This window comes from Vibrio sp. 10N.222.49.C9, from assembly GCF_041474985.1.
GTDB lineage: Bacteria > Pseudomonadota > Gammaproteobacteria > Enterobacterales > Vibrionaceae > Vibrio > Vibrio crassostreae_C.
On record NZ_JBFRVD010000010.1, the window covers coordinates 1 to 57,671 of the forward strand.

The following is a 57,671-nucleotide window of genomic DNA, read 5'->3' on the forward strand; positions in this document are numbered from 1 at the left end:
GCTAATCCGCGATGAACCTTTTTATTTACTTAGCGTTTTATGTAGCTAAGCTTAGACTTTCTTGAAGATGATAGAGGTGTTGATTCCACCAAAAGCAAAGTTGTTGCTCATCAAGTATTCAACATCCAATTCGCGACCTGAGCCCGTGATGTAATCGAGCTTGCCGCACTGTTCATCGACATTCTTAAGGTTTAGGGTTGGGCTGAACCAACCGCTATGCATCATCTCTAGGCTGAGCCACGCTTCAATTGCACCACATGCACCAAGCGTATGGCCAAAGTAACTCTTAAGAGAGCTGATTGGTACTTCACCAAAGATATTCGCTGTCGCGTTACTCTCTGCAATATCACCTTTTTCAGTCGCAGTACCGTGCGCAGAAACATAGCCAATCTTCTCAGCTGGAAGTTGTGCGTCTCTCAATGCTTTCTCCATACAGATTTGCATGGTTTCCATCTGAGGTTGAGTCACATGAGCCGCATCACAGTTGCTCGCAAAACCTATGATTTCTGCGTAGATCTTTGCGCCACGAGCAACAGCATGTTCGTACTCTTCAAGGATCAGGGTTCCAGCGCCTTCGCCGATAACCAAGCCATCACGCTCGCTGTCGTATGGGCTAGGGGATTTCTTGGGTGTGTCGTTTTTTAAACTGGTAGCGAAAAGGGTATCGAAAACGGCAGACTCAGTTGGGCATAACTCTTCACCACCACCGGCAACCATTACGGTTTGGTAACCATGCTTGATCGCTTCATAGGCGTAACCAATGGCTTGGCTTCCTGAAGTACAGGCGCTGCTGGTGGGAATCACGCGGCCACGCAGACCAAAGAACAGACCTACGTTTACCGCGGCTGTGTGTGGCATCATTTGAACGTAAGTGGTTGCTGTGATTGCTCGTGTCGACTTCTCGTTCAGCATTACTCCGAAAGCACCAACCGCATCGGTACTGCCAGTTGAAGAGCCGTAAGCGATACCAGTTTCGCCATTGGTCAATACATCGTGACCAATTAAGCCGGCTTGCTCCAATGCATTCTCAGTCGCAACGGTAGCTAGGCGTGATACACGGCCCATGCCACGCACTTGCTTACGCTTGTAGTGTTTAGGCAGTTGGAAGTCATCAATAGGCGCGGCAAGTTTTGTGTTGAGACCATCATATTGCTCGAAGCTTGGCATATATTGAGTCGCATTTTCACAGGCCTTTAGCTTAGGCTCTATCTGTTGCCAGTCGTTACCAAAAGCAGTAACACCAGACATTCCAGTTACAACAACTCGGCGGGTCATACTAAGCCTCCATTTACTGAAATCACTTGGCGAGTTACGTAGCCTGCAATATCAGACATTAGGTAGCTGACTAGGCCGGCTACTTCTTCCGGCTCACCCATACGGCGCAGTGGTACTTGAGGAAGTGCATGATCTTTCACGTGCTCGTCAACCATACCTGTGTCAATTAAGCCAGGAGCGACACAGTTTACCGTGATCTTGCGTTTTGCGAGTTCTAGAGCAAGAGACTTAGTTGCGCCAATCACCCCCGCTTTTGCTGCAGCATAGTTAGTTTGACCACGGTTACCCATAATGCCGGATACCGACGCTAGAGTGACGATACGGCCACCTTTACGCTTTTGAACCATAGGCATTACACAAGGGTGAAGTACGTTGTAGAAGCTATCTAGGTTGGTATGGATCACACCATCCCACTCTTCTTCCGTCATCGCGGGGAATGCAGTGTCACGAGTAATGCCCGCGTTGTTCACTACACCATAGTAAGCACCATGTTCAGCGATATCAGACTCAAGCTTTTCGCGACACTCGCTTCGTTTGCTGATATCAAATTGAATAAGACGTCCAGCGCCACCCAGTTCGGTGATCGACTTTAGCGTCTCTTCAGCACCTTGCTTGTCACCCATGTAATGAACGGCGATTTCAAACCCGTCTTTCGCGAGTTGAATAGCGATCGCTTTACCAATACCTTTACTGGCACCAGTGACTAAAACCTGACGGCTCATGATGGGCTCCTAGTTTTCATTTCTTGTAATTTTTGTTCGGTCGGCACGTAGACGTTGAGTTGGCATTGAGCCACTAACTCACCTCGGTCTTCGACTCTTGCGGTAAACACAGCCATACCGCTGTCTTCCATCATCTGTTCGGCGTAGATATCAAGGGTCTGACCTTGAGTAAACTCATCACACAGTGATTTATAGCGACGAGAGCCGAGTAAGAATCCGATTGGGGGCGTGGTGCCGTTTTTAAGTGCGTGATATCCAGACCATGCCGCTACAGACTGCGCCATAAACTCGATTCCAACATATGCTGGTACCGTTTGAGATTCGGCGTCAAAGAACAGATTATGGTCACCAATATCGACCTGACAGTGGATCGACAACGCCTCTACGCTGATAGCACGATCGATTAATATCATCGGATCATCGTGAGGGAGAAGTTGGTCTACAGAAGGGATATCAGTCATTTACTACACCAAAAATCAGGCTAATGTTGTTGCCACCAAAAGCAAACGAGTTGCTTAAGATGTTCTTTGCTTTAAGTTTCTGTGAACAGTTTACCAAATCAATCTCAATATCTTCAGCTTTATCCTGACATTTTTGTAAGGGAAGCGGTAAGTCATATTTCAAAATATGCCACGCAATTGCAGCCTCAATCGCACTTGCTGCGCCTAGAGTATGCCCGGTCAGCGGTTTGGTAGAACTGACGGGAACCTTGTTTGCAAAAATACGATGAATGGCTTTACTTTCCATCGAGTCATTGAGTGGCGTTGCTGTACCATGTGCATTGATATAACCAATGTCTTCTGCGTTTAACTGTGCAGAATGTAACGCTTTTTTCATTGCTTGTTCAGCACCATTGCCTTCAGGGTGAGGCGCTGAAATGTGGTGTGCATCAGAGCTGTCCCCACAGCCCAATAAGGCAATGTTTGACGTGTCTTGTGCTGCATTAACACCGGCTAACTTTGTTTTGCTGAGCAACATAAATGCCGCTGCTTCTCCTATGTTGATACCTTCTCGGGTTGCACTAAATGGCTTACAATGTGTTGTTGAGAGTGCTTCAAGACCGTGGAAACCATTGAGTGTCAGCTTACACAATGTATCCACACCACCCACTAACACGGCATCAGCCATACCTGAATCTAATAAGCGCTGGGCGGTCAGAAATACGCGGCCACTGGATGAGCAAGCCGTAGATATGACGTAGTTTGGCCCCGTTAATGCGCAATACTGGCTAACGAACTCTGAGGTATCACCAAGCTCTTGTTTTGAGTAATGGTAATCTGCTGGAAACTCGCCGTTTGCCAATTTTTGTTTGAAGACTGCTTCACCATCGGAGATCCCAGATGTGCTGGTGCCAATAACAACAGCAATTCTATCTGCGCCAAACTGAGATTTGGCTTGCTCGATAGAATCTTCAATTTGGTGAAGAGCCGACAGCGCCAGTTGATTGTTGCGAGTGGCGTATTGCGTAAGATCTGAAGGAATCGGTGGTAGTTCACCCGCGATCTGACCAACGACAGTGTGTTTACCATCGTTCAGCATATCGTGCACTTCGACCATATTTGATTCACGCTCGTCTTTTAGACAGCCATGAATATCGGCAATCTCTGAGCCTAGCGCTGAGTGGAAACCACAGTCTTGGATGTAAATAGGCATAGTGTTCAACTCTTACTTGGATTGTCGACAATCGTTGAGTTCAACGTTTGTACGGTGATGTTGTAGCCCAGGGTCAAATGTTTGAAAACAATGTCGCCTGCCGTTTTGTGTGTACCAGGATCTGTTTGGTAATCAATTTGAATGATTGCCTGTTGGTTTTCATCAAATACGGTTCTTGTTTTGTCGGTATCGACTAGGTGCCAACCTATGCTTTGTAAAGGCTGAGCCCATGCTTCAGCCGGCCATAAGGTAAGCATTAAATTAAATAGCACCTGTTCAGGTTGTGGCAAAGTTGCGCCAAGCCCAGACAAAACCTGCGTATCAATTACTTGATTCTGGTATTGCAGCGATAGAATGCGAGTACCCCAAGAGGAGAACCCCGCCAAAACCACTTTACCTGGTGTGACTTCGACTTGAACCGGAAGCTGCTGTGTATCATTTTCCCACGTAGCGCTAATCAACTGACTGGCTGTTAATGAGTATCCCAGTTCAGCTGGCAGTGGTAGTGCTAGATCGGTGTCTTGATCGATAGACACGCTCGCACCACTTGGCTGCTGAGAAACCATCGAGCAGGCACTCATTAGAATGCCCACTAGTATGGCGAAGGTTACCTTTAATGTCTGGATCATCTAAAAGCCTCTCGAGTAATTGGTCCTTCTACGTTTTTACTACTGTTGATCGCGAGTGGAGAAAGCAGCCAAGCGACAAAGATCCCTGTCAGAACCGTCACCCCGAAGCTATGAATAGCATGAGTCTGGCTCAGCGACAGTAAGCCGAATGAAAGTAGTGTTGTGAGACCTGACAAGGTGATCGCTAATAAGGTGCTCAGCGATTTCTTTTGCTCAGCAAAGAACAGGGTGTAGTCTATGCCAATCCCTAAAATCAGAATCAAACCAAGCAGGTTAAATAGGTTCAGTGTCGAGCCTAAAATGCCCGTGACCGCCAAACCTGCTACGCCTGCAATCAATGAAGGCAACAGCATTAACAGGCTTTGCTTCACACCATAGCGCCAGCCTAACAGCATGCCAATAGCTGCCAATGCTATCAATAACAGCTCGGTAATCTTGACGCGGTACTCAGCAAAAAGAGAGGAGATTTCATCCGCTTTATTGAGGTGTTTCACACCTTGCTTCTGAGCAAAATCTGACTCCAACCACTGTGAGAACAGCTCAGCATCAGTGACGTCTTTTATCAAAATGACCGACGCTGCTTGCCCGTCGATAGGTTTTAACCAAAGTGGTCGAACAGGCTCTGAGACTGGAGACTCCAAAAATCCAGATACCGTGATTGGTTCGAATTTTGGTAGTTCTGGAAACGTAGACCAACCGAGAGAGCTTTGTAATATATGGCTTTGTTGACTATAGAGTTGTTCAACCAACTGATAGTTATCATGCTGTTCTTGTTTACTTAACAAGTGTTGATTGATGCTGCGATACCCGGAGATACCTTGGCTATTGACCAGCGAATCTAAGCTTGTGGTGATTTCTGTCAATTTTTTGAGTAGCTTTTGGTCGCTCTGAGCTGTGACCAAAAGCATATTTTGACCACTGCCTAACCCTGATATCTCAGTAATGGCTTGCTCTTGTTGTTTGAGTTGTTCGGGCATAGCCTGAAGCTGGCGAATATCGTCGTCGTAACGAATTTGACTGAGTGACATCAAGCTAACGACAGTCACTGTTAACGGTAAGCCAATTCTAAATTTTTGGTTGCTCCAAAGGCTTAACCAAGTATGCCAAAGTTTCGACAGGGGAAGAGGGCGCTCTTGGCCTGGTTTTACCGCTAAAACGGGGTACCAGCACACCACACTGGCGTAAGCTGCGATCAGTCCAATCGACGAAAACAGAGCCAGTTGCTGCAAGCCTGGGAATGGCGCAACCAGTAGCCCTAAGTATCCGATTAAGCTGGTGATTAAACCTAGAGTGATGGCAATGAAAATATGCTTTAGGCCTTTATCGCTCTGCCAGTGGCTTCCTGCGGCCAAACGGTCAGTGAGATAGTGAAAAGAGTAATCGATGGATACGCCAATCAAGCTAGCGCCAAACACCAAGCTGAATAGATGCACCTTACCAAAGATAGCGACAGTGCTTGCCAGTGCAACCAATAATCCTGTACTGATTGAGAGTAAAGATAAGGCAAGTGGTAGCGCACTACGAAATGTCAGCCACACCAATAAAATAACGCCTGCCAATGAGCCCAAACCAATGGTACTGATTTCTGATTTCGCGCTTTCGGTACCGTAATTGGCGTAGAACACCACACCAGTATGCTGCACCTTGACGCCAAATTGTTTTTCGACCTCGCGCTCAATTGAATCAAGATCTGGAAGTTGTTCTTGAATCGCCAAGCTATAAGGTGAGTCCGCCAGAGTAGCCGTGACTAAAATATGAGTTTGCTCATTCGACTGGGCCGTGAGATAGCCCTCTTTCAGAACAAAGTTACTTGATTGGACGCCAATAGCACTGATGTAGTCGCGAAATAACAAGAATGGGTCGAGAGATAACTCTGCTGCAGTGACGCCTGAGAATGGATTGTACAGAGACTGAATGACATATTGAGCTCGCGAATCAGGCGAGTGTGTCAGCGTCTCTTTTTGTTGTTGGGTCAGCAGTTGAGATCGGTGACGAAAATAGAAATCGCTCCACTGGCTTTGAGTGCTGGCGTTGATTTTACCTTGAACTTGCTTAAACAGAGTTGGCTGACTTGAAAAAGTTCTTTGGTTGAGAGCTTTTTCAAAAGCGTCGGTCGCAACCATGGTTTGTTCGATATCGGGAGCGCTTATGATAAATACCACTTGCTCGCTCATCGAGCTGGATATCTGCTGAAAGGCTTGCTCTACCATTGGGTCTTGCTGGTTTTCGGGCAGTAACTTTAGAATGTTGCTTTCAATCGGTACCGACGAAGAAAAAGCGAATTGTTTGGTCAACAACCCGCTAAACAGCATTACAACAACAAGCCAAACAAGGGCAAGACTAGAGTTGGAATTGTTTCGCTTCAGCATCTGATAATACTTCCGGTAGATGGCTTAACTGACTGAATTCGATCACTGTGCTATCTCCACGAATCTCTTTCAACTCAATACGTTCAATATCGCTGTTGCCTTGCAGCGTGATAGCCTCAAACACCGCATTCATCGGTGCATTTTTGGGCTTTAGAGTCAGTGTCCATGCTTGTACATTTTCATCAGAGCTGGTGTTAGTTGCGGGCTCAAAATTGAGTGCGAACTGTTCCTGAAGTTTTTGCGTGTCCCCATGAAACACTGACAAGAAGATATGGCTGAAATAAAACGCCATTGGATTTTCTTTGTCGGTGATGATTTTTGCGGGTTGATCGGCAAACCTTTGGCTCAGTTTGTTATCGGTGAGCACTAAGTTCACGGGAAACGGAGTGGTTTGTGTCCAGAGTAAGCCACTTGATTTGTCTAACAGAAATGTACCTTGTGACGTTAAAGGCTGGGCGAACATCTCCATATTGCGTGTTTGAGTGAACTCACCACGCACAATACTATTTTCGCTGAGCACCGTCTGCAGCTCTGAAATAGAATTGACAGCAGCAGAGTTTTCTTTGGCGCTTACAAGGCCGCTTGCCATCATCGCAGTAAGTCCAATTAGCGCGATATTGATGTATTTGCGACTGCGTTTAAACAGATTCATGGTTCACCTGCTGTGGGTTAGAGGTTTGTGTTTGATGTTCAGTTGCTAGAGGTAAGCAACCAAATTGGTGCCAGTGTTCGACTTTGTCAGTAAACACTTTGGGTGAGGCAAAGCACATCTCTTGTTCTTCGATGGTGACGGCAACCTGCATGGTGTGAGCACGTGTCATTCGAGCACCGGTTAGAGCATCATGAATTTCATAATCGACGCGCAGGCGATTTTCCCACTCGGTGAGTTTCGCCGTTACCTTAATCTTGTGATTAAACGGTATCGCCTTAATGTATTTCACGCGGGTATCGATGATAGGCCACATGTAGCCAGAATCCTTCATCTCATGGTAGTTGTACTCAATCTTATCCATCATGATGCGCCTAACTTCTTCAAAGAATCGGAAGTAGTTGCCGTGATAGATCACGCCCATTGGGTCGGCATCTTGGAATGAGGTGATAAGCGTCACCTCAGATTGTAATGGGTGAAGGATTTCAGACATAAATCGCTCTCAACAATATTGCGTAAAGGGTTGGCTACTTTATGAGTAAAGTGACCAGTGCTGACTTTGAATACGAGCAATGAAGTGGCGTAGATCGCCTTCAAGTGGTCGATCTTCTACGATAAATTCAAACTCCTTAAGCACTTCGTCGCGAATGTGCTTGAGGTTCTCACTCATGTGGTGCTCATCAAGCTCATTGTGGCGCTTACGAAGTTCGAGTGCTTGTGTCCCCGCCAGTAGTGACGCTGCTGCCACTTGTTCGGTTAGCTCTAGAACGCGTAAACAGTCACGAGCTGCGATGGTGCCCATACTCACTTTATCTTGGTTGTGACACTCAGTTGAGCGAGAGAATACGCTTGCTGGCATGGTGTGTTTCAATGCTTCTGCTGTCCAAGCTGAAACGCCAATCTGTACTGCTTTAAAGCCGTGGTTGATTGGCTTACGTTCGCCTTCAGCACCCGTTAGGTTGAATGGCAAACCGTTGTTGAACTTGTAGTCCATCAGCTGAGCCATTTGACGGTCAAGCAGATCAGCAAGGTTCGCAACTGCAGTTTTTAACGTATCCATCGCCATTGCAATGTGTCCACCGTAGAAGTGTCCACCGTGCAGTACGCGCTCATTATCACCATCGATAATTGGGTTGTCGTTGGCACTGTTTAGCTCGTTCTCGATCATTTGGCGTAGCCAAGGCAGAGAGTCTTGAACCACGCCGATAACATGTGGAGCACAGCGCAGAGAGTAACGATCTTGGAGGCGATCACTGTTACGTGGCGGGCGATCCGCTTGCAGATCATCACGCAGCCATGCAGCAACTTGTTGTTGACCAGGATGAGGTTTGACTGCAAACAGCGCTTCATCGAAATGGAAGTCATTGCCGTGCATACCGACTGATACCATAGCGGTGATCTTAGTTGATAGCTGAGCTAGATATTCCGCACGCTTGTAAGCGATACAAGCTAATGCCGTCATTACAGACGTACCATTCATCAACGCCAAGCCTTCTTTTGGCTTAAGTTTGATAGGGCTAATTCCTAACTCTTTGTAGACGTCACTGGTTGGGCGCACTTCACCTTTGTAGATTACATCACGCTCACCAATCAGTGCTGCGGCTAAGTAAGACAGAGGTGTTAAGTCGCCACTGGCACCCACCGATCCTTCTTGAGGAATGCGTGGTGAGATGTCTTGGTTGATTAGGGTAACGATCTGGTTGAGTAGATCGTGAGTCACACCAGAGACACCTTGTGATAACGAACAAAGACGAGTTGCAAGGACTGCACGAGCTTGTTCGTGAGACAATATTTCACCTAAACCACAGCCGTGAAAACGTGTTAAATGCAGTGGTAGCTCGTCAACTAGGTTTGGCGGAATCGCAACCGTACATGAGTCACCGTAACCCGTCGTTACACCGTAAATCACACCTTCTTCTTTCAATAGGCGTTCTAAGAAAGCGACACCACGGTCGATCTTAGATGTGAATGCTTCACTTGTGTTCATCGAGGCTTTTGCGCCTTGTGAGATAGCGACAACATCCTCAATCGTGAGGCGCTCGGCACCAAAGGTGATGCTATTTGGATTCTTTTTCGTCATGGTGCTTGCTCAATGTCCAAAAATTAAAAAAGTTGTACCACTGAAGCGGTGCTTGCAGTGTGTAGTGCTGAAGTCGATTTGCGTATTTTTGCACGACTTGCTGTAAAGATTGTTCGCGAGTCTTTCTTGGTAGCTCGATCTTGTTGCTAAAATGCTCGAAATAGACATTAAAATGCGGCTTAGATTGTGAGTCGTCACGTAACCCAAACAGCAAAAATACGGGTGCTTTGAGAACCGAGGCTAACATAAATGGACCTTGAGGGAATGGAGCTTCCTTACCTAAGAACTCAGCCCATACTGAGCGGCTCTCTTTGCTGGTGGAAGTTCGATCGCCAACAATCACGATCCATTCGCCTTGCTCTAGTTTCTGTTGTAACAAGATAGCGGTATCAGGCCCCATCGATGTCACCTGAATCAGATTTAAATCAGACTGCGGGTTAACCGCTTTCATCACGGAATTAAAACGTTCGGCGTGTTCTGTAAAAACCAGGGCGTTGATTTTGATGTTCGAGTGTCTGCGACCTAAAGCTCGGCACAGCTCAATATTGCCAAGGTGAGATCCAAGGATTAGCACACCTTGCTTATTTGCCACCATGCTCTCGAACTGGTCTTGGCCATGAATAGTCAGGTTATCTGCCGAGAAATCACCTTTCCATGCCGCGAGCTTGTCGAGCATCGTATGGCCAAATGAAAGCAGATGGTTGTAACTGGTTAGTTCTCCGGGGAGCTCAATATTTTGCTGTTCCGCATAGGCTTTTAATTGGAATAGATATTGTTCGGAAGCGTTTCGCGCACGCTGGCCCGTCAAGTGGTAGTAACGCATCACACCACGCAGAATGAGGTTGAACACACCGCGACCTAACAAGGTATAAATGGCTAATAACAGCTTAATGCCTAATACTGTGCCGCGTTCTTGAGTGCGGGACCAGTGTGGTTGTTCAGAAGCTTGCGGCTCTGAATCAGTCGATAAATTTGGGTTATTATCAGCTGAATCGGATTTGAAATGGCGAGCAATCAGTTTTGGTGCTCTTGGCAGCATGCTGAAGAATAGACGTGTATGCATCCAACTGATTTTGACGTTATCCCACAACGCATCGAAATGAGAGATGCCGTTCTCAGGATAGATAACGCGCGTTTCAACGAAGTCTATGTCGCAACCTTCCCAATACAGGCGAACCAAAATCTCGATATCGAAGTCCATTCTCGAACCAACATCGTACTTATTCAACACAGTTTGAGTTTGGTTGATAGGATACGCTCTAAAGCCACACATGCTGTCTTTAATTGATAAAGAAAGGGTTTCTATCCATACCCAGATATGTGTCGCGTAGCGCCCATAGAGCCTTGCTTTGGGTACGCTGTCGTCGTAGATAGGCTGGCCTGATATCAGACGTTGTGGCTTAGCTTGTGAGGCCTCAATCAATGTTGGCAAGGCTTCCAGGTCGTGTTGCCCATCAGCATCTATCTGAATAGCGTGGCTAAAGCCTAGTTGCTGCGCTTTTTTGATTCCGGCTTTTACTGCGCCGCCTTTACCTTGGTTCTGTTCAAGCGTCACCAAGGTTACGTTTGAATTCTCTGCTAGGGGAGACAGAAACTGTTTTGTTGTGAGTTCACTGCCATCGTCAACGATGATGATCGGTAACTCAAAATGATGAAGTGACGACACCACAGCCGGCATGGTTGCGCCATGGTTAAAGCACGGGATAAGGAAGCAAGCCTTGTAGCTGCTTTCTTTTGTGTGGTGTTGAGAAGTAGCCTCGACGGGAGCGCTATTCACTTTTTTCTCCCAGCTTCATTTTGCCTGAAGAGTGGGTCTGTTCACCGTTGTTTGATGTGTAACTAAAGCTCAGCTTGTCTTTGTCAGCATCCCATTTGAATGATAGCTGGATTGTAGCGTCAGGCAGGATAGGCTCTTGGAACTTAATGACTTCCATTCCTTTAAAGAAACCAGGAACGCCTAACTCTTGGACTGCGTAGTGAAGTGCCCAATCAATTTGCGTGACGCCAGGTAGAATAGGGAAGCTCTTGAAGTGCCCATTAAAGTCGGTGATATCTCCGCTAACATGAAGTGTCAGGGTCGATTCATTTTCTACCGTGTCTACAGCAATGATGTTTGGTTTTCTTTTATCCATAGGGCGTGCTTAGAATCCTTGGGCAAATATTGGTTCTTTGACAAAAATATAAAAAGATAATCTCAGTGTAAAATACGATCAGCGGTTTCTATGATTTTATTAGCTGTTCTATGTGAGATGTTAATCGCTTACCTTGGCTGTTGAGGGGGATCTCATCGACAACACGGTATTTTCTCGGGATTGCGATTGGCTCTAACCACTTTCTGAGTTCTGTACGCAGCATCAACCAGAATTTACCTTTGCTCATGGTCGATAGAGCGGCTTGGCCTTCATCTGATAATACCAAAACAGAGGCTAATATTAATCGCTCAGGCTCCTCAAATGGAATAACCACGCACTCACTTATCCAAGGCAGTTGCTCCAGTCGCTTTTCCACTTCAACCAGTGATACTCGCTTTTCTTCTATCTTGATCACTCGGTCCGTTCGGCCCTTCAATATGAATTGATTCTCCGAGACCATCTCGCACTCATCAGAGGTTTGATACCAGTTATTCTTATCGATGTACGGCGACAATAACTTAATGCAACTCTCACTGTTGAGACTAGCCTCAATACAGGCAAAAAGCTGCCAAGGCGTTTGAGCGCTCTCTTGCTGACGAAATGCGATGCCACCGGTTTCTGTGCTACCAAAGACTTCAATCGGTAAATGACCAAGCAGATCTCGTGACTGGTGAGCCGACTCGGTAGGCAATGGACCACCCGAAGAGAAGATTCCTGCAAGTTGTACCTTGTTGGTCTCATGCTTTAATCGTTTAAGTAGCGCTGGGCTGCTGATCAGTACACAGTTTTGATTTGCGTGAGATAAGATCTGTTCTGGGTATTCAAGGTTGTGTCGAGCAAATGGAACACCAGAGCATAGTGGCCATAAGATTCTAAACAGCAAACCATAGATATGTTGATGAGAAACTGTGCTTTGGATTTGGTTTCCCTTGAGTAACTCACCCCAGTTCTTGTGTAACTGAGCGGTCTCAATATCGAGGTGCTCTAACGTTTTATCTATCGCTTTTGGCGTGCCACTTGAACCTGAAGTGAACAGAGTTAATGGGACTGTTGCCAAATCAATGGTCGTAAGATTCTCGGTTAGAGGTTTTTGTGCTTCAGTGTTTGAATCCAATAAGGTTTGGATATTACGAACGTCATTCACCTCAACTTCGCCAATCGAGTTATCAACTAGCAGGCAATCAAACTGCTTACTTAACTCAGCAAGCGCACATGGCTGGTAGTTGCCCGGTAAGATGATGTGTTTGTTGGCTGCTGTACATGCCAAAAAGGCCACCGCAAATAGGTAGCTGTCTTGGGTACAAATCGCGATTCGTTGAAAAGGGGATAAAGACAAAAATTGTACGAGTTGAGATAAGTCGTCGTTAAATGTTTGCCACGTAATCTCGCTATTGTCGTCAAAGCAGACAATAGATTCAGGGGCTCTGTCCTGGCTAAGAAGCTCAGACAACGAGGTGTAAGATACGGTTTGGGTCATAACAATTTAACTCTGACGAATGCGCTGTCTTACTACCCACTCTCCTGCAAAGAGTAACCCTGCAAACAGATAGCTGAGTAAGCCATTGTATAGGGTCCATACTTCTAGCGGTTGGAAGCAGGTGTAAAGGGCAATAGAGCCATTGATAACAAAGAACAAGCACCACACTTTGGTGACTTTTCGTGTGTAATCAACGCCACTTTGCGGAAGTTCAGGATCTTGAAGGCGAGCAAGACGTTCGATAATCGTTTGTGGTTGCCATAGGCTCGAAGCGAATACAACCAGCATACAAACATTAACGATAACGGGATAATAGGTTAGCCAGCCGTGTTGCTTAAAGGCTAAGCCTAAAGCCAGCAGAACAATACCGGCACTTCCACTGATCCAAGCTAGGTGTTTTAGCTCTTTGATTTTAGCCTGACCGCCGGTGAAAATGCGTACAGCAAAGATAGCGGCTAAGGCAATACCAACGGTTTGTAAGCCAAACTTGTTGAGTCCAAAGTAAACCGCTATTGGATAAGTGAAAAGTATAATTGCCGACAGTAAAGTCAGCAGAGGACGCATTAGGCGTCCTTCAATAGTTCAACCACAGATTCGACAACGTCATTAACGGTGCGCACTGCTTTGAACTCTTCAGGTTTTATCTTCTTACCTGTGACGTTCTGTAGGTGAACGACCAAATCAACGGCATCAATGCTGTCTAGGTCTAGATCAAGATAGAGATGAGCTTCAGGGGTGATATCTTCAGCGTCAAGCTCGAACAGCTCAATAAGCGCATCTTTAACCTGGTTGTATACTTCTTGTTGGTTAGCTTGTGTCATAAAGATCTGTCTAGTTATTCGTTTGAGAAGAGATGTAGTTCGCTAGATTTTCAACTGACGCAAAGTGCTGTCGAGTGTTTGAATCATCTGCATCGATAACAATGTTGTACTTTTTCTTGATAGCAAGGCCAAGCTCAAGGGCATCGATAGAGTCTAGTCCAAGTCCATCACCAAATAGTGGAGCTTCCGTTTCAATCTCATCAATGCTCATGTCTTCAAGGTTCAATGCGTCGATGATCAGTTGTTTCAGTTCGTTGTGTAATGTTTCCACTTTGGCCTACTTAATGCTTTATCTGAATGCTGCTTTAAGGGGGCGATTCTACATTATATGAGGTATTTTCGAAATGCCGATATCGCCTGTTATGTTATTGATACGCTAAATGTTTTCTTCGGAAGGGAAAATTGTTTGTGCAAGATGATGATTAAGGCGCCTTGCTGCCGAAGTTAAATTATTTGAGCCTTCAATAAATGGTTCGACTTCTATTTTACCTTTCACCGCGACATGAAAAAAGGGCTTCGACGCAGGAACTTGATACCATTTTTTCTCTTTCGTTAAGAATGTCGGAGAAACCGTAATATGAATCACGCGTAAATCGGTTTGTGTTCGAGTCGCGATTTGTGCCGCCCCACGCTGTAAGGATGGTTCAATTCCTGGCGTTGTGCGAGTTCCTTCGGGAAAAATCAGCATGACATTGCCACGTGAGAAGCGTTCTTCACAGCGCTCTAAAAGATCGTCAGGGGCTTGGTTCGGTATATAACCTGCCGCTTTGACAATCCTTTTCATAAAAGGGTTTTCCCAAATGGCCGCTTTGACGAGGCAATCACATTGAGGAAGTTGAGAGGCGATCAGCACATAGTCAATCAAACTTGGGTGGTTGGCGACGATAATGCAGTTACGGTCGTTACGCAGTAGTTCTGCACCATCAATTCGGTAATCGATTGCTCCGGTGAACTTCATGATTTGGCAAAAGGCGTTGAATGAGAAACGAATCAATCGCTGTGCTTTAAGCTCTCTTTTAATGGTGTTGGAAGTCGTTAGCGCGATAGTGGGTAAGATTAAGAAGCTTAATACTAAGCCACCTAGACCAAAGATGGTAAAGCACAGCCCTGTCGCGAATACTCGCCAATATTGGTCGATTTTGCTCATGATTGTGGACCTGTCTCGGTGTTATTTACCCAAGACCAAGTTTGGTGCTTGCCGGCAATAGCCCACTTATTTGCGCCCAATAAGATATGTTGGAGCGTTTGTAGCCCTTGTGGTAACACGGAAGGTGCTTGGTTGGCTTCTACTGTTCTAGTAATAGAATATTCACTGCCAACGCTGAGCACTAAGCCCAGAGCATAATCCGTATAGTCTTGTGTTTCGTATTCTTGGTAAAGCTCAGGCAAAGGCTGGTCGAAGTCAATGACGAGTACACGATGTGACGGGTACTGATGTAGGTAAAGATAAGCTTCGATCAGAGCGTTGTGGAAAGTATCTTGGCCGGCCGCAATAGAGGTCAGAGGGATTGGTGCTTTCGCTGCGATGGTAGTTAACCCTGCAGCTGTATTATGCACGGACTGTGAAAACGCCATTGGCGAGGCATCATCACCTTCCAATATCGACTGGATCAAGGTTGCGGTTCGGTGCAGTTCACCATGTCGACTGGCAAAAACCAGATAATCAATCGAGTTGTCTTTTAAGAGTGTCAATGCAGTTTGAACGGCCAATTTACTTTGTAGGCTCATTCGGCGGCGCATCATCGGTGGGATCGCTTTAAATTCAGTTGAGCCATCTTGTGGCCAATCTAAATTAGTGCTCCACGCTTGCCATTGGGCAACAGAATTGAGACCAGCCGAATTTGCAGACCATTTCTCAATATTAAACGACATTAATTGGGATTGATTTGACATAGAGTATTGATTTGCTTTGAGTCTAACTAAATACTATGCGCGCTTATAAATAAACACAGATAAGGAATTTAAATGAAATTACTAAAAATAGCAGTTTCAATGTTATTCATATTCGTTCTTGCAGGATGTGGACGCGTCCAACCTGTAATGAATGTTGAGGATACTCCAGTTGCACTGAATCTTCAAAGTAAACAGGTTAAATCAGCTATTTCTGAATCTGCTGAAAATCGAGGCTGGTTGGTTTCAGAAATAAAGCCTGGTTTGATCCGCGCTGAATTGTATGTTCGTTCGCACCACGCTGTGGTTGAAATTCCTTATAGTGATAAGTTTTACTCTATTCTTTACGTTGAATCAGAGAATTTGAAGTACGACGATGGTGAAATACACCGTAATTACAACCGTTGGGTTAATAACTTAAACGTTGATATTAAACGTAAGCTTGCGCAAATGGCAGCTGAGTAACTCTCTATTATTTAAAGTTAGGTTTTTCGTGTCGGAATATAAATTAGATCCATTCAACGCATTAGAAGCAAAAACAGAAGCGCAGAAATTGTCTTTCGCTCCGATTGTTTTTCATACTGCTCGTACACTTCGTGATTTAGGCATTTTGAAAGCGTTAGATGACGCGGGCAACGAGGGTTTACCAGCAGAGTCTATCTCTGAATCGACCGGTGTCTCTGAGTACGGCGTGAAAGTCCTGCTCGATATGGCGTTAAGTGCTCATATTGTGACTTGGGAAAAGCCTAACTACAAAATGGCTAACCTTGGTTTCTACCTTCTGCATGATGGTATGACTAACGCAAACATGGATTTCACAGCCGATGTTTGTTATGCCGCGATGATGCATCTAACAGAAGCGATTGAAGAAGGCACACCTGCAGGCTTGAAAGAGTTGGGTGATTGGGAAACCATTTACCAAGGCTTGTCTCAATTGCCAGAAAAAGCAAAAGAGAGTTGGTTCAAGTTTGATCACTTCTATTCGGATCGCTCGTTCCCTGTGTTACTTGAAAAAGTCTTCAGCAAGAAACCTAAGTCGCTGGTGGATATCGGCGGCAACACGGGTAAGTGGGCGATGCAATGCTGCAACCATGATGCGGACGTTGAGGTGACGATTGTTGATTTGCCACAGCAGCTAGAAATGGCAATGGCAAACGCGGCAAAGCATGGTCATCAAGAGCGAGTCACGCCATTCCCAGCGAATATGCTCGATAAACAGCAAACTCTGCCAACGGGCGCGGATGTTTGGTGGATGAGTCAGTTCCTTGATTGTTTCTCGCCAATGGAGATTCTGAGCATATTAAAGCGCGTTCGCTCTCATATGTCAGAAGACGCGACTGTCTATATCCTTGAACTGTTTTGGGATGCACAGAAATACGATGCGGCTTCTTATAGCTTAAACGCGACGTCTCTCTACTTTACCTGCTTGGCAAATGGCAACAGCCGTTTTTACCGCAGTGAAGATTTCTTAGAGATCGTTGAAGAAGCGGGCTTTGAAGTGGTAACTCGCACCGACGATATCGGTCTTGGTCACACGCTTCTTGAATTGAAAGCTGGCGCGCAATAAAAATAACAAACATGGCTTAAATAATGAAAAAACTATCAACTCAAGTGGTGATCATCGGAGCTGGGCCATCAGGGTCTATTGCTGCGTCTTTACTTCATAAAAAAGGCATCGATGTTCGAGTGATTGAAAAGAGCGTATTCCCTCGCTTTTCTATTGGTGAAAGCCTATTACCAGCTTGTATGGAAGTGATTGAACAGGCTGGGATGACTGACGCAGTGATCAACGCTAACTTCCAATACAAAGATGGCGCTGCCTTTCGCAAAAATGGCGTTTATACGGCGTTTAATTTTGAAGACAAGTTCTCTTCTGGCCCTGGAACTACGTTTCAGGTTCAGCGAGGTGCCTTTGATAAGGTTTTGGCAGATACGGCTGAGGCGCAGGGTGTCTGCATTGATTACCAACATGAGTTAATGGGCATTAATTTCACCGACGACAGCACCATTTTAGATGTACAAGTGCTGGGTGGAGAGCGTTATCAGATAGAAGCGCAATACGTTCTGGATGGCAGTGGTTTTGGTCGAGTGCTACCAAAAATGCTTAACTTGGCAGAGCCGTCATCGCTCCCTCCACGCAAAGCTATTTTTACGCACATTAACGATCATATTGCAGAGGTGGATACCGATCTTGAATATGACCGAAATAAAATTCTTATCTCTGTGCATCCAACCAACCCTGATGTTTGGTATTGGTTGATCCCGTTTAGTAACGGTGTCTCTTCGTTTGGTGTCGTAGGAGAGCCTAAGTTCTTTGAGTCCTATCCAGAAGACAAGATTGCTGCAATTAAACAGCTGGCAGCGGAAGAGCCGGGCTTGGCTGAGATACTGGCAAGCGCCGAGTATCCAAACCCTGGGGGTGAAATTGGTGGCTATTCTGCCAATGTAAAACATTTGGCGACGGATAAGTACGCGTTGCTTGGCAATGCCGGCGAGTTCCTTGACCCGGTGTTCTCGTCAGGCGTGACGATTGCGATGAAGTCGGCACAGTTTGCGGTTGAGTGTGTCGAAAAGCAACTTAACGGTGAGAAGGTAGATTGGGAACGCGATTATGCCGCTCCTTTGATGGTTGGTGTAAACACCTTTAGAACGTATGTTGAGGGGTGGTACTCAGGTACTTTGCAGGATGTGATTTTCTATCAAGATCCAAATCCAAAGATTAAGCAGATGGTGTGCTCAATTCTGGCGGGTTACGCATGGGATCAAGCCAACCCTTATGTGAAAGAGTCTAAGCGCCGATTGGCGACACTGGCTGAGATATGCCGAAACTAGGTAATCGATTTTGTATGTAGCAATACTCTAAATTGCCACGATGGATCGTCATAAATTAAAAACAGCCGCAATGTGCGGCTGTTTTTGTATCTGAAAAATATGGGCGGTCAGCTTAATCGGATTTAAGCCTATTTTAAGTCGATGCTGTTCAATCGTCCCATAAATATAAGTAGATCAATTACGTCTTTGTGAGCATCAAGCAGCGCACGTTTGGTTTGGCTATAAGCTGCAAGTCGGCCGTGCTTTCTGATTGAACATACCTTGGTTTTGTACTTGTAGTCACCATTCTCAGAGAAGACGCGCCACTTAGCGATGTAGCACTCGTCGCGGTGCTCAGGATCACTCTGAGTTGGATTTGGCTTGAATACAATTTTGGGTTCTAAACTATGAGGCAGGCGCGTCATCAGGAAGGGCTCTTTGAGGACTTTGGGCCAAAATTTACCCCAAAGCTGTCTGCCCAGTTCATCTCTTAATTTAATGGTTTTCTTTAGTGCTTTGTCTTCACCCATACGAACAAAACCGACCGACCGATGCAGCACCGTATCTTCGGGAGTATGGATGTGGATCTTAAAAGCGGTTTTACCTTTCGAGATAAAGCGGTAACCGGTAGCACCAATTAGATTATTCTGACTCATAGTTTGCTAAGTGATGATTATGTTATTAATAAGATTACGCCAAATACTGCAAAACCGAAACTAATACCCATGAAAAAAATAAAGCCTTAGCATCTTTGCTAAGGCTTTATTAGAAACTCTGAGACGAGAGTGTCGCTAACTACATGATTTTCTGCATCACATCACCAATTTGAATGCTTCCCGCAAGGCTTGGCTGATCAATCGTGAGTTCCGCTTCGTTTTCGTAAACGCGAGAAACCGTTAGGGTGATGTCGCTTTGAGAAACCTTGTTGCGTGGCAAACCGCGTTGGTCGATAAACGAACCTGTGTGCCACAGTTGCAACTTGTCACCTTGTTGTACGCCATGCATTCGACCTAAATCAATGGTCACAGTGTTACCAAATACCGCTGCAACCTCTGGAAGGGTGATCTTACATGACACTTCCGATTCTAAGTCCAACATAATATTACGGCTAACAAGCAGCATCATGCTGCCGTAGGTTGATGCCCAGAAACGGGCACTGCGGGTGTCGACTTCACTGGTCTTAGCAAATGGCCACTTTGCCACTTCACGATAGCTACGGTTGTAAACCTGATGTCCTGTTTTACCATCGAAGACTTGCATCTCTAACGCAAACTGGCGATTGATGATGTCGTCTTTCAACAGTTTGGACTCGATGGTCGCGGTTAAATCGGTAATGTCGCCACCAATGATGTATTGTGCGCCAGTGTCTTGGGCGATCATCTTGATCACTTCAGGTCGACGTTTGTCGATGTCGTAATTGGTCGTGCCAACGGAAACAAAGCTGCGAGACTCTTGCGCCAGCTGTCGATCTACGACATGACCAAAATCATCACCGATGTTATAGATTCTGCCCATTACAGCTTGCTGTGGGGAAGTCACATCGATGTTGCCGACCAAAAATGTCTTCTTATATTGGCTCTCATGGCAAGCATTTGCCGAAGGATAGATATCGATCCTTGCGGTGATCATTATATTGCCACTGCGTTTTTTCTCTTTTTCTACCAAGATGTAGCGCACTTCATGATTGGTAAATTGAAACTCTTTTTTGTTTGCGTCGAGGTAGGGCGTGAGGTTGGCAATGCTACCAATATCAGCACCTGAGAACTGGATCGCTTTATATACCGCGTCTTCCAGAGCATGAACCCTTGCCGTTTCCTCTGAGGATACGATGGCTGCGGTACCGGTAACTTCATACCAAGAGGCATGAGCACTGAAGCTTATGGTTATCAGTGAACTTATTGAAAATAAGTAAGAAATTATTTTTTTCATCTATTCGTTACCAGTTGGGTATAAATATTGCTTAACAAATAACTATAAGCTTGAAGCTGACTTAAGTGCGTTTTTCTTAATCTGAACCATTAATGAAAAGCAAAGACTGTTCCAACATTGTAATCCATTGAAAAGAATAATGGTGAGAACATATTGGAACAGGGAGCACTAAACCTATCTGGAGATAAGAGAATGAAAAAATGGCTCGTAGTAATGAGTGTCATGTTGTTGACCTCATGCGCTTATTCGCCAATCTATAACGGCAAGTCTGAATATTCAGGCAGTCAGTTTATGTTGATGGATAGCCCTCGTCATACCATGGATTTCTTCGTGGAAAGTATGACCGAAGATCTGATCATTTCGAATACGAGTATCTCAGCAAGAACTCCGATAGCGATTACGTCGTTTGTTGACCTGCAACACATGGACACAACGAACTGGCTAGGAAACTCGGTATCAGAAGGTTTCATTCATCAGTTTCAGCGTCGTGGCTTCAAGGTTGTTGATTTCAAAACAACAGGTTCTATTCAAGTGACTCATCAAGGTGACTTTGCGTTAAGCCGCGATTGGAAAGACTTAGCTCAAGAACAAGACGTACAGTACGTACTGACAGGCACTATGCTTCGCCAAGAAGGTGGTGTGTTAGTCAATGCTCGTGTTGTTGGCATGCAAACTCGCATTGTCGTGGCGACGGCACAAGGCTTCTTGCCTGCAGACCGTATTGGTCGTGACCTAGATACTCTAAACAGTATTCGAACTCAAGATGGCGTTATCATTCGTTCTGACCCAACGATCAGCCAGCCTTATACTGTTATTCTTCGCCCTTAGGAGTTCGAGATGAAGAAGTTAATATTTGTTGTTGCCGCTTTACTGCTTGTTGGCTGTCAGCCACTGCAAAACATGAGGCCAGACGACTACTTAGTTGCCGTTGGCTACGCGAGTATCAGTGAGCAGAAAGGACGTAACGATGAAGAAAGACGTATCCGTGCGATGAGAGCTTCTAAGATCGACGCCTATCGTGAACTTGCAGAACAAGTTTACGGTATGCGAGTGAGTGGTCGGGCAGAGTTGGAAGATCAACGCCTTGGTACGGAACGTACTTCTGGTGCGGTTGATGGCGTAATCCGCGGTGCAGAAGTGGTACGCAGCTACCCTGTGGGCGATAGCTATGTTACTGAGCTTCAGCTTGATATCCGTAAGATGGAACAGCTACGTAATTACGGTGAAGTTCAACCTGTACCTGAAAAGAGACAACAAACGCTGTTCTAGCCCAAGGGGCGTCTAGCGATAGGACTATCCAGTTATATTGGCTGCTTTCGTTTTCCAGATGGCGTATCGGCAACCAATAACTAATATGAATGTAAAAGCGGCAAGTATGAAAATACTTGCCGCTTTTTTGTTTATCGATTTTGTCAGGGCGTTCAAAGGCTGATTAGGTGTTTTAATAAAAGATAACGACAGGAATAGTCTGAGATACAGATAAACGGTTAACAAGGGGTATTACTGAAGAGGAAGAGTTAACTTAACTAGGCTTTTACGTTGGTTCCCAGCGTAGAGATAGTATGCGTTTGACCACCGGCATTGTAGGTCATGCCAATTTTTCCGTGACTTTGCTGCATCATATTGCTGAGTTTTTTGAAGCTAAGGTGCGCTCGATTTAAGGCTTCGCCATTCACAAGGTTCGCTTGCTGGCAATCGTGCACTATGGACTGGATCTTAGTGACTAACTGAGCAAGTTCAGGGTTCTCGGTCAGTTCTGAGATATTGGTATGGGCTGCGATTCGCTGATCGGTTGATCTTAGTTGTTCAACTAGGACCACTTTTTCTTTGGCGATTCGCTCAATATCGTTTGATTGTCGGCTCGTAATAGCGGTTTTCTCTGAACTTAGTAATTCAGATAAGGCTTTGGCATTTTGAAGTTGAAAATTAACTAAATCTGCTAGTGCCGCCATAACGTAAACCTATTCATAACCTCGTGTACTTTAAGACAATAACTTCAATGAAAAGTTAGTGTTTTCTTAAAGGCCTTTTAATTCATCTTCGAACTTGATCATGTTGTCAGCCAGTTTCTCTGGATCGACAGTGTATGAACCATTCGCAATTGCTTCTTTGATCGCTGCTACTTTCACAGAATCAAAGCTTGGCTGTGCTGCCATATCTTGGTGGAGCTGACCAATCGCTTTGCCTTGTTGGCTCAGTGAAACCGCATCTTTGCTTGCTGGTGATTTAGTTGATACATCAGAGCGTGATGCCTCAGAACTAGAATCAGAGCGTACTGCTGATCGGTTAGTGGTCGTTAGGGTTTGCCCTGAACGAATATTATCAATGCCTGCCATAGTTAAGCCTTTTTCTTCAAAAATGGGAACCTGTACAGTCAATATCGACCAAGGGTTCGAATACTTTAGCAATTTTTAGCTCAATAGTCGAAAAGGGACAAAACACCGCAGCCGTTATATTTGGCGTTAGAGTTGAGGGTGAAATCGCTAACGATACCGTCAATTTAGAAGTAAAGAGTTAAAAGTAAACCGTGACTTCAGACATGCTGGTAACAATCCCTTCAATTATACGCTGTGATTTATCATTTTTCACTCTTACTTGATCACCCATAGAGCCATCGGTAAGCGCAGTTCCTTTGGTGGTAATGGTCATGCCACCTTTTACTGCCTGTATGATAACCTTCTCGTTTCGGCACACGACACAGATATCACCTCTTTCTACAACATCGCCCGGTCTTAGGTTCTTTTTTACCTTAGCGCCGATGACCTGATGTGGAGCTGTGAAACCTTGGCGACGAAACTTGTTAAGAGAAATCATAGCGGTGGTGACATCGTATTGACCGACGATTTCGCCTCTCGCGAGTGAGCGAGTGGTGGTGACAAGAGGCACCGACATCGAAAGGCGCACTGGTACATAAACTCGCCACTCATCAGGAACACATTGCACTAAAACCGTAATACTGCTGCGGGTATTGGTGGTCGTTGAAGCGCTGGTCTCTAAAGGCACTGGGCAGTCTGTCGCTTTGATTCTTGAGTCAACATTTGCTGAATTAACAAAGAGTTCGCCACCTTGTGGCTGCTCAACTGTATCAAGGATATGTTGCTTCGCTGCAGACTGAATCATCTCAATTTGTTCTGGGGTCGCAGCTTGTACAAAAAAACTAAACAATATTGATAAAATGCCGATAAACTTAGCGACAGTTTTAAAAGTAGCTCTACACATTGCTATGGAAAGAGGTGGCAAATTTGTTTTATAATACGTCATTCTGTTTCTCTGGTGGTTCGTAGCCTGCAGTAGACTAACACTTTTTATACAAAAAAGTTTGATATGGAGATGAGCTCATGACGGGTATTCTTGATTCGGTGAATCAGCGTACGCAACTCGTCGGTCAAAACCGATTAGAATTACTAACCTTTCGCCTAATGGGGCGTCAGCGTTACGGCATTAATGTCTTTAAAGTAAAAGAAGTGCTGCAATGCCCTAAGCTGACAAAGATGCCAAACTTGAACCCACTGGTTAAAGGTGTAGCACACATTCGTGGCCAAACGATCTCTGTGATCGACTTGAGCTTAGCGATTGGTGGCCGTCCTACAACGGATATTGAAAAGTGTTTTGTGGTTATCTCTGAGTTTAACCGAACCATTCAAGGTTTCTTGGTAAGTTCAGTTGAGCGCATTATTAACATGCACTGGGAATCGATTCTTCCGCCGCCAGATGGCGCAGGTAGAGCTAACTACCTGACAGCGGTAACCAACATTGATAATGAATTGGTAGAAATTCTTGATGTTGAGAAGATCCTTGCAGAAATTTCTCCTGTTGATGAAACAATGGACAGCAAGATTGCTGAAGATATTGCGAAAGTAGAACAAGAGAAAGAACTGGTTCGCCGCATCTTGATTGCTGATGACTCGACCGTTGCTCGTAAGCAGGTTCAACGTGCTATTGAGTCGATTGGTTTTGAAGTTATCTCGGTGAAGGATGGTAAAGAAGCCTACGAGAAGCTGATACAGATGTCATCAGAAGGCAGTATTTACGATCAGATTTCATTGGTGATTTCTGATATCGAAATGCCAGAAATGGATGGATACACGCTGACTGCTGAGATTCGTCGTCACGCCGAACTTAAAGATTTATACGTAATTTTACACTCATCGTTGAGTGGTGTATTTAACCAAGCCATGGTTGAGCGTGTTGGAGCTAACTCCTTCATCGCTAAATTCAACCCAGATGAGCTTGGTGCAGCTGTAAAAGCTGCGTTAACTAACTAAAAGAGACATTAATGACTGCTATAACAATAAGTGATCAAGAGTATCGCGATTTCAGCCGTTTCTTAGAATCTCAATGTGGCATTGTATTAGGTGACAGCAAGCAGTATTTAGTGCGCAGTCGTCTAAGCCCATTAGTAACGAAGTTTAAGTTAGCTTCTTTGTCTGATTTGTTGAGAGATGTAGTAACAGGTCGAAACCGTGAGCTGCGTGTGGCTGCTGTCGATGCCATGACGACGAACGAGACACTTTGGTTCCGTGATACTTACCCGTTTGCTGTGCTTGCGGATAAGCTTCTACCGGAAATAGCGGCAAATAAACGTCCTATTAAGATTTGGTCTGCGGCAAGCTCTTCAGGCCAAGAAGCATACTCAATGGCAATGACGATTCTTGAAACTCAAGCTCGTAAGCCAGGTATGCTGCCAAATGTATCGATTACCGCAACTGACATCTCAGCAAGTATGTTGGATATGTGCCGCACTGGCGCTTACGACAACCTTGCATTGGGACGTGGACTTTCTCCAGAGCGCCGTCGTACTTTCTTTGAAGATGCGGGCGATGGCCGTATGAAAGTGAAAGATAACGTCAAGCGCATGGTGAACTTCCGCCCTCAGAACCTGATGGACAGCTATGCATTGTTAGGCAAGTTCGACATTATTTTCTGTCGTAACGTGCTGATTTACTTCTCGCCTGATATGAAGTCAAAGGTACTTAACCAGATGGCAAATAGCCTGAACCCTGGTGGGTACTTACTATTGGGCGCGTCTGAATCGTTAACAGGCTTAACCGATCGTTTTGAAATGGTTCGCTGTAATCCAGGCATCATCTACAAATTAAAGTAACGAGCGGCACCGATATTAGGTGTAAGGTTACCGTCTAAATTTAAAACCCAGCCAAGTGCTGGGTTTTCTTTTTCCTGCTTAAGCTATATCTTTAAGTCAGAGTGACATTCCAATTTACTCTATTTTTTGGCTTGTTTATTGCAAGTTTACCCACGAGTAACCTGTAAAAGCATTGATAGACCGCCTTGTTTCAAAAGTTGGTATATATATTGCTTTGGTTATTTCATAACAGTCAGTTCTTGAGTTGAGGTTTACATGGCTATTTCTTTTGACAATGCTTTGGGCATTCACCAGCACACAGTTGGTGTACGTGAGCGTAACGCTGAGGTGCTTTCCACCAATATCGCGCAAGCAAACACGCCTGGGTATAAAGCAAAGGGATTAGACTTTAAGAAATCACTGCAAGCGGCAAGTTCTGGGGCAAGCATTGGTCTTAGCCGTACAGATGGTCGGCACATTTCTGCCTCAACAACGGTGAACGGGGAAATGAAGTATCGCATTCCTACCCAACCTGATACAGGAGATGGCAACACGGTTGATTTGGATTTGGAAAGAAACCTTTTCATGCAAAACCAAATTAGGCATCAAGCCTCTCTCGACTTCTTAGGAAGTAAGTTCAAGAATTTAACTAAAGCGATTAAAGGGGAATAATTAGATGAGTTTATTCAATGTATTCAATGTGACTGGTTCTGCGATGAGTGCTGAATCTGTTCGTCTAAATACGACCTCGAGCAACCTTGCGAACGCGGACAGTGTAAGTAGTTCTGCTGAAGAAACTTACAAGGCTCGTCACGCAGTGTTCGGCGCTGAGTTAAATAAAGCACGCAACAGTGGTCACACTGTGCCTGTGAAAGTATTAGGTATTGTGGAAAGCGATAAGCCGCTAAGCGCGGAGTACAACCCGGATCACCCATTAGCGAACAACGAAGGCTATATCTACAAGCCTAATGTCAACGTTATGGAAGAAATGGCAAACATGATTTCGGCATCACGTGCGTACCAAACAAACGTACAGGTTGCTGACTCGAGTAAACAAATGCTGCTGCGTACGCTGCAGATGGGTCAATAAGGATAAGGAGGTAGCACATGGCTGGAATCAACAACAATGTTGGTCAAAGCGGCTTGTCCTATGTTGACCAGCTGAAGAGTCTTCAAGATGGCGCTAAAAAGCCCGACGAAACAACAGGTAAGCAGGATCTTAAACAAGAAGACTTCTTATCTTTGTTGACTAAGCAACTAGCACAACAAGACCCTTTCAAGCCGGTTAGCAATGACCAGATGATTGCGCAAATGGCTTCATTTGCGACCGTAGATGGCATTGGCAAAATGAATACACAGTTTGAAAGCTTGAATTCATCAATGACCTCTAACCAAGCTCTTCAGGCCTCCTCTTTAGTTGGGCGTGATGTATTGGTTCCTGGTGCGGCAGGTGTAAAACCCGGTGATGGCGGTATGGCGGCAATGGTTAAGCTTCCTCAGGCAATGGACAATGTAATGGTCCGTGTTGAGAACGAAGTTGGCCAATTGGTTCGCACATTTGATATCGGCTCTAAACCATCTGGTGATACACGTGTTGAATGGGACGGAAAAGACGAAGACGGTAACCCATTGCCGGCCGGTAAATACAACGTGAAAGCGTCGGGTTTGCTGGATGGCGAGAACACAGAGTTCCAAGTTTCCAGTTATGCGAACGTGAACAGTGTGCTTCTTGGTAAGGGCGATGGCAACGTACTACTCAATCTGGCTGGTTTCACATCGCCAGTACGACTTGCTGAAGTACTAGAAGTTGGTAAAGCGTAGCTCTTTATTGAGTGACTATGCTAGCTAGATAGATTAGGAGAATAATGGAATGTCATATGTAGCTTTAAGCGGCCTATCCGCTGCACAATTAGACCTGAATACAACCAGTAACAACATTGCGAACGCGAACACATTTGGCTTTAAAGAGTCTCGTGCCGAGTTTGGTGATGTTTACTCAAGCTCGTTGTTCACTAACGCAAAAACGACGGCAGGTGGCGGTGCGCAAGCTAGCCAAGTGGCGCAACAGTTCCACGAAGGTTCAAGTATTTATACGAACAACCCAATGGACTTACGTGTAAGTGGTACAGGTTTCTTTGCAGTATCGAAAGACCGCATGGTGCCAGAGATTAACGAATTAACGCGTAATGGTGCATTTCACCTAAACAAAGACAACTACATGGTTACCGCTAACGATGAGTTTCTTTTAGGTTACGATGTTGATCCAAACTCGGGTGAAGTTCTTTCTTACGCGCCAAAGCCTCTCGACATTCCTGCTGAGTTTGGTAAGCCAAAACAGACAGAAAACATTGAAGTAGGGGTTAACCTTCCTGCAAACGGTGATCTTAAAGACCCGGCTGCATTTAACTTCAAAGATGCTGATACTTATAACCGTGCAACGTCTTCGACGGTATACGATTCTATGGGTCAGTCTTACAAGTTAACGACTTACTACCTCAAAGATCAGACTCAACCAAACACTTGGCAAACGTACTACACCATGTCAGATGAGAACGGTGAAAAGCCGGTCAACATTACTGGTGGTGATGCGACGAATGCACAAGGTCATGTTGGTCACACAATGAAGTTCAACAATGACGGTACGTTAGCAAGCCTAAACAATGGTCAGCCGATTAACTCGGAACCACTGGGTGCTGGTGCGAACCCTATTGACTTGAACGGTGCTGATCCAACTCAAGTGCTTAAGTTTGGTTTAGATTCTTCAACTCAGTTTGCCGCTCCGTTTGAATTGACTAAGTTTGATGAAGATGGCGCGACAACAGGTTTCTTAACAAAAATCGATTTCGATGAGTACGGCAGTGTTCTAGGTACTTATTCAAATGGTGAAAACGTGATGCTTGGCCGTGTAGGCTTGGTTCGTGTACCAAATGAGCAAGGTCTGGATAAGAAAGGCGGTACTCAATGGGATTCTACCAACGACTCTGGTGACAAGATCTGGGGTGAATCGAACAAAGGTTCATTTGGTAGCATCAACAACGGCTCGCTAGAGCAGTCGAACATCGATATGACTCAAGAACTGGTTGATTTGATTTCTGCTCAACGTAACTTCCAGGCGAACTCGCGTTCTCTAGAAGTACACAACCAGCTACAACAGAATATTCTTCAGATTCGTTAATCGTTTAAAGCGTTTGAATCATCTGCGAATACCCAATTCAATGTTATTGAATTGGGTATTGTTGTTTGTCTTTTTATTTGCCGCCCCTATTGCCGCCCGGTAATGCCACTGGCAACAATTCTTCCTCAATGATCCTTTGATGATCACCCTTCTTGTTCGTTTTCTATTTAAATTATTGATAAATAACAGTTAAAAATATTGGCACAGTGTTTGCTTTATTAGCCCCAGAAGATGATTTTTGGAGCAAAATTATGGATCGCGCACTGTTTCTTGCCATGAGTGGCGCTAAGCAAAATATGCAAGCTTTGCAGCTACGTGCAAACAACCTTGCCAACGTAAGTACAACGGGTTTCCGTGCTGATTTAGCACAGGCACGTTCAATGCAAGCGTATGGCGAAGGCATGCCTACTCGTGTTTTCAGCATGACAGAGCGTCCGGGTCATAATTTCGCTCAGGGTAGTGTGGTTACTACTGGCCGAGATCTAGACGTTACCATTCAAGGTGATGGTTGGATTTCAGTGATGGACAATACTGGCCGTGAAGGTTTAACACGTAACGGTAACCTAAGGGTTGACCAAAACGGTTTACTAACCAACGCAAGCGGTCACTTAGTGCTTGGTGAAAACGATGCACCAATCACGCTGCCAATCCCAATCAGCAAAGTAGAAATTGGTACAGACGGTACGATTTCGGTGATTCCTCAAGGCGCTCCAGCTGAAGAATTGGCCGTGGTTGATCGTATTAAGCTTGTACGTCCAGACAACCAAAGTTTGTTTAAAGACACGAATGGTCTATTCCGTTCGAAAAACCCAGATCAGGCATACGAAGCAGATGCAGCGGTGACGTTGCTAAAAGGTGCTATCGAAGGCAGTAACGTAAATGCCGTAGGTGAAATGACCAGCCTAATTGACTTACAACGTCAGTTTGAAATGCAGGTCAAAATGATGAGCACAGCAGAGGAAATGGACAAGTCGTCTGATTCACTGCTTCGTATGAGCTAATAGAATTTAAAGGACATTGCTATGCATCCAGCATTATGGGTAAGTAAAACGGGTTTAGACGCCCAACAAACCAATATCTCAACGATTTCGAACAACCTTGCCAACGCCTCGACCATTGGTTTTAAAAAGAGCCGCGCGGTATTTGAAGATCTGTTCTACCAGAATATTAATCAACCGGGTGGTCAATCGTCTCAGAATACTGAGCTGCCAAGTGGTTTGATGCTGGGTGCCGGTTCTAAGGTCGTCGCGACTCAAAAAGTGCACACTCACGGTAACGCACAAACGACATCTAACAGCCTAGACATGATGATTGAAGGCGACGGTTTCTTCCAAGTTGAAATGCCAGACGGTGAAACAGGTTACAGCCGCAATGGTCAGTTCACACTGAACGGTGAAGGCGCGATCGTAACGTCGGGCCAAGGTTATCCTCTACAACCAGAAATTGTGATTCCTGAAGACGCGATCTCGGTAACGGTTGGTAACGACGGTGAAGTATCGGTTCGTCTACGTGGCGAGCAAAACAACGTCGTGGTTGGTCAAATTACCATTACTGACTTTGTAAACCCAGGTGGTCTAGAGCCAGTAGGTCAAAACCTTTACTTGCCAACTGGCGCGAGTGGCGACCCACAAGAGGGTGTACCGGGTTTTGATGGCCTGGGTAACATCCGCCAATCGATGCTAGAAACATCGAACGTAAACGTAACCGAAGAGCTGGTAAACATGATTGAAGCTCAGCGTGTATACGAAATGAATTCGAAAGTTATCTCGTCAGTAGACAAGATGATGAGCTTTGTTAACCAACAGCTGTAATTGGTTTATTCGCCGTTTACTTTTTTAATTAATCTATCTGTTTTTGCTAATTGACCCATTTACCACTGCCTGCTGAGAGTATATCGCCATGAAACGTATTTTTTGTTTAGCTTTGTTTATGTTTATGTCTATGTCGGGATGTGCTGTTCTGGACCCGATCGAGACTCCGGCAGAAGAAAATGCAACCACAGTGGTTGATGCTGTGGAAGGTGATAAGTCGGCGCAAGAGAGCTCTGGCATTATTGACACGCTTCGTGGGCGAACCGATCCAATTGCTGGTGACCCTGCATGGGCGCCAATCAACCCCAAGCAGAAACCAGAGCATTACGCAGCGGCAACGGGCTCACTGTTTAATGTGAACCACATTGGCAGCATGTATGACGACTCAAAACCGCGTGGTATTGGTGACATAATTACTGTAGCGTTAGATGAGAATACTCGAGCGACCAAAAAAGCCAACGCAGACATGTCTAAGTCGAATGATGCATCAATGGAGCCGCTGGCTGTTGGTGGTCAAGATCTGACGATCGACAAGTACAACTTCTCTTATGATCTGAGTAACACCAATACTTTTGCTGGTGATGCGTCAGCCAACCAAAGTAACAGCATCAGCGGCTACATTACCGTTGAAGTCATCGAAGTATTAGCTAATGGCAACCTAGTGGTTCGTGGTGAGAAGTGGATGACACTGAACACCGGCGATGAGTACATCCGCCTAAGCGGTACCATCCGTCCAGACGATATTGACTTCGAAAATACCATTGCTTCAAACCGTGTTTCTAACGCACGAATTCAGTACTCAGGGACTGGCGTACAGAAAGATATGCAAGAGCCTGGATTCTTGGCACGATTCTTTAATGTATCTCTGTAGAGCTTGATAGGACGACGACATACTGACAGCCTCTATCACTCAGCCACATTTAGCTAAGCTATTATAAATTAAAGCAATACAGACAGGTTACTCAATGAAAAAACTGACACTCGTACTATTCGGCATGCTATTTCTTGCCACCAGTGCCCATGCTGCGCGAATCAAAGACGTGGCAAAAGTGGCGGGTGTTCGTAGTAACCAACTTGTCGGTTATGGTTTGGTCACGGGCTTGCCGGGTACTGGTGAGACAACTCCCTTTACCGATCAAACATTTAACGCAATGCTGCAAAATTTTGGCATCCAATTGCCGCCCGGCACTAAGCCAAAAACCAAAAACGTCGCGGCTGTTATTGTGACTGCTGAACTGCCAGCATTCTCTAAGCAAGGGCAAGAAGTTGACGTAACCGTTTCTTCTATCGGTTCAGCAAAAAGCCTTCGTGGTGGTACCTTGCTACAGACCTTCTTGAAAGGTCTAGACGGTCAAGTGTATGCGGTCGCGCAGGGTAACTTGGTGGTAAGTGGCTTTAGTGCACAAGGTAACGACGGTTCTAAGATTGTCGGTAACAACCCTAACGTTGGTATCATCTCTAGCGGTGCGACGGTTGAACAAGAGATCCCAACGCCATTCGGTCGTGGTGACTACATCACCTTCAACCTAATCCAATCAGATTTCACAACGGCTCAGCGTATGGCTGATGCGGTTAATAATTTCCTAGGCCCACAAATGGCTTCAGCGGTAGACGCAACTTCAGTAAAAGTTCGTGCACCGCGTGAAATCAGCCAGCGTGTAGCATTCTTGTCGGCTATCGAAAACATCGAGTTCGACCCTGCTGAAGGCTCTGCAAAAATCATCGTCAACTCTCGTACAGGTACGATTGTGGTTGGTAAGCACGTTCGCCTAAAAGCGGCGGCGGTCACCCACGGTGGTATGACGGTTGCAATTAAAGAAAATCTAAACGTAAGCCAACCGAATGCATTCTCTGGTGGCCAAACGGTAGTGGTCCCTGATTCTGATATCGAAATCACGGAAGGCGATGGTAAGATGTTCAAATTTGAACCTGGCCTAACGCTGGACGATTTGGTACGCGCAGTCAATGAAGTGGGCGCTGCACCTTCTGATTTAATGGCAATCCTTCAAGCACTGAAACAAGCGGGTGCGATTGAAGGCCAATTGATCATTATCTAAGAAGGGGTAAAGCATGATTAAAAATAACAATGACATCGGCTTTATTCACGATATCGGTAGCCTAGACCGCCTTCGTCAACAAGCGGTAAACGGTGAAGAAGGTAGCGAGAAAGAAGCATTAACCGCGGCGGCAAAACAGTTTGAATCGATTTTCACCTCGATGTTGTTTAGGTCAATGCGCGATGCTAACTCGAGCTTTAAGTCGGATATGTTGAACAGCCAGAACGAGCAGTTCTATCGTCAGATGCAAGATGACCAAATGGCGAGTGAGTTAAGCGCTTCAGGTTCATTAGGCCTTGCGGACATGATTGTAGCTCAGTTAAGCGCTGGCCAAGCAAGCGATACGTCTGAAGAGAAGGTTCGCAGTGAAGGCTTTGATGCTTCATTGCAAAGACCGCAATATTCAGGCCGTTCGGAAGAGCGAGCGTCAGACGTTCAACCTGCGCAAGCAGCAAAACAGCCAGTATCCTTTGATTCTCCAGAATCGTTTGTGACCTCAATGAAGCCTTACGCGGAAAAAGCGGCAAGTGCGCTTGGTGTGGACTCGTCTCTTCTATTGGCACAAGCTGCCCTTGAAACGGGTTGGGGTTCTAAAATGGTTAAGAACTCTTTGGGCAACAGCAATAACTTATTTAACATCAAAGCAGATAGAAGTTGGAAGGGCGATAAGGTCGCGACTCAAACTCTTGAGTTCCATGGCAAAACCGCCGTTAAAGAGTCAGCTTCCTTCCGTTCTTACTCTAATTTCGAAGATAGCTTTAATGATTACGTGAAGTTCTTGAACGAAAATCCAAGATACGAAACGGCGCTACAGCATCAAGGCAATTCAGAGAATTTCATCAAAGGTATTCATCAGGCTGGTTACGCAACTGACCCTAACTATGCAGACAAGGTTTTACGAGTTAAAGCCAAGATTGATGAGATGAACTAGCGTCATAAATCAACATAGAGAGCTTGCTACTGGCAGGCTCTTTTCTTCTCCGCCCCTTCAGTTCTTACGCGTAATCCATAGTTATCTCCTTACACTTCAATAAATTATCGTCTTTTAATTTCCTATTGTTTGTGTTGGCGCATATATTGCATTTATCTTAGTAATATACGGTTGTAGTTAATCAGTTCATTCTGGTTTTGTTAAGTTTTTTGGGGGCATTATGGCGTCGGATCTTCTGAATGTAGGGGCACAAAGTGTTCTTACGGCTCAGAGACAGCTCAACACCACAGGTCATAACATTTCTAACGCTAACACAGAGGGCTATAGCCGCCAGTCTGTGATTCAAGGTGTGAATGACCCGCGCCAGTACGGTGGGCAATCCTACGGTATGGGGGTACATGTGGAAAATGTTCGCCGCTCTTGGGATCAGTTTGCCGTCAAAGAACTTAACTTATCGACAACCAATGCCGCCAACAAAGGCGATACCGAAGCCAACCTCGATATGCTGTCGAGCATGTTGTCGTCGGTCGCTTCAAAGAAGATTCCAGAAAACCTCAACGAATGGTTTGATTCCGTTAAGACTCTCGCCGATACCCCAAATGATGTGGGTGCGCGTAAGGTCGTGTTAGAGAAAGCAGGGCTTGTAACTAAAACCTTGAATGAATTTCATGAAACAGTTCGTCAACAGTCTGATTCTACGAATAAAAAATTAGATATGGGTATCGAGCGAGTTAACCAACTTGCTTACGAGATCCGTGATGTTCAGCGTTTAATGATGCGAACTCCTGGGCCTCATAATGACCTACGAGATCAGCATGAAAAGTTGATTAATGAGCTTTCTGGTTACACCAAAGTTACGGTGACACCACGCTCAAATGCCGAAGGGTTTAATGTCCATATTGGTAATGGCCATACCTTGGTCTCTGGTAGTGAAGCGAGTCAGCTGAAGATGGTTGATGGCTTACCCGATGCACATCAGCGCCGCCTAGCGATTGTTGAAGGTAAGTCTTTAAAACCGATCACCAGCAGTGATATCGACGGAAAAATCGGCGCCATGCTAGACATGCGTGACGAACATATCCCAGCAATCATGGATGAGCTTGGTCGTTTGGCGACCGCGTTTTCATATGAGGTCAATAGTCTTCAAGAACAAGGTTTGGATCTTAACGGCAACGTAGGTAAGGACTTGTTTACCGACGTGAACTCAGAGCTGGTGGCAAAATCTCGTGTCACGGCTAGCGGGCAATCGAAAGCCGATGTTGCGGTATACATTGATGATACTTCTGCCTTAAAAGGCGGTGAGTATGGACTGAAATACGATGGCAGTGATTATGTCGTGACTAAGCCGAACGGTGAGACCGTTAAGATGGCGACCGACTCTAGCGGTAGTGCTTTTTATCTTGATGGCATGCGAGTGGAAGTACGTAACCCTCCTGAACTAGGAGAGAAACTGTTACTGCGTCCAACGCGTAATTTTGCTGCGCAGATTCATATGGAAACCAAAGACCCGAAAGACATTGCTGCGCAAAGTTATGAGGCATCGACCACGTTTGCCAAGGGTACAGCGGGATTTAAAATCCTAGAAGCAGGTCAACTGCGTGAGTTTGAAGTGATTGTCTCACCAAAAGGTGAGCAGTTTGCTGTGACGGATCCGAAGGGTAACATTTTAATGCAGCCTCAACCGTATCCGCCACAAGGGCCAGTGACCATCAACGGTACAACGTTTGAGCTCACACCCGGTGCGGTGGCAAATGATAAGTTTACGGCAAACCTTGTCCCATCAGAAGGTGACAACGGTAACCTGCGTAAGCTACAAGATCTTCAAACAGGAAAGCTGTTGAATGATGGTGAGTCTACGATTTTAGACCTTTACCACAACTTGAATACTAATACGGGCTTGAAGTCTTCAACGGCAAATCGCCTGAGTGATATTGCGACATTAGAAAAACAGTCGGCTCAAGAACGTATTGCTTCTATCTCGGGAGTAAACCTCGATGAAGAAGCGGCAAACATGATGAAATTTCAGCAAGCGTATATGGCTTCTTCACGTATCATGCAAGCAGCCAATGATACGTTTAACACTATTTTGGCTCTGAGATAGGAAGGTATAAATGTTGAATCGTATCTCTAGCTTCCATAATTATCAGTCAGTACAAAACGACTTGCGCCGTCAAGAGAACAAGGTGCATCACAACCAAGCACAACTTGCTTCGGGTAAGAAGTTACAGTCGCCAAGTGATGACCCATTAGCGACGCACTATTTACAGAACATTGGTCAGCAGTCAGAACAGCTTAAACAGTATGTCGATGCGATTACTCTAGTCAGAAACCGTCTTGAGCATCATGAAGTATTGGTTTCTAACACTGAAGGCTTTGCTGATGAAGCAAAACGAACCGTGATGGAAATGATCAACGGTGCGCTTTCTCCAGAAGACCGTTTAGCTAAGAAGCGTGAAATTCAAGAACTGGCGAATAACTTCCTGCATTTAGCCAACTCTCAAGATGAGTCGGGTAACTACACGTTTGCAGGCACTAAGCCGAAAAATCAGCCTTTCTTTCGAGATAACGAAGGGAATGTGACATATCAAGGTGATGACTACCAACGCAAGATGCGTGTGGCAAGCAGCTTTGAAATGGCAATGAATGATCCGGGCAGCAAGATGTTTATGGAAATAGACAACCCGTTCGGTGACTACGAACCTCAGTACGAGCTTGAACCTGCGTCTGAGTTATTGCTCGGGCGTGCGACCAACAGCGATGAAGATGGGTCTACTTATAAAGTGACGTTTGTCGACATGCAGACGGGCAATTTCGCTTATCAGCTTGAAAAAGACGGCGCAGTGGTTGCGGCAGAAGATTTTGATCCTTCGACAGGCATTGTTTATGAAGGGCTGAATATTCAAATCAAAGGCCAAATCACTAAAGGTGATTCGATCACCTTAGAACCACGAGAGACTTTCTCTATCTTTGATACGTTCAAAGAGGCTGCTGAGCAGGCTGAAAACCCGGTATCGGATGCATCAGCAACAGCGAAACTGCACCAAGTAACTGAAGAGTTCCACGCTGCGTTTATCCATTTGACCAAGGCAAGAACCGATGTTGGTGCACGCTTGAGTACTTTGGATATTCAAGAGCAACAACATGAAGATTTCAAGTTGTCTTTAGCAAAAGCAAAAAGCAACTTTGAAGACTTGGATTACTCGAAAGCGATCATTGAGTTCAATGAAAACTCTCGAGCACTACAAGCTTCTCAACAAGCGTTTGGCAAAACCAAAGACCTGACCTTGTTTAACTATATTTAATGATCAATCGGTATTTAATGGTGGCTTGTCGATCACCATGGCGTTGATTCCTTGCCGTATGTGCTATGCCATACGTGCGAATGACGCCACAGTTTGCCGCTTTTTTGTACGAAGCATGATGTTTCTAGAATAGCGGCAAAAAACGGCAATAAGGAAGGTGAATGTTTTTCATCTTCTAATAGTAGAAAATCATAATTGCGCAGTGTTGTTTGTAAGCTTCTGATTTTTAGATAATTAAAAAATTATTTATATGATATTAAACTTGGCATACAACTTGTATCTGTGTTGGTTATAAATGATTAATACAGATCTTAAACCTTGTATAGGGTTTATCGAGTAATACACGGTCAGTGCTTATCCATATGAGAGTAAAGCTGGCCGCTTCGCAGAAAGCTTGCGAACTCATAAGGAGAGCAAAATGGCTATCAATGTAAGCACTAACGTATCTGCTATGACAGCACAACGTTACCTGAATAAAGCGTCTAATGACTTAGCGACTTCTATGGAGCGTTTGTCATCTGGTCACAAGATCAACAGCGCGAAAGATGATGCGGCAGGTCTGCAAATCTCGAACCGTCTAACCGCTCAGTCTCGTGGTCTTGATGTGGCAATGCGTAATGCCAACGACGGTATTTCGATTGCTCAAACAGCAGAAGGCGCGATGAACGAATCGACTAACGTACTACAACGTATGCGTGATCTAGCGATTCAATCATCAAACGGCACTAACTCGCCGGCAGAGCGTACTGCACTGAACGAAGAGTCAATGGCACTTCAAGATGAGCTTAACCGTATTGCGGAAACCACATCGTTTGGTGGTCGTCGTCTACTGAACGGTTCATTCGGTGAAGCTTCATTCCAGATCGGTTCTAACTCTGGTGAAGCAATGATCATGGCTCTGACAAGTATCCGTGCAGATGACTACCGTATGGGTGGTACTACGTTCGATTCAGAAAACGCGAAAGATAAGAACTGGGAAGTGCCGCCAACAGCGAGCGATCTTAAGTTCGAATTCAAAACCAAAGCGGGTGAAGACATCGTTTTAGATATCAATACCAAAGCGGGCGATGATATCGAAGAGCTTGCGACTTACATTAATGGTCAGTCTGATCTTGTGAACGCATCGGTTACTGATGATGGTCGCATTCAACTGTTCGTTGCTGAACCTGACCTTGACGGCCCAATGTCTATCTCTGGTGGTCTAGCGTCTGAGCTAGGTATTAAGAGTGAAGGCCGCGCAACCTCGGTTCAAGATGTTAGCTTAACCAGCGTTGCGGGTTCACAGAACGCGATCAGCGTGATTGATTCTGCAATGAAGTACGTGGATTCACAGCGTGCTGATTTGGGTGCAAAACAGAACCGTCTAAGCCACAGTATTAATAACTTGGCAAACGTACAAGAGAACGTAGACGCTTCAAACAGCCGAATCAAAGATACGGACTTTGCGAAAGAGACGACGCAAATGACCAAATCACAAATTCTGCAACAAGCAGGTACTTCAATACTTGCTCAAGCAAAACAGTTGCCTAACTCTGCAATGTCATTATTGCAATAGTTATTGGTTGAACTTGCTGCTCGTGTTCAGACGTGAGCCATGCAGCAAGGGAAACTGGCAAGCATACTTACTATTGAATGTTTAGCTCTCTCATCTCTCACCTGCTATCCATTTTTGCAGTAAGAATGCAACGGCAAGTCGGAAATGTGTTCATTTCTCGATGATCTCCACACAGGCTCTGACGCGCCAACTAGCCCCGGTTCTCTCAAAGGAAAAGGGGCTTTTTCCTTTCTGTATTTCTTGTTTTTGCTATTTATTTTCCTGTGAACTTTCTCGCACTACCTTTTCCAAATCTCTATTTGATGGTTCTTCTTCACGACAAATAATGTCATCTATTACACAAGATTTGCGTAAGTCAGAGATCTTTGGCGATTGATCATTTCTCGACCTTGAGCCATTTAGACGGCGGTTCGTACGCTTTCTGAACAGATTAAGATCTTTTTCCAATTGAAATCTATCGCTGTATTAGAAAATGATGAAAATTAAGTTGTTGATAAATATTAGATTAATGTTTTTTTTGTGGTTTTTTGAAAGTTTTTCTAAAGCTTCTGATTTTCGCGCCGTTATTAAAAGTAACTTTGAGAGAACTACTTGGTTTTCCGAGACGTCGGAAACCGCTATACCGGAAAATCAATTGGAGAAATCACCATGGCAGTGAATGTAAATACAAACGTTTCAGCGATGACAGCGCAACGTTACCTAAACAACGCAAACAGCGCACAACAAACATCAATGGAGCGTCTAGCTTCTGGCTCAAAAATCAACAGCGCAAAAGATGACGCTGCGGGTCTACAAATCTCGAACCGTTTGAACGTTCAAAGTCGTGGTCTTGATGTTGCTGTACGTAACGCGAACGACGGTATCTCAATTGCACAAACAGCTGAAGGTGCAATGAATGAGACGACTAACATCCTGCAACGTATGCGTGATTTGTCTCTACAATCTTCAAACGGCTCAAACTCAAAATCTGAGCGTGTAGCGATTCAAGAAGAAGTAACAGCGCTGAACGACGAACTGAACCGTATCGCGGAAACGACGTCTTTTGGTGGCAACAAGTTGCTTAACGGTACTCACGGTACTAAATCATTCCAAATCGGTGCAGACAACGGTGAAGCGGTAATGCTTCAACTGAAAGACATGCGCTCTGATAACGCTCAGATGGGTGGTAAGAGCTACCAAACTGAGAACGCGAAAGATAAAGATTGGAACGTTCAAGCAGGCTCTAACGACCTAAAAATGTCGTTCACTGATAACTTCGGTCAAGCACAAGAAATCGACATCAGCGCAAAAGCGGGTGACGACATCGAAGAGCTAGCAACGTACATCAACGGTCAACAAGACTCTGTTAAAGCGTCTGTAACTGAAGACGGTAAGCTACAAATGTTTACTGGTAACAACAAGGTTGAAGGCGAAGTGGCATTCTCTGGCAGCCTGGCTGGCGAACTAGGCATGCAACCTGGCAAAGACGTAACGGTTGATACTATCGACGTAACATCAGTTGGCGGCGCACAAGAGTCTGTAGCTATTATCGATGCGGCACTTAAGTATGTAGATAGCCACCGTGCTGAGCTAGGTGCTTTCCAAAACCGTTTCGACCACGCTATCAGCAACTTAGACAACATTAACGAGAACGTTAACGCATCTAAGAGCCGTATTAAAGATACCGATTTCGCGAAAGAAACGACTCAGATGACTAAGTCTCAGATCCTTTCTCAAGCTTCAAGCTCGATTCTTGCTCAAGCGAAGCAAGCTCCGAACTCGGCACTTAGCCTACTAGGTTAATCGATTAAAAAGCCACGTTGACTATAAGCGTCAACGTTAGGCTTCCACAAATTAGCTCGTGGTGAGAGATGAGCGCTAAACAGACCCAGCTTCGGCTGGGTTTTTTATTGCCTGCAATTTGGAGAAGGGGGGAGTTTTGGTGTTGGTCGTTGATTGGAAAGCGAGATTCCCTATCACGCTCGCTCCTCACTGTAGGGAGTGACGGGAATTGGGAAATGATGGTTTCCTCGCTTACTACATCGAAGCAGTCTTTCGTCACCCCAGAATCGAGTAGAACGAGATATCAGGGATCTCTTCTGACTTTATATTCAACACTACGCTCATTAACTTAAATAATGGGGCAACTTTAGCGAATGTCGCCCTATTAATTGAAGCCCGATCACACTTTCCTTTGTTGTTGAAAAGAATATGAAAAAAAGCGCATTTTTTATTAAAGCTTCTAATTAAGGCGCCGTTAAAGGGATTGAGAGAAATGATATGTACCAATGTAAGGTGAGAGAGACACTGGTGCATAAACAAAATTGACATGTATTAGTGTGAGGTGAGAGTCACATAAGTACATTAAAAAATGCCTAAAGGAGATCAACTATGGCGATTAATGTAAGCACAAATGTGTCTGCAATGACGGCTCAGCGCTACCTAAATAGCGCGGCTGAAGGTACTCAAAAATCAATGGAGCGTTTGTCTTCTGGCTATAAAATCAATAGCGCAAAAGATGATGCTGCAGGCCTACAAATCTCTAACCGCTTAACGTCGCAAAGTCGTGGCCTAGATATGGCTGTGAAAAACGCGAATGACGGTATCTCTATTGCACAGACAGCTGAAGGTGCAATGAATGAGTCAACCAACATTCTGCAACGTATGCGTGACCTTTCTCTTCAATCTTCAAACGGTTCGAACAGCAAATCTGAACGTGTTGCGATCCAAGAAGAAGTCTCTGCTCTAAACACAGAACTTAACCGTATCGCTGAAACGACCTCTTTTGGTGGTAACAAGCTTCTGAACGGTACTTACGGCAGCCAATCTTTCCAAATCGGTGCTGACTCAGGTGAAGCAGTAATGCTATCTATGAGCAACATGCGTACTGACACTCAAGACATGGGTGGTAAGAGCTACGGCGTTACAGAAGGCAAAGATGCTTCTTGGCGTGTAGGTGCGGGTGCTGATTTAACAATCAAATACAACGATAAGTTTGGTGAAGCGCAAGAGCTATCTATCTCTGCTAAAGAAGGCAACGATATCGAAGAGCTAGCAACTTACATCAATGGTCAAAGCCAAGACGTTAAAGCGTCTGTGGGTGAAGGCGGTAAACTGCAACTTTTCGCTTCAAGCCAAAAAGTTGAAGGTGATGTTGAGTTTGGCGGCAGCCTTGCGGGCGAACTAGGTATCGGTGCTGGTAAAGACGTTACCGTTAACGATATCGACGTAACTTCTGTTGCAGGTGCAAACGAAGCAGTATCTATCATTGATGGTGCTCTAAAATCTGTTGATAGCCAACGTGCTTCTCTAGGTGCTTTCCAAAACCGTTTTGACCATGCAATCAGCAACTTAGACAACATCAACGAAAACGTTAATGCGTCTAAGAGCCGTATCAAAGATACCGATTACGCGAAAGAAACAACAGCTATGACGAAGTCTCAAATCCTACAACAGGCGAGTACTTCTATCCTAGCTCAAGCAAAACAGTCACCATCAGCAGCTCTAAGCTTATTGGGCTAAACTTACCTCGGTAAGTAGCGGTAAACTCTACTCTGGGTAGAGTTTTACTGTTTGGCTCATAAAGGAGGGAGGGAGAGTGTTATGGAAATATCATCCAACGCATCGAACATCCAGCCTTATGGCTCACCTAATGGCATTAAAATTGCAAGCGATGAAGGTAGTAGTGCGTCGAGTCTTTCGCGACTAAAAGAAGCAACATCTTATGACAAGGTAGAGAAATCGAAAGAGGAAGCTACCGAAGCGGCGATTCAATTAGCTCAACATAGACAAGAGTTAAATGATGAAGAGCGAGTCAAAATGGTGGAGAAGGTAAACGAGTTTATCTCCTCTCTCAATAAAGGTGTGGCTTTTAAGGTCGATGAAGAATCTGGGAGAGATGTAGTTACCATTTATGAGACCACAACCGGTGATATTATTCGCCAGATCCCTGATGAAGAAATGCTTGAAATTCTAAGACGCCTAGCAGCCCAAAACTCGAATAGTCGAATATTTGAGGTGAAGGTTTAAGTCGTATTATTGAGGTGATTTAATGAGTTTTGGCCCAATGGGGATTTCGTCTGGCATGGATATCAATTCCATGGTCAGCAAAATTGTTGATTCGGAGCGTGTACCTAAACAGCAACGAATCGACAATGAACGAACGCGAATCGATACCAGCATTAGTGCCTATGGAAGACTCAGAGAATCCCTTGATTCGATGAAAAACCTGATGACAAACTTTCGTCAGGAAAAAGCTTTTGCTGTGCGAACAGTGGAAAGTACCGATGAAGCGCTTGTCTCTGCAACCGCGACTACCGAAGCGATCGCTGGCAAATATGCCATCGATGTGTTGCAGCTTGCCCAAAGCCATAAAGTGGCTTCTGATGTACTGTCAGAGGACATGAAATTTGGCCCAGGTAAGCTGCAGGTTTCGCTTGGTGATGACAGCTTTGACGTGCAAGTTGGCGACAGATCGAGACTTATCGAAGTTGTTCGTGGTATCAACGGTGCAGATAGCAACCCAGGCGTTCGTGCATCTATTATCAACGATGTCGAAGGTCCAAGACTTATTATTGCCTCGAACCAGTCTGGTTCAGATCAGCAGATCAGCATTAATGTTGAGTCAGATGCTGCCAATCCCTTAAAAAAACTCGAATACAAAACGCTTGAAGAACGTGTTAAAGCGCTAGAGAAAGCGCGCGTTGCTGCTCAAGATATTCTAGCTCTAACCCCTGCAGGAAAAGCCGTTGAACTCATCGATGAAGTGATCGCTAGCGATGACCCAAATGCGAATGAAACACTCGATAAAGATGGCAATATCATCCCAGCAGCCCAAACCGATTCTACTTCAGATGTTGACGGAGACTCTAAAAGTCTCAGCTACGGTGAGCAAGCAGCCGCCGACGGCCAAGCCGCCCTAGACGCAGCTCAAGCAGCAAAGTCTGTGATGCCTGAAGATAATATCCCTGGCTGGACTGAAACCGCGTCAGGTACGCTTTTAGATTCTTACTACACACCAGAACTTGAGCTTGATGAAAAAGCGATAGAGAAGGCACCCGATGTGCCGGGGTGGTCAAATGCTGCCTCAGGTACTCTGACCGATTCATACGTGACACCGAAAGAAGCCCAACAAAAGCTTGAGGCTGAGCAAGCGCGTATCGAAGAGAAGATTTCACAAGAAAAAGCGGAGTTGGCTGAGAAAGTTCAAAAAGGCGAACTCACCGCAGAGCAAGCCAAGAAAATTGAGCGTGCCAAATTAGAACCCGAAGAGCGCGAGCTCTTAGAGAAGGTCGATAAAGCGCAAGCAGATCTTGAACAAGCACAGCAATCTTTTGATACCTATAGTGGAATGACTGAAGTTCAGGCTGGCCAAGATTCTATGGTTGTCCTAGATGGTGTTGCTCAACTCTCTAGTAATAACAATGTGATTGAAGATGCCATTGAAGGTATTGATATTACGGTGAAAGGAAAAACGCCAAAAGATAAGCCGCCGGCAGAAATTGGTGTGGAGTACGACCGTAACAGTGTTCGCCAAGATATCGAATCCTTTGTGAGCTCTTATAACCAGTTCTATCAAGTGTCGAAAGACCTCGCGGGTGTTGATCCAACGACTGGTCAAAAAGGCCCGCTCTCTGGTGACAGTACAGTGCGTAACGCCGACTCCCGATTGAAAGGGGTGTTCTCATCAAGTATCGAAGGTGCGCCAGACAATCTAAAGTCTTTGACTGAATTCGGTATCACCACCACAAGACAAGGCTCGCTAGAAATCAACTACGATATGCTTGACCGTCAACTCAACAATAACTTTGATAAGTTGGGTGAGTTCTTTGGTGGCAACAACGGTTTCGCCAAAAAAGTGGAAGATGCGATTCAAGGTATCACAGGTATCACGGGTTCAATCCGTACTAGAGAAAAGAGCTTGGTCGAGCAAAACTACCGTTTGGTTGATGACCAAAGCGCGCTCGACCGCCGCATGGACAGCCTAGAGAGCCGTACCCACTCTAAGTTCACAGCCATGCAAGATGCGACCAGTAAGATGCAATCTCAGCTGGGCAGTATGATGAATGCGTTGGGCTAATAGATGAATAGCCAGCTACAAGAGCTTTGTGAACTCGATCAACTAATTATCTCTAAACTGGAATTTAGTGAAATTAATGCTGAAGAAATAACGCAGCTTGTCGATAACAGAGAACAGTTATTGCAAAACGTGCTTCAAATAATCGACTCACATCCCGACGTTAAGCAAAGTTCTGAATGGTTTGAAGCCATTACCAGAACCAGAAAATTAGTCGAATTGATGCAGTCTGAGACGAGTCGAGTAGGTAAGACCCTACATAAATATCGTCACGGCGCTAAATCAGTTCAACAATACAAAAAGTTTTTATAGAAGAGGTTTACTATGCGCGGTTCTTTACAGGCATATAAAAAGGTATCAGTGGATAGTCAGCTAACGGCTGCCTCACCGCATAAGATTGTACAAATGCTAATGGCCGGTGCTATCGAGCGTTTGATTCAAGGCAAAGCGGCAATGCAAGCAGGCAACATCCCAGTGAAAGGTGAGCGACTTGGTAAGGCTCTAGATATCATTATTAGCCTACGTAGTTGCCTATCTATGGACGATGGTGGCGATATTGCGAAAAACCTAGATCAACTTTATGAGTTCATGATCACGCAAATTTCTGCGGCAAATCACAAAAATGACCCACAGCCTATTGATGATGTTATCGATATTATTCGCGAAATTAAGAGCGCTTGGGACCAAATTCCGAACGAATATCACAACTTGACGTCCGCTGACGTAGGTATTTAAAGAAAAATTGCAGTTTTAACCAATCTCATATCCCTTAATTGGTTGGTTGCCTTATTTTTTTAATCAAATAAAATAGAAGCCATTAGATAGCCTAATGGCTTTTTTCGTTGCTGATTTCCTAAATTTGTCCACGTAGACCATAATCATTGATACATCTCACTGTTTTATAGACTACGTTGCTCACAGTTTTTCCGCATCGCACCAAAATAAAGGCAATAATTCCTACTTATGCAAGGTTTGGCAAAACTGCTTGTCGTCGACGATAACGCTCAAGATCGTCACAATTTAAGCACAATATTAGAGTTTGTAGGAGAGAGCTGCGAAGTAATCAGCTCTGAACAAGCACGTAAAGTTGACTGGTCACTACAGTGGGCCGGCTGCATTATTGGTACCATTAAAGGTAAAGGCTTCAACGCATTACTGAATGAGAAGCTTGTTCACGCCAATCACATCCCTTTACTGGTGATTGGCAAAAACAATCACCCGGTTGACGAGTTGACTAACTATGTTGGTGAGCTTGAACTTCCTCTTAACTACCCGCAATTAAGTGATGCATTAAGACACTGTAAAGACTTCTTAGGCCGTAAAGGTGTTCAAGTTGTGTCTTCGGCACGCAAGAACACCCTGTTTCGCAGCCTAGTAGGACAAAGTGCTGGCATTCAAGAAGTACGTCACTTAATTGAACAAGTCTCTTCTACGGAAGCGAACGTGCTGATTCTTGGTGAATCTGGTACAGGCAAAGAAGTCGTAGCGCGTAACATTCACTATCACTCTAAACGTCGTTCAGGGCCTTTTGTTCCTGTAAACTGTGGCGCGATTCCACCTGATTTGCTTGAAAGTGAACTGTTTGGTCATGAGAAGGGCGCATTTACTGGGGCGATTACCGCACGTAAAGGCCGTTTTGAATTGGCTGAAGGTGGCACACTGTTTCTTGATGAAATTGGCGATATGCCGATGGCGATGCAAGTTAAGCTGCTACGAGTACTGCAAGAGCGATGCTTTGAGCGTGTAGGTGGCAATAGCACCATACAAGCTGATGTTAGAGTGATTGCGGCAACCCACCGCAACCTTGAAGATATGATCGACGATGATTCGTTCCGTGAAGATCTTTACTACCGCTTAAATGTATTCCCGATTGAAATGCCGGCGCTTCAAGATCGTAAAGAAGATATTCCACTGTTGCTTCAAGAGCTGATGACTCGAATGGAAGCGGAAGGCAGCATGCCTATCTGTTTCACGGCTCGTGCTATCAACTCTTTGATGGAGCATTACTGGCCAGGTAACGTTCGTGAACTAGCGAACCTGGTTGAACGAATGGTTATCTTGTATCCAAACAGCTTGGTTGATGTGAATCACCTGCCAACTAAATATCGATACAGCGATATCCCTGAGTTCCAGCCAGAGTTTAATAGCTTTGGATCTGAAGAGGAGCAAGAGCGTGATGCACTTGCTGACTTATTCTCAGAAGATTTCAGTTTTGACCAGCAAGATGATATTGCCGACAATGCTAATGCGCCTCAAGAGTTACCGCCAGAAGGGGTTAACTTGAAAGAGCTACTCGCGGATATGGAAGTGAATATGATCAATCAAGCGTTGGAAGCGCAGGGCGGCATTGTTGCTCGTGCTGCTGACATGCTTGGAATGCGTAGAACCACTCTGGTTGAAAAAATGCGTAAATATAACTTGCAGCGCTAGTGCCCAGTTTTCGATGAAAACGAAAAACTAGTACACACTTTTTAGCTATTTGGTAACTCTAGCTAAGTGAACAGATAAACCATAGTCGAGTTGTTGCTTGCTTAACTATGTGATAAATATAGCAAATAGCCTGACTCGTGTTGTACGTCTCAGGCTGTTTTAGTATTTGAGGCAAATTTTTGACATGCGCGTATCTAACGAACCAGAAAATCAATCACACCTAGATTCTGTTGAACAGCAGGTTGAGCGCTATAAGCAAGTACTCGACGTGATGCCAGCTGGGGTTATCTTGTTAGATACACACGGCGAAGTGAGAGAAGCGAACCCTGAAGCGCATCGTATTCTTGGTGTTGAGTTGGTTGGCGAGAAGTGGTTTTCAGTGATTCAAAGTGCCTTTGACCCAAAAGACGATGACGGTCATGAGATCTCATTGAAGAACGGGCGAAAAGTGCGTTTGGCGATTTCAGCCTCTACCACGGGTCAGCTGATTTTGATTACCGATCTGACCGAGACCCGACTATTGCAGTCTCGCGTGAGTGATCTTCAGCGTTTGTCTTCATTAGGTAGAATGGTGGCCTCGCTTGCCCATCAAGTGCGAACGCCGCTTTCAAGTGCGATGCTGTATGCATCAAACCTTGCCGCGCCAAATCTGCCGCCGGCAACAAAAACGCGTTTTCAATCTAAGCTTATGGATAGATTGCATGACTTAGAGAAGCAAGTGAACGACATGCTGTTGTTTGCCAAAGGTGGTGACAACAAAGTCGTTAAGCCATTTACTGTGGCTGAATTGATCACTGAATTTCACCCTATGGTGGAAGCGGCATTGAAAACTAACCAGATTGATTATTGCCAAGAAGTTGAGGGCGAACAGACTCAAATGTTCGGCAACGCCAATGCTATCGCCTCAGCGTTAAGCAACCTAGTGTTGAACGCGGTTCAAATTGCGGGTAAGGAATCGCAGATCGATGTGTTTTTTAGGCCCGTAAATGGCGAGCTTAAGATATCAGTGCAAGACAGTGGCCCCGGCGTACCGAAAGAGCTTCAAGGTAAAATAATGGAACCCTTCTTTACCACTCGTTCACAAGGTACAGGTCTAGGCTTAGCGGTTGTACAAATGGTATGTCGAGCACATGAAGGCCGACTGGAATTGATATCAGAAGAAGGCGACGGCGCATGCTTTACCATGTGTCTACCGCTTGAAAGAAGTGCTTCTTCTGAAGACTAATAAGTTTTAACTGAATTTACACTGGAGAATCCTATGGCTCAAAGCAAAGTGTTAATCGTCGAAGATGATGAAGGTCTACGCGAAGCCCTTGTCGACACACTCGCGCTTGCTGGCTATGAATGGCTGGAAGCGGATTGTGCGGAAGATGCTCTGGTCAAATTAAAATCGAACTCCGTTGATATTGTCGTATCTGACGTGCAGATGGCGGGCATGGGTGGCTTGGCACTATTGAGAAACATTAAGCAGCATTGGCCAAATTTGCCGGTATTGCTAATGACAGCGTACGCCAACATCGAAGATGCCGTTGCTGCAATGAAAGAGGGCGCTATCGACTATATGGCAAAGCCATTTGCGCCAGAAGTGCTGCTCAACATGGTCAGCCGTTATGCGCCTGTAAAGTCGGATGACAACGGCGACGCTATCGTTGCTGATGAAAAAAGTATCAAGCTAATGATGCTGGCTGATAAAGTTGCGAAAACCGATGCCAACGTCATGGTGTTGGGCCCGAGTGGTTCTGGTAAAGAGGTGATGTCTCGCTACATTCACAATGCTTCTAGCCGAAAAGATGGCCCGTTTGTCGCGATTAACTGCGCGGCGATCCCAGACAACATGTTAGAAGCGACCCTGTTTGGTTATGAAAAAGGCGCATTTACTGGCGCTATTCAAGCTTGCCCGGGGAAATTCGAGCAAGCGCAGGGCGGTACAATTCTGTTGGATGAGATCAGTGAAATGGATCTTAGCCTACAAGCCAAACTACTGCGTGTTTTGCAAGAGCGCGAAGTTGAGCGATTAGGTAGTCGTAAGAGCATCAAATTGGATGTTCGTGTATTAGCGACCAGTAACCGAGACCTTAAACAGTATGTTTCTGAAGGGAATTTCCGTGAGGATTTATACTACCGCCTGAATGTATTCCCAATTTCTTGGCCTCCATTGTGCGAGCGTAAAGGCGATATTGAGCCTTTAGCCAAGCACTTAGTCGAGCGCCACTGCACCAAACTTGGTATGCCTGTACCCGTTATGTCAGCACAAGCGATCAGTAAACTCGTCAATTATCCGTGGCCGGGCAATGTTCGCGAATTAGACAATGTGGTACAGCGTGCGTTAATATTGAGCGAACAAGAGAACATCTCTGGTGAGCATATCCTTCTTGAAGGTGTCGATTGGCAAGACGCAAGCAGCCTACAACAAATCGTCGAAGGCACTGACGTAGCTGCGCCAGAAATCAAGCCTATTGCCGAAGCAAACCCAATCAATAAAATCGCGGCTAGCAGCGAAGGGTTAGGTAATGAGCTTAGAGATCAAGAGTATGCGATCATTCTTGAAACCCTGATTGCATGTAATGGTCGACGCAAAGATATGGCTGAAAAACTGGGCATTAGCCCTCGTACACTGCGTTACAAGTTGGCTAAAATGCGCGATGCTGGAATAGATATCCCAAACTGAGGATAGATTAGTAGTGTCAGCTTTCTGACTAGTGTAATACGATATCTAGTCAATTAAATGTGTGGCACGCTAATTGCTCTGTCAATAATATAGCTAAATAGATGGTCATAATTTTGACTCCTGAGGTAGTAGATGAGAATAGATGGTTTACAAGGCGAAATGCAGGCGATGATGGTCGAAGCTGCCAGCGCGCGTCCCGCAGCAACGGGGCAAGCGGTCGGTGCAGATTTTGGCAACATGCTGACTAATGCCATCAATAATGTGAACTCATTACAAAAGACCTCAGGTGATCTTCAAGCTCGTTTTGATAGTGGCGACCAAAGCGTATCCCTATCGGACGTGATGATTGCTCGTAATAAATCTAGTGTGGCTTTTGAGGCGACGATCCAAATTAGAAATAAATTGGTCGAATCGTACAAAGAGCTGATGAATATGCCGGTATAAGTTGGGTAGTTAAATAGTGGCAGATAATAGTCAAACAACAGATTTAACCGTAAGCGATAGCAACGACCACGCACTGATTGCAGGCTCTGAGCTAGACGGAGAAGGGCAAAATCCCGATCTAGGTGAACGCAGTTCATCGAAGTTCGATATGGCTGTCGGTGATCTCGATTTACTTCGTCAGGTCGTCTTAGTCCTTTCTATCTCTATCTGTGTAGCGCTGATTGTGATGCTGTTTTTCTGGGTAAAAGAGCCAGAAATGCGTCCATTAGGGGCTTACGAAACAGAAGAATTGATCCCCGTTCTTGATTACTTGGATCTGCAAAAGATCCAGTACACGCTTGAAGGCAATACCATCTCAGTACCGGCGAGTGAGTACAACTCATTAAAGCTTAATATGGTACGAGCGGGTTTGAATCAAGAGCGAAACGCGGGTGATGACATCCTCATGCAAGACATGGGTTTTGGTGTATCACAACGTTTAGAACAAGAACGCCTTAAATTAAGCCGCGAAAGACAACTTGCCAAAGCCATTGAGCAGATGAAACAGGTGCGTAAAGCTCAGGTTTTATTGGCCCTGCCGAAGCAGAGTGTTTTTGTACGTCATAATCAAGAAGCCTCTGCTTCTGTATTCCTAACTCTAAAAACAGGTACTAACCTCAAGCAGCAAGAAGTTGATTCTGTTGTGGATATGGTGGCAAGTGCCGTTCCGGGAATGAAAACCTCACGTATTACGGTGACCGATCAGCATGGCCGATTGTTGAGCTCAGGCTCTCAAGACCCTATGTCAGCGGCGCGTCGTAAAGAACACGAGTTAGAGCGCAATCAAGAACAAGCGCTGCGTGAAAAAATTGACTCCATCCTGATTCCTATTCTTGGGTTTGGTAACTACACCGCTCAGGTTGATATCCAGCTCGATTTCAGTGCTGTGGAGCAAACCAGAAAACGTTTTGATCCGAATACACCGGCGACTCGAAGTGAATACACCTTAGAAGATTACAACAATGGAAATACGGTGGCGGGTATTCCGGGTGCGTTGAGTAACCAGCCTCCAGCGGATGCCTCAATTCCACAAGATGTGGCTCAGATGAAAGACGGCGCGATGACAGGTCAAGGCTCTGTTCACAAAGAAGCGACTCGAAACTTTGAGCTAGACACCACCATCAGTCATGAACGTAAACAGAGCGGCACGGTTAATCGTCAGACGGTTTCTGTTGCGATCAAAGACCGCCAATCCTTGAACCCAGATACGGGTGAAGTGGTTCATACGCCAATCCCGGCGAGCGAAATCAATGCGATTCGCCAAGTACTGATTGGTACGGTGGGCTTTGATGAAACTCGTGGTGATTTGCTCAACGTATTAAGCATGCAGTTTGCACCTCAAGTAACAGATGTTGTTGCTGATGTGCCAATCTGGGAGCATCCAAACTTCAATGATTGGGTTCGTTGGTTTGCAAGTGCCTTGGTTATCATTGTGGTGGTGTTGGTACTTGTTCGCCCTGCAATGAAGAAACTGCTTAACCCAGCAGCAGACAACGATGAACAGATGTACGGACCTGATGGCATGCCAATTGGTGCCGACGGCGAAACCAGCTTAATTGGTGGTGATATTGAAGGTGGTGAGCTGTTTGAATTTGGTTCAAGTATCGACTTACCAAACCTTCATAAAGACGAGGACGTGCTGAAAGCAGTACGTGCACTTGTAGCGAATGAACCAGAGCTAGCAGCTCAAGTAGTTAAGAATTGGATGGTAGATGGCTAACGAAATAGTTCCACAACAAACTGAAGGCGGTGAAGTGCTTGATGTCTCTAGCGTGGATATCGGCTCTATCTCAGGCGATGAGCGCGCTGCGATCTTGTTGCTCAGTTTAAATGAAGAAGATGCTGCTGGTATTATTCGTCACCTAGAGCCAAAGCAGGTTCAGCGTGTGGGTAGTGCGATGGCGCGAGCTACAGACCTATCCCAAGAGAAAGTAGGCGCTGTGCACCGTGCTTTCTTAGATGATATTCAGAAGTACACCAACATTGGTATGGGCAGCGAAGACTTCATGCGTAATGCGTTAGTTGCTGCTCTGGGTGAAGACAAGGCGAATAACCTTGTTGACCAAATCCTTCTCGGCACAGGTTCGAAAGGTTTGGATTCGCTTAAGTGGATGGATCCTCGTCAGGTGGCGAGCATTATCATCAACGAGCACCCTCAAATTCAAACTATTGTGTTGTCGTACCTCGATGCCGATCAATCGGCTGAGATCCTGTCTCAGTTCCCAGAGCGAGTTCGTCTGGATCTGATGATGCGTATTGCCAACCTTGAAGAAGTTCAACCTTCGGCGCTTGCTGAACTGAATGAAATCATGGAGAAACAGTTCGCGGGTCAAGCGGGTGCTCAAGCTGCCAAAATTGGTGGCCTGAAAGCCGCGGCTGAGATCATGAACTACATGGATAACAACGTGGAAGGCGTCTTGATGGATCAAATCCGTGACCAAGACGAAGACATGGCAACACAGATTCAAGATCTGATGTTTGTCTTTGAAAACCTTATTGAAGTTGATGACCAAGGTGTTCAACGACTACTACGTGATGTTCCACAAGATATTCTACAGAAAGCACTTAAAGGTGCAGATGAAGGTCTACGTGAGAAGATCTTCAAGAACATGTCTAAACGTGCTGCCGATATGATGAGAGACGATATTGAGGCGATGCCGCCAGTCAAAGTCTCTGATGTTGAAGCGGCTCAGAAAGAGATTTTGGGTATCGCGAGGAAGATGGCAGACAGTGGCGAAATTATGCTGTCTGGTGGCGCCGACGAGTTCCTTTAATACAGAAATCTCAAAAGCCCCACACTGTTGGGGCTTTTCTTTATCCAATCTCGAACCACAGATTAACTCAGTTTAACTGCTTGAATTCACAATACAGTTAAGCCACTCATAGATAGGTACTGATATGTCAGGTGATAGAAAACGCGGCTTCCTTCGCCCTGAAGAAGATAATACGGTTGCCCAACCTCAGAAATGGGGGCTGCCTGACTACACCTCTGACGTGAGCAAACAAGCCAAAGAAACCGCTTTTAACTACGACCCTAGTTGGATGCCAACGGTTGAAGAAGCCATTGAAGATGAAGAGCTGGTTCTGACTGAAGAGCAAATCGAGCTGATTAAACAAGGCGCTTATCAGGAAGGGCTGCATCAAGGCCAAGAGGCGGGCTTTAAGCAAGGCTATGAAAAAGGCAAAGAAGAAGGTTTTGCTGCCGGTCACGAAGAAGGCAACGAAGCCGGCAAGCTTGAAGGCGTAACCGCGGGTCAAGAGTACATTCAACAGCAGGTGGCCGTCTTCATGGGGCTGGCAAACCAGTTCGCTCAACCATTAGAGTTGATGAACGCTCAGGTGGAGAAGCAATTGGTCGACATGGTGCTTACCATGGTCAAAGAAGTGGTTCATGTTGAAGTGCAAACCAACCCACAAATCATATTAGATACCGTTAAAGAATCGGTAGAGTCGTTGCCGATTTCTGGTCACGCAATCACATTGAAACTCAATCCGGAAGATGTGGCGATCATTCGCTCTGCGTATGGCGAGACTGAATTGGACTGCCGTAATTGGACGCTGGTCGCAGAGCCAGCACTCAACCGTGGTGATTTACAAATTGAAGCGGGTGAGTCGAGCGTTAACTACCGCATGGAAGATCGTGTAAAGAACGTTATTCAAAATTTCTGCGGCGCAAATCGTCACCAAGGTCATGAGTAATGCTTGAGTTAGCGAATCGTCTCAGTCAGTACAAAGTCGAGGGGCTAAAATCGCGACCAATTGCCTCTGGTAAATTAGTACGCGTTGTTGGCTTAACGCTTGAAGCGACCGGCTGTAAAGCGCCAATCGGCAGTTTGTGTTTAGTCGAAACCATGTCTGGTCAGATGGAAGCCGAAGTCGTCGGTTTCTCTGGCGATAACCTATTTTTGATGCCGAGTGAGCAAATCACCGGGATCTTACCTGGCGCTCGCGTCACGCCAATGACTACCGAAAGTGGTATCCCTGTTGGAATGGAACTGCTCGGTCGAGTGATCGACGGCGTAGGTAATCCACTCGACGGTTTAGGTCCAATCTATACAGAGCAACGCGCTTCATTTAATGCGGAGCCAATCAACCCGTTAGCTCGTAAACCGATTTCTGAACCACTCGATGTCGGCTTGAAAGCCATTAATGGTTTGCTAACCGTGGGTAAAGGGCAACGTATAGGTCTGTTTGCTGGCTCTGGTGTCGGTAAATCCGTAACTCTGGGCATGATGACTCGAGGCACAACTGCGCAAGTAGTGGTCGTAGGCCTAATCGGTGAGCGTGGACGAGAAGTTAAAGAATTTATTGAAGAGATTCTTGGTGAAGATGGCCGTAAGCGTTCGGTTGTTGTTGCCGCTCCTGCCGACTCATCACCATTGATGCGCTTAAAAGGCTGTCAAACCGCGTTGGCTGTCGCCGAGTACTTCCGCGACCAAGGCTTAGATGTTCTGCTACTCATGGATTCATTGACCCGTTTTGCTCAAGCTCAGCGTGAAATTGCTCTGTCTGTGGGTGAGCCGCCAGCAACCAAGGGCTATCCGCCATCAGTCTTCGCTAAGCTTCCTGCGCTGGTGGAACGAGCAGGTAACGGCAATGATGAACAAGGTTCTATCACGGCTTTCTTTACCGTGTTAACCGAAGGCGATGACTTACAAGATCCGATTGCGGATGCGTCGCGAGCAATTCTCGATGGTCACGTTGTGTTATCTCGTGAGATGGCCGATGCCGGTCACTACCCAGCGATTGACGTTGAGAAATCCGTCAGTCGTGTTATGCCGCAAATCACCACTGAAGAACATGTCTTGATGTCGAAAGCGGTAAGGCAAGTGCTGTCTATCTGCCGTAAAAACCAAGATTTGGTGTCGATTGGTGCTTACAAGCCAGGAACGGATCCAGCAATCGATAGTGCCTTCACGTTGAAACCAAAACTGGATGAGTACTTGCAGCAGAAGATGAAAGAGACCGTCCCATACGACATGTGCGTCAACATGTTGAAACATGTATTGGGTGGCTAACGGGTGAATAAGGTTAGTCATGGATAACGCATTAGAATTTTTGCTCGATCAAGCCAAAGATCAAGAGAACCAAGCGGTACTTGCGCTCAACAAAGCGAACTCTGAGCTGCAAGGCTACTATGAGCAGGTTGCGCAGATTGAAAAGTATCGACTGGATTACTGTCAGCAGCTCGTTGACCGCGGCAAGGCAGGCTTAACGGCGAGCCAATATGGTCACTTGAACCGCTTCTTAACTCAGTTGGATGAAACATTATCCAAACAGAGAGAAGCCGAGCACCACTTTAAAAATCAAGTCGACAACTGCCAAAGCTACTGGATGGAGTTACGCAAAAAACGTAAATCCTACGAGTGGTTGATGGAGAAAAAGCAGAAAGAGAAAGCAAAGCTGCAAGATCGAAGAGAACAAAAGCAAATGGATGAGTTTTCGACTCTGTTATACAGCCGAAAGAAGATGTGATCCTAAGCCACGAATGACGTCAGTGCTGTTCTCTATATTGTGAAAACCGAACTTATAGGCATGTTTCTTGCTCCGTTTTATATAAAATTGCGCGTTATGTCCACCAAAGGCATGAAAAGCATCCGACTTTCTTTTTGTTGCCTGATTCATGGCAGCAAAGCTAGTAGATAGAGCTTGTATATATGAATGTTAGTCTTTCCTCAAATTCAGCGACCAACAAAATGTCATCGTTGTTGGACACCGGTTCTGCCTCTTCCAAGGTAGAAGAAACCGGCGACTCTAAAGGTTTCTTTGAGTCCTTTAAAGAAGCGCTCGGCTTTGAAGAAAGTGACAGTAAAGTCGCAGCAAAAGACACAGAAAGCACTGCGAAACCTGATACTAAACAGACATCTACCGAAGGTGAAGCGTCAGCCGAAGCGAACAAAGGTGATTTCGCTGAATCAAAGGCTACTGACGAAGTGAGCGAAGCGCAAAGCAAGCAAGCAGCTTCAGAAGTAGAAGGCGAGAAAGCTGCTGATAAAACATCAGCAGAGGCTGCGTCTGGATCTGAGGCTCAGCTCAAAGCCAATTCGGGCACTGATAGCACTGTCGCTGATAAGACTGTTGCAGATAAGGCAGATGGTAAAGATGCGCAGGATACGACTAACGAATCTAAAGAACATATTGCTCAATCCCAAACTCAGGGTCCATCAGCGGTAGATGGTGCTACGCAGGCATCGCAAGCCAATGCAGCGATGAGCGAAGGCAATAAATTGCTTGGTCAATTGGATGAGGCAAACAAAACCCTAAATCAAGCGCCAAACGGCAAAGGCTTGCCTCAGCAAGGTCAGGTAGAACAAGCCCAAGGTAATATCACCGGTGCTTCTGTTGCAGGAGTTTCCGTTACGGATAAGGCGACACAACAAGCTAAGGCTGCAAATCAGGAGAAGAGCCTTGAAGTCGATTCTGAAATCGCTGTACTTACCGGAGGTAAGGGTGTTTCTCAGCTAACTGATACTGAAATCCGACAGTTGATGGATAAAGGCGTCACTCCAGAACAAATTGAAGCCAGTATGAGCCGAGAGCTGAGCCAAAAGAATGCAGCTAGTGCGGTTGCTGCCGAGCAGAGCCAAGCATTGTCAGCCGTGGATATTGAACTGGCAAAGCAAGTAGATGCCCATACCAAAGCGCTAAACCAATTGAATGGACAAATCGAATCAGAGCAGTCTGTTGTCGATAGCTTGCTTGATAAGCAACAAAGTGGCGCTAAGCTGACGGTTGATGAGCAAGCCGCTTTGGCTAAAGCGACCTCTAACCTAGACCTGTTGAATCAACAGCTCGCTAACGTTCAACAACAAGTAACAGCTTTGCTAAGTCAAGCTCCGGCTGCGAACAGTGCGTCTGGTGAACCCACTGCTATCGATTGGGATAATACGGATTCAAGCGAAACTAAAGCCTTAGCTGCGGCAGCATCAACAGCAGCTGTAGCGACGGCTACACAACAAGTGTCAGCGCAGGCCGCTTCTCAATCAGCAAACAATGCTCTTACGGACAAGGCGGCAATGCTGCACGCCAATAATGCACATGCAGCCCAACAGGCCGCAGCTCAACAAGCTAATGTGGCTTCACCTCAGCAGCAAGCAACGTTGGATCCAGCTTTAACCGCGCAAGGAATGGCGATGAATGCAACGCCAGCTGCCACAAAAGCAGGCTCGACTGATACGCTTCTTAAAGCGGGCGCCGGTGCAGCAGCACTGTCTGGTTTGGGTAAAGCGGGTGCTAAAGAAGATTCTAAAGATTCGACCTTTGCTCAGCAGATCGCTTCTGCGGCTGGTGCACAAGGTACGGCAACGGTGGGTTCAGCACCTACGCGAGCTGAAATTCAAGCTGCTCAACAAGCGCCCTTACAGCTCACCAAAGAGCTAGCCAATGAGCAAGTGGCTGAAAAAGTACAAATGATGATGTCTAAGAACCTTAAGAACTTGGACATTCGTCTCGACCCACCAGAATTGGGCCAAATGAAAATCCGCATGACCATGAATAATGACGTGGCAAACGTGCACTTTACGGTGAGTAATCAGCAAGCGAGAGATGTGATTGAACAAACCTTACCTCGCTTGAGAGAGATGCTTGCTCAGCAAGGTCTGCAGCTTGCCGATTCGTCTGTTCAACAACAGAACTCCGGTCAGGGACAAGATAGATACAACAATGGTGAGCAACAATCCGGCGC

The 57,671-nt window shown here is 45.5% G+C and carries 57 protein-coding genes (1 of these 57 running past the window's edge); 35 read left to right on the top strand and 22 right to left on the bottom strand.

Translation table 11 applies throughout. The features are described from left to right. Window positions 1–51: 51 nt before the first annotated feature. The 17 genes from AB4585_RS03920 to AB4585_RS04000 all read right to left on the bottom strand — a co-directional run bounded on the left by AB4585_RS03920 (window position 52) and on the right by AB4585_RS04000 (window position 15,700). Window positions 52–1,275 (bottom strand): beta-ketoacyl-ACP synthase, encoded by a 1,224-nt coding sequence (locus tag AB4585_RS03920; protein WP_017062286.1) that lies wholly within the window; start codon window positions 1,273–1,275, stop codon window positions 52–54. Continuing rightward, the gene (locus AB4585_RS03925; protein WP_017062285.1) at window positions 1,272–1,997 is read right to left on the bottom strand and encodes a 3-ketoacyl-ACP reductase FabG2; all 726 of its coding nucleotides are present in this window, start codon (window positions 1,995–1,997) and stop codon (window positions 1,272–1,274) included. The genes AB4585_RS03920 and AB4585_RS03925 overlap by 4 nt, the downstream gene beginning before the upstream one ends. Continuing rightward, window positions 1,994–2,458 (bottom strand): hotdog family protein, encoded by a 465-nt coding sequence (locus tag AB4585_RS03930; RefSeq protein WP_017062284.1) that lies wholly within the window; start codon window positions 2,456–2,458, stop codon window positions 1,994–1,996. The genes AB4585_RS03925 and AB4585_RS03930 overlap by 4 nt, the downstream gene beginning before the upstream one ends. Further along, on the bottom strand, window positions 2,451–3,650 hold the full coding sequence (locus tag AB4585_RS03935) for a beta-ketoacyl-[acyl-carrier-protein] synthase family protein (protein ID WP_017062283.1): 1,200 nt from the start codon (window positions 3,648–3,650) through the stop codon (window positions 2,451–2,453). The genes AB4585_RS03930 and AB4585_RS03935 overlap by 8 nt, the downstream gene beginning before the upstream one ends. A 5-nt stretch (window positions 3,651–3,655) precedes the next feature. Beyond that, window positions 3,656–4,279 carry a DUF3261 domain-containing protein gene (locus tag AB4585_RS03940; RefSeq protein ID WP_029235408.1) on the bottom strand — a complete coding sequence of 208 codons (624 nt, stop codon included), beginning with the start codon at window positions 4,277–4,279 and terminating at the stop codon, window positions 3,656–3,658. After that, window positions 4,276–6,648: an MMPL family transporter gene (locus tag AB4585_RS03945; RefSeq protein ID WP_048659798.1), complete on the bottom strand. Its 2,373-nt coding sequence runs from the start codon at window positions 6,646–6,648 to the stop codon at window positions 4,276–4,278. Before AB4585_RS03945 ends, AB4585_RS03940 begins: the two co-directional genes overlap by 4 nt. Further along, entirely contained in the window at window positions 6,620–7,300 is a 681-nt protein-coding gene (locus AB4585_RS03950) for an outer membrane lipoprotein carrier protein LolA (protein WP_017064143.1), read from the bottom strand. Before AB4585_RS03950 ends, AB4585_RS03945 begins: the two co-directional genes overlap by 29 nt. Further along, entirely contained in the window at window positions 7,287–7,790 is a 504-nt protein-coding gene (locus AB4585_RS03955; RefSeq protein WP_017062279.1) for a thioesterase family protein, read from the bottom strand. Before AB4585_RS03955 ends, AB4585_RS03950 begins: the two co-directional genes overlap by 14 nt. A gap of 39 nt (window positions 7,791–7,829) precedes the next feature. Further along, a complete protein-coding gene (gene hutH / locus AB4585_RS03960; RefSeq protein WP_017062278.1) occupies window positions 7,830–9,377 on the bottom strand; it encodes a histidine ammonia-lyase in 1,548 nt (515 codons plus the stop codon). Beyond that, window positions 9,355–11,154 (bottom strand): glycosyltransferase, encoded by a 1,800-nt coding sequence (locus AB4585_RS03965; protein WP_017062277.1) that lies wholly within the window; start codon window positions 11,152–11,154, stop codon window positions 9,355–9,357. Before AB4585_RS03965 ends, hutH begins: the two co-directional genes overlap by 23 nt. Then, a complete protein-coding gene (locus AB4585_RS03970; RefSeq protein ID WP_372154555.1) occupies window positions 11,147–11,509 on the bottom strand; it encodes a 3-hydroxyacyl-ACP dehydratase in 363 nt (120 codons plus the stop codon). The genes AB4585_RS03965 and AB4585_RS03970 overlap by 8 nt, the downstream gene beginning before the upstream one ends. Window positions 11,510–11,597: 88 nt before the next feature. After that, window positions 11,598–12,986, bottom strand: a complete 1,389-nt coding sequence (locus tag AB4585_RS03975) for an AMP-binding protein (protein ID WP_017064141.1) — start codon at window positions 12,984–12,986, stop codon at window positions 11,598–11,600. A 6-nt stretch (window positions 12,987–12,992) separates the two neighbouring features. Then, window positions 12,993–13,550, bottom strand: coding sequence for a septation protein IspZ (locus AB4585_RS03980; protein ID WP_372154556.1), 558 nt, complete (start codon window positions 13,548–13,550; stop codon window positions 12,993–12,995). After that, window positions 13,550–13,807: an acyl carrier protein gene (locus AB4585_RS03985; RefSeq protein ID WP_004739745.1), complete on the bottom strand. Its 258-nt coding sequence runs from the start codon at window positions 13,805–13,807 to the stop codon at window positions 13,550–13,552. Before AB4585_RS03985 ends, AB4585_RS03980 begins: the two co-directional genes overlap by 1 nt. A 10-nt stretch (window positions 13,808–13,817) precedes the next feature. Further along, window positions 13,818–14,078, bottom strand: coding sequence for a phosphopantetheine-binding protein (locus AB4585_RS03990; protein WP_004736154.1), 261 nt, complete (start codon window positions 14,076–14,078; stop codon window positions 13,818–13,820). 105 nt (window positions 14,079–14,183) lie between these two features. Next, window positions 14,184–14,954: a 1-acyl-sn-glycerol-3-phosphate acyltransferase gene (locus AB4585_RS03995; protein WP_017064140.1), complete on the bottom strand. Its 771-nt coding sequence runs from the start codon at window positions 14,952–14,954 to the stop codon at window positions 14,184–14,186. Then, window positions 14,951–15,700 carry a beta-ketoacyl synthase chain length factor gene (locus AB4585_RS04000; RefSeq protein WP_170962821.1) on the bottom strand — a complete coding sequence of 250 codons (750 nt, stop codon included), beginning with the start codon at window positions 15,698–15,700 and terminating at the stop codon, window positions 14,951–14,953. Before AB4585_RS04000 ends, AB4585_RS03995 begins: the two co-directional genes overlap by 4 nt. 72 nt (window positions 15,701–15,772) lie before the next feature. Here AB4585_RS04000 and AB4585_RS04005 point away from each other — a divergent pair, with 72 nt between their 5' ends. From AB4585_RS04005 to AB4585_RS04015, 3 genes are read left to right on the top strand one after another with little or no spacing between them, the layout of a single operon-like run. After that, on the top strand, window positions 15,773–16,162 hold the full coding sequence (locus AB4585_RS04005; protein WP_017062271.1) for a hypothetical protein: 390 nt from the start codon (window positions 15,773–15,775) through the stop codon (window positions 16,160–16,162). A gap of 28 nt (window positions 16,163–16,190) precedes the next feature. Further along, window positions 16,191–17,264: a methyltransferase gene (locus tag AB4585_RS04010; protein WP_065584069.1), complete on the top strand. Its 1,074-nt coding sequence runs from the start codon at window positions 16,191–16,193 to the stop codon at window positions 17,262–17,264. Window positions 17,265–17,287: 23 nt separating this feature from the next. Further along, on the top strand, window positions 17,288–18,529 hold the full coding sequence (locus AB4585_RS04015) for an NAD(P)/FAD-dependent oxidoreductase (RefSeq protein WP_136974758.1): 1,242 nt from the start codon (window positions 17,288–17,290) through the stop codon (window positions 18,527–18,529). A gap of 128 nt (window positions 18,530–18,657) precedes the next feature. Here the strand turns inward: AB4585_RS04015 and AB4585_RS04020 are convergent, their stop codons facing one another. Continuing rightward, window positions 18,658–19,164, bottom strand: a complete 507-nt coding sequence (locus AB4585_RS04020) for a Fe3+-citrate ABC transporter substrate-binding protein (RefSeq protein WP_123301878.1) — start codon at window positions 19,162–19,164, stop codon at window positions 18,658–18,660. Between the two features lie 139 nt (window positions 19,165–19,303). Beyond that, window positions 19,304–20,437 (bottom strand): flagellar assembly protein FlgT, encoded by a 1,134-nt coding sequence (locus AB4585_RS04025; protein ID WP_372169363.1) that lies wholly within the window; start codon window positions 20,435–20,437, stop codon window positions 19,304–19,306. Window positions 20,438–20,629: 192 nt separating this feature from the next. Here AB4585_RS04025 and AB4585_RS04030 point away from each other — a divergent pair, with 192 nt between their 5' ends. After that, complete coding sequence (locus AB4585_RS04030) at window positions 20,630–21,265, top strand: FlgO family outer membrane protein (protein WP_017064137.1); 636 nt, start codon at window positions 20,630–20,632, stop codon at window positions 21,263–21,265. A 9-nt stretch (window positions 21,266–21,274) separates the two neighbouring features. Beyond that, window positions 21,275–21,706 (top strand): flagellar assembly lipoprotein FlgP, encoded by a 432-nt coding sequence (gene flgP, locus AB4585_RS04035; RefSeq protein ID WP_017062265.1) that lies wholly within the window; start codon window positions 21,275–21,277, stop codon window positions 21,704–21,706. A gap of 257 nt (window positions 21,707–21,963) precedes the next feature. Here flgP and AB4585_RS04040 read toward each other — a convergent pair whose 3' ends face one another. The 3 genes from AB4585_RS04040 to flgA form a co-directional block, all read right to left on the bottom strand. After that, window positions 21,964–22,389 carry a flagella synthesis protein FlgN gene (locus AB4585_RS04040; protein ID WP_017064136.1) on the bottom strand — a complete coding sequence of 142 codons (426 nt, stop codon included), beginning with the start codon at window positions 22,387–22,389 and terminating at the stop codon, window positions 21,964–21,966. Between the two features lie 66 nt (window positions 22,390–22,455). Further along, entirely contained in the window at window positions 22,456–22,773 is a 318-nt protein-coding gene (gene flgM, locus AB4585_RS04045; RefSeq protein WP_017062263.1) for a flagellar biosynthesis anti-sigma factor FlgM, read from the bottom strand. Between the two features lie 178 nt (window positions 22,774–22,951). Further along, the gene (gene flgA, locus AB4585_RS04050) at window positions 22,952–23,698 is read right to left on the bottom strand and encodes a flagellar basal body P-ring formation chaperone FlgA (RefSeq protein WP_136974756.1); all 747 of its coding nucleotides are present in this window, start codon (window positions 23,696–23,698) and stop codon (window positions 22,952–22,954) included. 77 nt (window positions 23,699–23,775) lie between these two features. Between flgA and AB4585_RS04055 the strand changes: the two genes are divergently transcribed. From AB4585_RS04055 to AB4585_RS04200, 30 genes are all read left to right on the top strand, one after another. Beyond that, on the top strand, window positions 23,776–24,702 hold the full coding sequence (locus AB4585_RS04055; RefSeq protein ID WP_017066180.1) for a chemotaxis protein CheV: 927 nt from the start codon (window positions 23,776–23,778) through the stop codon (window positions 24,700–24,702). Window positions 24,703–24,713: 11 nt separating this feature from the next. Continuing rightward, window positions 24,714–25,541: a protein-glutamate O-methyltransferase gene (locus AB4585_RS04060; protein ID WP_004736174.1), complete on the top strand. Its 828-nt coding sequence runs from the start codon at window positions 24,714–24,716 to the stop codon at window positions 25,539–25,541. Window positions 25,542–25,796: 255 nt separating this feature from the next. Then, window positions 25,797–26,192 carry a flagellar basal body rod protein FlgB gene (gene flgB, locus AB4585_RS04065; RefSeq protein ID WP_372169364.1) on the top strand — a complete coding sequence of 132 codons (396 nt, stop codon included), beginning with the start codon at window positions 25,797–25,799 and terminating at the stop codon, window positions 26,190–26,192. Between the two features lie 4 nt (window positions 26,193–26,196). Next, on the top strand, window positions 26,197–26,610 hold the full coding sequence (gene flgC / locus AB4585_RS04070) for a flagellar basal body rod protein FlgC (protein WP_004736176.1): 414 nt from the start codon (window positions 26,197–26,199) through the stop codon (window positions 26,608–26,610). 17 nt (window positions 26,611–26,627) lie between these two features. After that, a complete protein-coding gene (gene flgD, locus AB4585_RS04075; RefSeq protein ID WP_010439286.1) occupies window positions 26,628–27,341 on the top strand; it encodes a flagellar hook assembly protein FlgD in 714 nt (237 codons plus the stop codon). A 49-nt stretch (window positions 27,342–27,390) separates the two neighbouring features. Further along, window positions 27,391–28,695, top strand: a complete 1,305-nt coding sequence (gene flgE, locus AB4585_RS04080) for a flagellar hook protein FlgE (RefSeq protein ID WP_017062260.1) — start codon at window positions 27,391–27,393, stop codon at window positions 28,693–28,695. 251 nt (window positions 28,696–28,946) lie between these two features. Further along, window positions 28,947–29,696, top strand: a complete 750-nt coding sequence (gene flgF / locus AB4585_RS04085; protein WP_017056855.1) for a flagellar basal-body rod protein FlgF — start codon at window positions 28,947–28,949, stop codon at window positions 29,694–29,696. Between the two features lie 21 nt (window positions 29,697–29,717). Beyond that, window positions 29,718–30,506 carry a flagellar basal-body rod protein FlgG gene (gene flgG, locus AB4585_RS04090; RefSeq protein WP_017062259.1) on the top strand — a complete coding sequence of 263 codons (789 nt, stop codon included), beginning with the start codon at window positions 29,718–29,720 and terminating at the stop codon, window positions 30,504–30,506. A gap of 88 nt (window positions 30,507–30,594) precedes the next feature. Next, window positions 30,595–31,377 (top strand): flagellar basal body L-ring protein FlgH, encoded by a 783-nt coding sequence (gene flgH / locus AB4585_RS04095; RefSeq protein WP_372154557.1) that lies wholly within the window; start codon window positions 30,595–30,597, stop codon window positions 31,375–31,377. 94 nt (window positions 31,378–31,471) lie between these two features. Next, the gene (locus tag AB4585_RS04100) at window positions 31,472–32,563 is read left to right on the top strand and encodes a flagellar basal body P-ring protein FlgI (protein ID WP_017062257.1); all 1,092 of its coding nucleotides are present in this window, start codon (window positions 31,472–31,474) and stop codon (window positions 32,561–32,563) included. A gap of 13 nt (window positions 32,564–32,576) precedes the next feature. Further along, entirely contained in the window at window positions 32,577–33,494 is a 918-nt protein-coding gene (gene flgJ / locus AB4585_RS04105; protein ID WP_136974753.1) for a flagellar assembly peptidoglycan hydrolase FlgJ, read from the top strand. Between the two features lie 220 nt (window positions 33,495–33,714). Next, a complete protein-coding gene (flgK, locus tag AB4585_RS04110; protein WP_017067655.1) occupies window positions 33,715–35,595 on the top strand; it encodes a flagellar hook-associated protein FlgK in 1,881 nt (626 codons plus the stop codon). Between the two features lie 10 nt (window positions 35,596–35,605). After that, entirely contained in the window at window positions 35,606–36,796 is a 1,191-nt protein-coding gene (flgL, locus tag AB4585_RS04115; protein ID WP_017064129.1) for a flagellar hook-associated protein FlgL, read from the top strand. Between the two features lie 418 nt (window positions 36,797–37,214). Continuing rightward, entirely contained in the window at window positions 37,215–38,351 is a 1,137-nt protein-coding gene (locus tag AB4585_RS04120; protein ID WP_017064128.1) for a flagellin, read from the top strand. A 648-nt stretch (window positions 38,352–38,999) separates the two neighbouring features. Next, window positions 39,000–40,133, top strand: coding sequence for a flagellin (locus tag AB4585_RS04125; RefSeq protein WP_048616124.1), 1,134 nt, complete (start codon window positions 39,000–39,002; stop codon window positions 40,131–40,133). A 588-nt stretch (window positions 40,134–40,721) separates the two neighbouring features. Beyond that, window positions 40,722–41,852 carry a flagellin gene (locus tag AB4585_RS04130; RefSeq protein ID WP_017066381.1) on the top strand — a complete coding sequence of 377 codons (1,131 nt, stop codon included), beginning with the start codon at window positions 40,722–40,724 and terminating at the stop codon, window positions 41,850–41,852. A gap of 81 nt (window positions 41,853–41,933) precedes the next feature. Beyond that, window positions 41,934–42,359, top strand: a complete 426-nt coding sequence (flaG, locus tag AB4585_RS04135) for a flagellar protein FlaG (protein ID WP_017066380.1) — start codon at window positions 41,934–41,936, stop codon at window positions 42,357–42,359. 22 nt (window positions 42,360–42,381) lie between these two features. Further along, window positions 42,382–44,409, top strand: coding sequence for a flagellar filament capping protein FliD (gene fliD, locus AB4585_RS04140; RefSeq protein WP_017066379.1), 2,028 nt, complete (start codon window positions 42,382–42,384; stop codon window positions 44,407–44,409). A gap of 3 nt (window positions 44,410–44,412) precedes the next feature. Further along, a complete protein-coding gene (locus AB4585_RS04145) occupies window positions 44,413–44,718 on the top strand; it encodes a flagellar protein FliT (RefSeq protein ID WP_017060688.1) in 306 nt (101 codons plus the stop codon). A gap of 12 nt (window positions 44,719–44,730) precedes the next feature. Then, window positions 44,731–45,141 (top strand): flagellar export chaperone FliS, encoded by a 411-nt coding sequence (gene fliS / locus AB4585_RS04150; protein WP_004736194.1) that lies wholly within the window; start codon window positions 44,731–44,733, stop codon window positions 45,139–45,141. Between the two features lie 228 nt (window positions 45,142–45,369). Beyond that, on the top strand, window positions 45,370–46,836 hold the full coding sequence (locus AB4585_RS04155) for a sigma-54 dependent transcriptional regulator (RefSeq protein WP_017064122.1): 1,467 nt from the start codon (window positions 45,370–45,372) through the stop codon (window positions 46,834–46,836). A gap of 184 nt (window positions 46,837–47,020) precedes the next feature. Further along, a complete protein-coding gene (locus AB4585_RS04160) occupies window positions 47,021–48,061 on the top strand; it encodes a PAS domain-containing sensor histidine kinase (protein WP_017060686.1) in 1,041 nt (346 codons plus the stop codon). 33 nt (window positions 48,062–48,094) lie between these two features. Beyond that, window positions 48,095–49,504 carry a sigma-54 dependent transcriptional regulator gene (locus tag AB4585_RS04165; protein ID WP_017064121.1) on the top strand — a complete coding sequence of 470 codons (1,410 nt, stop codon included), beginning with the start codon at window positions 48,095–48,097 and terminating at the stop codon, window positions 49,502–49,504. Between the two features lie 132 nt (window positions 49,505–49,636). Next, window positions 49,637–49,948 (top strand): flagellar hook-basal body complex protein FliE, encoded by a 312-nt coding sequence (gene fliE / locus AB4585_RS04170; RefSeq protein ID WP_017060684.1) that lies wholly within the window; start codon window positions 49,637–49,639, stop codon window positions 49,946–49,948. A gap of 16 nt (window positions 49,949–49,964) precedes the next feature. Continuing rightward, window positions 49,965–51,707 carry a flagellar basal-body MS-ring/collar protein FliF gene (fliF, locus tag AB4585_RS04175; RefSeq protein WP_017064120.1) on the top strand — a complete coding sequence of 581 codons (1,743 nt, stop codon included), beginning with the start codon at window positions 49,965–49,967 and terminating at the stop codon, window positions 51,705–51,707. Next, window positions 51,700–52,761 carry a flagellar motor switch protein FliG gene (gene fliG, locus AB4585_RS04180; RefSeq protein WP_017060682.1) on the top strand — a complete coding sequence of 354 codons (1,062 nt, stop codon included), beginning with the start codon at window positions 51,700–51,702 and terminating at the stop codon, window positions 52,759–52,761. The genes fliF and fliG overlap by 8 nt, the downstream gene beginning before the upstream one ends. Window positions 52,762–52,885: 124 nt before the next feature. Continuing rightward, window positions 52,886–53,686, top strand: coding sequence for a flagellar assembly protein FliH (gene fliH, locus AB4585_RS04185; RefSeq protein ID WP_372154558.1), 801 nt, complete (start codon window positions 52,886–52,888; stop codon window positions 53,684–53,686). Beyond that, a complete protein-coding gene (gene fliI / locus AB4585_RS04190) occupies window positions 53,686–55,005 on the top strand; it encodes a flagellar protein export ATPase FliI (RefSeq protein ID WP_017060680.1) in 1,320 nt (439 codons plus the stop codon). The genes fliH and fliI overlap by 1 nt, the downstream gene beginning before the upstream one ends. Before the next feature lie 19 nt (window positions 55,006–55,024). Then, on the top strand, window positions 55,025–55,462 hold the full coding sequence (gene fliJ / locus AB4585_RS04195) for a flagellar export protein FliJ (protein ID WP_017060679.1): 438 nt from the start codon (window positions 55,025–55,027) through the stop codon (window positions 55,460–55,462). A gap of 182 nt (window positions 55,463–55,644) precedes the next feature. After that, on the top strand, window positions 55,645–57,671 hold the 5' portion of the coding sequence (locus AB4585_RS04200) for a flagellar hook-length control protein FliK (RefSeq protein ID WP_372154559.1). 103 nt of this gene lie beyond the right edge of the window; 2,027 of the gene's 2,130 nt are visible here — the first part of the coding sequence; its start codon is at window positions 55,645–55,647; its stop codon lies beyond the right edge, outside the window.

Coding starts and splice junctions, on each gene's coding strand:
- AB4585_RS03935 (WP_017062283.1), bottom strand. CDS start 3,650: ATGCCTATTTACATCCAAGACTGTGGTTTCCACTCAGCGCTAGGCTCA.
- flaG (WP_017066380.1), top strand. CDS start 41,934: ATGGAAATATCATCCAACGCATCGAACATCCAGCCTTATGGCTCACCT.
- AB4585_RS04000 (WP_170962821.1), bottom strand. CDS start 15,700: ATGTCAAATCAATCCCAATTAATGTCGTTTAATATTGAGAAATGGTCT.
- fliD (WP_017066379.1), top strand. CDS start 42,382: ATGAGTTTTGGCCCAATGGGGATTTCGTCTGGCATGGATATCAATTCC.
- AB4585_RS04160 (WP_017060686.1), top strand. CDS start 47,021: ATGCGCGTATCTAACGAACCAGAAAATCAATCACACCTAGATTCTGTT.
- flgL (WP_017064129.1), top strand. CDS start 35,606: ATGTTGAATCGTATCTCTAGCTTCCATAATTATCAGTCAGTACAAAAC.
- flgJ (WP_136974753.1), top strand. CDS start 32,577: ATGATTAAAAATAACAATGACATCGGCTTTATTCACGATATCGGTAGC.
- AB4585_RS03930 (WP_017062284.1), bottom strand. CDS start 2,458: ATGACTGATATCCCTTCTGTAGACCAACTTCTCCCTCACGATGATCCG.
- AB4585_RS03955 (WP_017062279.1), bottom strand. CDS start 7,790: ATGTCTGAAATCCTTCACCCATTACAATCTGAGGTGACGCTTATCACC.
- fliJ (WP_017060679.1), top strand. CDS start 55,025: ATGGATAACGCATTAGAATTTTTGCTCGATCAAGCCAAAGATCAAGAG.
- AB4585_RS04015 (WP_136974758.1), top strand. CDS start 17,288: ATGAAAAAACTATCAACTCAAGTGGTGATCATCGGAGCTGGGCCATCA.
- AB4585_RS04060 (WP_004736174.1), top strand. CDS start 24,714: ATGACTGCTATAACAATAAGTGATCAAGAGTATCGCGATTTCAGCCGT.
- AB4585_RS04125 (WP_048616124.1), top strand. CDS start 39,000: ATGGCAGTGAATGTAAATACAAACGTTTCAGCGATGACAGCGCAACGT.
- AB4585_RS03980 (WP_372154556.1), bottom strand. CDS start 13,550: ATGCGTCCTCTGCTGACTTTACTGTCGGCAATTATACTTTTCACTTAT.
- AB4585_RS03975 (WP_017064141.1), bottom strand. CDS start 12,986: ATGACCCAAACCGTATCTTACACCTCGTTGTCTGAGCTTCTTAGCCAG.
- AB4585_RS03920 (WP_017062286.1), bottom strand. CDS start 1,275: ATGACCCGCCGAGTTGTTGTAACTGGAATGTCTGGTGTTACTGCTTTT.
- flgK (WP_017067655.1), top strand. CDS start 33,715: ATGGCGTCGGATCTTCTGAATGTAGGGGCACAAAGTGTTCTTACGGCT.
- flgG (WP_017062259.1), top strand. CDS start 29,718: ATGCATCCAGCATTATGGGTAAGTAAAACGGGTTTAGACGCCCAACAA.
- AB4585_RS04145 (WP_017060688.1), top strand. CDS start 44,413: ATGAATAGCCAGCTACAAGAGCTTTGTGAACTCGATCAACTAATTATC.
- AB4585_RS04120 (WP_017064128.1), top strand. CDS start 37,215: ATGGCTATCAATGTAAGCACTAACGTATCTGCTATGACAGCACAACGT.
- AB4585_RS04025 (WP_372169363.1), bottom strand. CDS start 20,437: ATGAAAAAAATAATTTCTTACTTATTTTCAATAAGTTCACTGATAACC.
- flgH (WP_372154557.1), top strand. CDS start 30,595: ATGAAACGTATTTTTTGTTTAGCTTTGTTTATGTTTATGTCTATGTCG.
- flgD (WP_010439286.1), top strand. CDS start 26,628: ATGGCTGGAATCAACAACAATGTTGGTCAAAGCGGCTTGTCCTATGTT.
- AB4585_RS04020 (WP_123301878.1), bottom strand. CDS start 19,164: ATGAGTCAGAATAATCTAATTGGTGCTACCGGTTACCGCTTTATCTCG.
- AB4585_RS04155 (WP_017064122.1), top strand. CDS start 45,370: ATGCAAGGTTTGGCAAAACTGCTTGTCGTCGACGATAACGCTCAAGAT.
- AB4585_RS04055 (WP_017066180.1), top strand. CDS start 23,776: ATGACGGGTATTCTTGATTCGGTGAATCAGCGTACGCAACTCGTCGGT.
- fliE (WP_017060684.1), top strand. CDS start 49,637: ATGAGAATAGATGGTTTACAAGGCGAAATGCAGGCGATGATGGTCGAA.
- fliI (WP_017060680.1), top strand. CDS start 53,686: ATGCTTGAGTTAGCGAATCGTCTCAGTCAGTACAAAGTCGAGGGGCTA.
- AB4585_RS03925 (WP_017062285.1), bottom strand. CDS start 1,997: ATGAGCCGTCAGGTTTTAGTCACTGGTGCCAGTAAAGGTATTGGTAAA.
- AB4585_RS03985 (WP_004739745.1), bottom strand. CDS start 13,807: ATGACACAAGCTAACCAACAAGAAGTATACAACCAGGTTAAAGATGCG.
- AB4585_RS03995 (WP_017064140.1), bottom strand. CDS start 14,954: ATGAGCAAAATCGACCAATATTGGCGAGTATTCGCGACAGGGCTGTGC.
- AB4585_RS04130 (WP_017066381.1), top strand. CDS start 40,722: ATGGCGATTAATGTAAGCACAAATGTGTCTGCAATGACGGCTCAGCGC.
- flgE (WP_017062260.1), top strand. CDS start 27,391: ATGTCATATGTAGCTTTAAGCGGCCTATCCGCTGCACAATTAGACCTG.
- AB4585_RS03940 (WP_029235408.1), bottom strand. CDS start 4,279: ATGATCCAGACATTAAAGGTAACCTTCGCCATACTAGTGGGCATTCTA.
- flgC (WP_004736176.1), top strand. CDS start 26,197: ATGAGTTTATTCAATGTATTCAATGTGACTGGTTCTGCGATGAGTGCT.
- AB4585_RS04165 (WP_017064121.1), top strand. CDS start 48,095: ATGGCTCAAAGCAAAGTGTTAATCGTCGAAGATGATGAAGGTCTACGC.
- flgA (WP_136974756.1), bottom strand. CDS start 23,698: ATGACGTATTATAAAACAAATTTGCCACCTCTTTCCATAGCAATGTGT.
- AB4585_RS03945 (WP_048659798.1), bottom strand. CDS start 6,648: ATGCTGAAGCGAAACAATTCCAACTCTAGTCTTGCCCTTGTTTGGCTT.
- AB4585_RS03970 (WP_372154555.1), bottom strand. CDS start 11,509: ATGGATAAAAGAAAACCAAACATCATTGCTGTAGACACGGTAGAAAAT.
- fliH (WP_372154558.1), top strand. CDS start 52,886: ATGTCAGGTGATAGAAAACGCGGCTTCCTTCGCCCTGAAGAAGATAAT.
- hutH (WP_017062278.1), bottom strand. CDS start 9,377: ATGACGAAAAAGAATCCAAATAGCATCACCTTTGGTGCCGAGCGCCTC.
- flgP (WP_017062265.1), top strand. CDS start 21,275: ATGAAGAAGTTAATATTTGTTGTTGCCGCTTTACTGCTTGTTGGCTGT.
- fliG (WP_017060682.1), top strand. CDS start 51,700: ATGGCTAACGAAATAGTTCCACAACAAACTGAAGGCGGTGAAGTGCTT.
- flgM (WP_017062263.1), bottom strand. CDS start 22,773: ATGGCAGGCATTGATAATATTCGTTCAGGGCAAACCCTAACGACCACT.
- AB4585_RS04100 (WP_017062257.1), top strand. CDS start 31,472: ATGAAAAAACTGACACTCGTACTATTCGGCATGCTATTTCTTGCCACC.
- AB4585_RS04005 (WP_017062271.1), top strand. CDS start 15,773: ATGAAATTACTAAAAATAGCAGTTTCAATGTTATTCATATTCGTTCTT.
- flgB (WP_372169364.1), top strand. CDS start 25,797: ATGGCTATTTCTTTTGACAATGCTTTGGGCATTCACCAGCACACAGTT.
- AB4585_RS03950 (WP_017064143.1), bottom strand. CDS start 7,300: ATGAATCTGTTTAAACGCAGTCGCAAATACATCAATATCGCGCTAATT.
- fliS (WP_004736194.1), top strand. CDS start 44,731: ATGCGCGGTTCTTTACAGGCATATAAAAAGGTATCAGTGGATAGTCAG.
- flgF (WP_017056855.1), top strand. CDS start 28,947: ATGGATCGCGCACTGTTTCTTGCCATGAGTGGCGCTAAGCAAAATATG.
- AB4585_RS04030 (WP_017064137.1), top strand. CDS start 20,630: ATGAAAAAATGGCTCGTAGTAATGAGTGTCATGTTGTTGACCTCATGC.
- AB4585_RS04040 (WP_017064136.1), bottom strand. CDS start 22,389: ATGGCGGCACTAGCAGATTTAGTTAATTTTCAACTTCAAAATGCCAAA.